The 55,787-nt window shown below is 63.8% G+C and carries 60 protein-coding genes and 1 tRNA gene; 10 read left to right on the top strand and 51 right to left on the bottom strand.

Translation table 11 applies throughout. The features are described 5' to 3' along the window. The first annotated feature begins 483 nt into the window (after positions 1-483). The 5 genes from DT603_RS12200 to dxs all read left to right on the top strand — a co-directional run bounded on the left by DT603_RS12200 (position 484) and on the right by dxs (position 6,291). Positions 484-1,020, top strand: a complete 537-nt coding sequence (locus DT603_RS12200) for a lipocalin family protein (protein WP_162350163.1) — start codon at positions 484-486, stop codon at positions 1,018-1,020. A gap of 56 nt (positions 1,021-1,076) precedes the next feature. Next, positions 1,077-1,553: an LEA/WHy family protein gene (locus DT603_RS12195; RefSeq protein WP_162350162.1), complete on the top strand. Its 477-nt coding sequence runs from the start codon at positions 1,077-1,079 to the stop codon at positions 1,551-1,553. A gap of 53 nt (positions 1,554-1,606) precedes the next feature. Further along, positions 1,607-3,397 (top strand): acyl-CoA dehydrogenase C-terminal domain-containing protein, encoded by a 1,791-nt coding sequence (locus DT603_RS12190; RefSeq protein ID WP_162350161.1) that lies wholly within the window; start codon positions 1,607-1,609, stop codon positions 3,395-3,397. Between the two features lie 84 nt (positions 3,398-3,481). Then, entirely contained in the window at positions 3,482-4,141 is a 660-nt protein-coding gene (locus tag DT603_RS12185) for an HNH endonuclease (protein WP_211368420.1), read from the top strand. 239 nt (positions 4,142-4,380) lie between these two features. Beyond that, positions 4,381-6,291, top strand: a complete 1,911-nt coding sequence (dxs, locus tag DT603_RS12180; RefSeq protein WP_162350160.1) for a 1-deoxy-D-xylulose-5-phosphate synthase — start codon at positions 4,381-4,383, stop codon at positions 6,289-6,291. A gap of 648 nt (positions 6,292-6,939) precedes the next feature. Here dxs and DT603_RS12175 read toward each other — a convergent pair. From DT603_RS12175 to prpB, 16 genes are all read right to left on the bottom strand, one after another. Then, positions 6,940-7,974 (bottom strand): TraB/GumN family protein, encoded by a 1,035-nt coding sequence (locus DT603_RS12175; RefSeq protein ID WP_162350159.1) that lies wholly within the window; start codon positions 7,972-7,974, stop codon positions 6,940-6,942. A 108-nt stretch (positions 7,975-8,082) separates the two neighbouring features. Next, entirely contained in the window at positions 8,083-8,553 is a 471-nt protein-coding gene (locus DT603_RS12170) for a cupin domain-containing protein (RefSeq protein ID WP_162350158.1), read from the bottom strand. Between the two features lie 100 nt (positions 8,554-8,653). Then, positions 8,654-8,730: transfer RNA gene (locus DT603_RS12165), tRNA-Pro, on the bottom strand. 78 nt (positions 8,731-8,808) lie between these two features. Further along, complete coding sequence (locus tag DT603_RS12160; RefSeq protein ID WP_093281672.1) at positions 8,809-9,165, bottom strand: MerR family transcriptional regulator; 357 nt, start codon at positions 9,163-9,165, stop codon at positions 8,809-8,811. Then, complete coding sequence (locus tag DT603_RS12155; protein ID WP_162350157.1) at positions 9,158-9,460, bottom strand: integration host factor subunit alpha; 303 nt, start codon at positions 9,458-9,460, stop codon at positions 9,158-9,160. The genes DT603_RS12160 and DT603_RS12155 overlap by 8 nt, the downstream gene beginning before the upstream one ends. A gap of 19 nt (positions 9,461-9,479) precedes the next feature. Then, a complete protein-coding gene (gene pheT / locus DT603_RS12150; protein WP_162350156.1) occupies positions 9,480-11,867 on the bottom strand; it encodes a phenylalanine--tRNA ligase subunit beta in 2,388 nt (795 codons plus the stop codon). 106 nt (positions 11,868-11,973) lie between these two features. Beyond that, entirely contained in the window at positions 11,974-12,984 is a 1,011-nt protein-coding gene (pheS, locus tag DT603_RS12145; protein WP_162350155.1) for a phenylalanine--tRNA ligase subunit alpha, read from the bottom strand. Between the two features lie 251 nt (positions 12,985-13,235). Beyond that, on the bottom strand, positions 13,236-13,595 hold the full coding sequence (gene rplT, locus DT603_RS12140) for a 50S ribosomal protein L20 (protein ID WP_162350154.1): 360 nt from the start codon (positions 13,593-13,595) through the stop codon (positions 13,236-13,238). Positions 13,596-13,605: 10 nt separating this feature from the next. Then, positions 13,606-13,803, bottom strand: a complete 198-nt coding sequence (gene rpmI / locus DT603_RS12135; RefSeq protein WP_162313420.1) for a 50S ribosomal protein L35 — start codon at positions 13,801-13,803, stop codon at positions 13,606-13,608. 379 nt (positions 13,804-14,182) lie between these two features. Then, complete coding sequence (gene infC / locus DT603_RS12130) at positions 14,183-14,707, bottom strand: translation initiation factor IF-3 (protein WP_211369573.1); 525 nt, start codon at positions 14,705-14,707, stop codon at positions 14,183-14,185. A gap of 58 nt (positions 14,708-14,765) precedes the next feature. Further along, positions 14,766-16,667 (bottom strand): threonine--tRNA ligase, encoded by a 1,902-nt coding sequence (thrS, locus tag DT603_RS12125; protein WP_162350153.1) that lies wholly within the window; start codon positions 16,665-16,667, stop codon positions 14,766-14,768. Positions 16,668-16,911: 244 nt separating this feature from the next. After that, on the bottom strand, positions 16,912-18,105 hold the full coding sequence (prpF, locus tag DT603_RS12120) for a 2-methylaconitate cis-trans isomerase PrpF (protein ID WP_162350152.1): 1,194 nt from the start codon (positions 18,103-18,105) through the stop codon (positions 16,912-16,914). A gap of 213 nt (positions 18,106-18,318) precedes the next feature. Then, a complete protein-coding gene (gene acnD, locus DT603_RS12115) occupies positions 18,319-20,913 on the bottom strand; it encodes a Fe/S-dependent 2-methylisocitrate dehydratase AcnD (RefSeq protein WP_162350151.1) in 2,595 nt (864 codons plus the stop codon). 82 nt (positions 20,914-20,995) lie between these two features. Further along, the gene (gene prpC, locus DT603_RS12110) at positions 20,996-22,144 is read right to left on the bottom strand and encodes a bifunctional 2-methylcitrate synthase/citrate synthase (RefSeq protein ID WP_162350150.1); all 1,149 of its coding nucleotides are present in this window, start codon (positions 22,142-22,144) and stop codon (positions 20,996-20,998) included. Positions 22,145-22,186: 42 nt separating this feature from the next. Then, positions 22,187-22,759: a DUF1003 domain-containing protein gene (locus tag DT603_RS12105; protein WP_162350149.1), complete on the bottom strand. Its 573-nt coding sequence runs from the start codon at positions 22,757-22,759 to the stop codon at positions 22,187-22,189. 29 nt (positions 22,760-22,788) lie between these two features. Further along, positions 22,789-23,694 carry a methylisocitrate lyase gene (gene prpB / locus DT603_RS12100; protein ID WP_162350148.1) on the bottom strand — a complete coding sequence of 302 codons (906 nt, stop codon included), beginning with the start codon at positions 23,692-23,694 and terminating at the stop codon, positions 22,789-22,791. 149 nt (positions 23,695-23,843) lie between these two features. Here prpB and DT603_RS12095 point away from each other — a divergent pair, with 149 nt between their 5' ends. Further along, positions 23,844-25,076 (top strand): citrate synthase family protein, encoded by a 1,233-nt coding sequence (locus DT603_RS12095; RefSeq protein ID WP_162350147.1) that lies wholly within the window; start codon positions 23,844-23,846, stop codon positions 25,074-25,076. Between the two features lie 9 nt (positions 25,077-25,085). Here the strand turns inward: DT603_RS12095 and prpE are convergent, their stop codons facing one another. The 5 genes from prpE to DT603_RS12070 form a co-directional block, all read right to left on the bottom strand. Then, positions 25,086-26,987, bottom strand: a complete 1,902-nt coding sequence (gene prpE / locus DT603_RS12090) for a propionate--CoA ligase (RefSeq protein ID WP_162350146.1) — start codon at positions 26,985-26,987, stop codon at positions 25,086-25,088. Positions 26,988-27,452: 465 nt separating this feature from the next. Then, complete coding sequence (locus DT603_RS12085) at positions 27,453-28,439, bottom strand: malate dehydrogenase (RefSeq protein ID WP_162350145.1); 987 nt, start codon at positions 28,437-28,439, stop codon at positions 27,453-27,455. Positions 28,440-28,523: 84 nt separating this feature from the next. Further along, the gene (locus DT603_RS12080) at positions 28,524-28,889 is read right to left on the bottom strand and encodes a glutaredoxin family protein (RefSeq protein WP_162350144.1); all 366 of its coding nucleotides are present in this window, start codon (positions 28,887-28,889) and stop codon (positions 28,524-28,526) included. Positions 28,890-28,902: 13 nt separating this feature from the next. Further along, positions 28,903-30,102 (bottom strand): pyridoxal phosphate-dependent aminotransferase, encoded by a 1,200-nt coding sequence (locus DT603_RS12075; protein ID WP_162350143.1) that lies wholly within the window; start codon positions 30,100-30,102, stop codon positions 28,903-28,905. A gap of 142 nt (positions 30,103-30,244) precedes the next feature. After that, positions 30,245-30,739, bottom strand: a complete 495-nt coding sequence (locus tag DT603_RS12070) for a peptidylprolyl isomerase (protein ID WP_162350142.1) — start codon at positions 30,737-30,739, stop codon at positions 30,245-30,247. A gap of 211 nt (positions 30,740-30,950) precedes the next feature. Here DT603_RS12070 and typA point away from each other — a divergent pair, with 211 nt between their 5' ends. From typA to DT603_RS12050, 4 genes are all read left to right on the top strand, one after another. Continuing rightward, positions 30,951-32,780, top strand: coding sequence for a translational GTPase TypA (gene typA / locus DT603_RS12065; protein ID WP_162350141.1), 1,830 nt, complete (start codon positions 30,951-30,953; stop codon positions 32,778-32,780). 11 nt (positions 32,781-32,791) lie between these two features. After that, on the top strand, positions 32,792-33,259 hold the full coding sequence (locus DT603_RS12060) for a DUF2127 domain-containing protein (protein ID WP_162350140.1): 468 nt from the start codon (positions 32,792-32,794) through the stop codon (positions 33,257-33,259). A 68-nt stretch (positions 33,260-33,327) separates the two neighbouring features. Then, a complete protein-coding gene (locus DT603_RS12055) occupies positions 33,328-34,950 on the top strand; it encodes an amidase (RefSeq protein WP_162350139.1) in 1,623 nt (540 codons plus the stop codon). A gap of 169 nt (positions 34,951-35,119) precedes the next feature. After that, entirely contained in the window at positions 35,120-38,593 is a 3,474-nt protein-coding gene (locus DT603_RS12050; RefSeq protein WP_162350138.1) for a bifunctional diguanylate cyclase/phosphodiesterase, read from the top strand. A 70-nt stretch (positions 38,594-38,663) separates the two neighbouring features. Here the strand turns inward: DT603_RS12050 and DT603_RS12045 are convergent, their stop codons facing one another. The 30 genes from DT603_RS12045 to DT603_RS11900 form a co-directional block, all read right to left on the bottom strand. After that, positions 38,664-40,058 carry a class II 3-deoxy-7-phosphoheptulonate synthase gene (locus tag DT603_RS12045; protein ID WP_162350328.1) on the bottom strand — a complete coding sequence of 465 codons (1,395 nt, stop codon included), beginning with the start codon at positions 40,056-40,058 and terminating at the stop codon, positions 38,664-38,666. 49 nt (positions 40,059-40,107) lie between these two features. Continuing rightward, positions 40,108-40,629, bottom strand: a complete 522-nt coding sequence (locus DT603_RS12040; protein ID WP_162350137.1) for a disulfide bond formation protein B — start codon at positions 40,627-40,629, stop codon at positions 40,108-40,110. 134 nt (positions 40,630-40,763) lie between these two features. Further along, on the bottom strand, positions 40,764-41,144 hold the full coding sequence (rplQ, locus tag DT603_RS12035; protein ID WP_162350136.1) for a 50S ribosomal protein L17: 381 nt from the start codon (positions 41,142-41,144) through the stop codon (positions 40,764-40,766). Between the two features lie 189 nt (positions 41,145-41,333). Continuing rightward, positions 41,334-42,332, bottom strand: coding sequence for a DNA-directed RNA polymerase subunit alpha (locus tag DT603_RS12030; RefSeq protein WP_162350135.1), 999 nt, complete (start codon positions 42,330-42,332; stop codon positions 41,334-41,336). 51 nt (positions 42,333-42,383) lie between these two features. Further along, positions 42,384-43,013, bottom strand: a complete 630-nt coding sequence (gene rpsD, locus DT603_RS12025) for a 30S ribosomal protein S4 (RefSeq protein ID WP_162350134.1) — start codon at positions 43,011-43,013, stop codon at positions 42,384-42,386. A 14-nt stretch (positions 43,014-43,027) separates the two neighbouring features. Beyond that, positions 43,028-43,420 carry a 30S ribosomal protein S11 gene (rpsK, locus tag DT603_RS12020; protein WP_093289967.1) on the bottom strand — a complete coding sequence of 131 codons (393 nt, stop codon included), beginning with the start codon at positions 43,418-43,420 and terminating at the stop codon, positions 43,028-43,030. Positions 43,421-43,432: 12 nt separating this feature from the next. Continuing rightward, positions 43,433-43,789, bottom strand: a complete 357-nt coding sequence (gene rpsM, locus DT603_RS12015) for a 30S ribosomal protein S13 (RefSeq protein WP_093289966.1) — start codon at positions 43,787-43,789, stop codon at positions 43,433-43,435. A 356-nt stretch (positions 43,790-44,145) separates the two neighbouring features. After that, the gene (gene secY, locus DT603_RS12010) at positions 44,146-45,498 is read right to left on the bottom strand and encodes a preprotein translocase subunit SecY (protein ID WP_162350133.1); all 1,353 of its coding nucleotides are present in this window, start codon (positions 45,496-45,498) and stop codon (positions 44,146-44,148) included. 7 nt (positions 45,499-45,505) lie between these two features. Continuing rightward, entirely contained in the window at positions 45,506-45,949 is a 444-nt protein-coding gene (gene rplO, locus DT603_RS12005) for a 50S ribosomal protein L15 (RefSeq protein WP_162350326.1), read from the bottom strand. After that, positions 45,949-46,146, bottom strand: coding sequence for a 50S ribosomal protein L30 (gene rpmD / locus DT603_RS12000; protein ID WP_162350132.1), 198 nt, complete (start codon positions 46,144-46,146; stop codon positions 45,949-45,951). Before rpmD ends, rplO begins: the two co-directional genes overlap by 1 nt. Next, on the bottom strand, positions 46,136-46,684 hold the full coding sequence (gene rpsE / locus DT603_RS11995; RefSeq protein WP_093289962.1) for a 30S ribosomal protein S5: 549 nt from the start codon (positions 46,682-46,684) through the stop codon (positions 46,136-46,138). Before rpsE ends, rpmD begins: the two co-directional genes overlap by 11 nt. 151 nt (positions 46,685-46,835) lie before the next feature. Further along, a complete protein-coding gene (gene rplR / locus DT603_RS11990; protein ID WP_162350131.1) occupies positions 46,836-47,192 on the bottom strand; it encodes a 50S ribosomal protein L18 in 357 nt (118 codons plus the stop codon). Positions 47,193-47,236: 44 nt separating this feature from the next. Beyond that, positions 47,237-47,764 carry a 50S ribosomal protein L6 gene (gene rplF / locus DT603_RS11985; RefSeq protein WP_162350130.1) on the bottom strand — a complete coding sequence of 176 codons (528 nt, stop codon included), beginning with the start codon at positions 47,762-47,764 and terminating at the stop codon, positions 47,237-47,239. Positions 47,765-47,776: 12 nt separating this feature from the next. Next, positions 47,777-48,172: a 30S ribosomal protein S8 gene (gene rpsH, locus DT603_RS11980; protein WP_162350129.1), complete on the bottom strand. Its 396-nt coding sequence runs from the start codon at positions 48,170-48,172 to the stop codon at positions 47,777-47,779. Between the two features lie 84 nt (positions 48,173-48,256). Continuing rightward, positions 48,257-48,562 (bottom strand): 30S ribosomal protein S14, encoded by a 306-nt coding sequence (rpsN, locus tag DT603_RS11975; RefSeq protein WP_162350128.1) that lies wholly within the window; start codon positions 48,560-48,562, stop codon positions 48,257-48,259. A gap of 19 nt (positions 48,563-48,581) precedes the next feature. Beyond that, positions 48,582-49,124 (bottom strand): 50S ribosomal protein L5, encoded by a 543-nt coding sequence (rplE, locus tag DT603_RS11970; RefSeq protein ID WP_162350127.1) that lies wholly within the window; start codon positions 49,122-49,124, stop codon positions 48,582-48,584. An 11-nt stretch (positions 49,125-49,135) separates the two neighbouring features. Continuing rightward, positions 49,136-49,450, bottom strand: coding sequence for a 50S ribosomal protein L24 (rplX, locus tag DT603_RS11965; protein ID WP_093289956.1), 315 nt, complete (start codon positions 49,448-49,450; stop codon positions 49,136-49,138). Positions 49,451-49,465: 15 nt separating this feature from the next. Then, positions 49,466-49,834 (bottom strand): 50S ribosomal protein L14, encoded by a 369-nt coding sequence (gene rplN, locus DT603_RS11960; protein WP_042614221.1) that lies wholly within the window; start codon positions 49,832-49,834, stop codon positions 49,466-49,468. A 16-nt stretch (positions 49,835-49,850) separates the two neighbouring features. After that, positions 49,851-50,132, bottom strand: coding sequence for a 30S ribosomal protein S17 (rpsQ, locus tag DT603_RS11955; RefSeq protein WP_162350126.1), 282 nt, complete (start codon positions 50,130-50,132; stop codon positions 49,851-49,853). Between the two features lie 11 nt (positions 50,133-50,143). Further along, positions 50,144-50,341 carry a 50S ribosomal protein L29 gene (rpmC, locus tag DT603_RS11950; protein WP_162350125.1) on the bottom strand — a complete coding sequence of 66 codons (198 nt, stop codon included), beginning with the start codon at positions 50,339-50,341 and terminating at the stop codon, positions 50,144-50,146. After that, positions 50,341-50,754 carry a 50S ribosomal protein L16 gene (rplP, locus tag DT603_RS11945; RefSeq protein ID WP_162350124.1) on the bottom strand — a complete coding sequence of 138 codons (414 nt, stop codon included), beginning with the start codon at positions 50,752-50,754 and terminating at the stop codon, positions 50,341-50,343. The genes rpmC and rplP overlap by 1 nt, the downstream gene beginning before the upstream one ends. A 6-nt stretch (positions 50,755-50,760) precedes the next feature. Beyond that, positions 50,761-51,480, bottom strand: coding sequence for a 30S ribosomal protein S3 (gene rpsC / locus DT603_RS11940; RefSeq protein ID WP_162350123.1), 720 nt, complete (start codon positions 51,478-51,480; stop codon positions 50,761-50,763). 18 nt (positions 51,481-51,498) lie between these two features. Further along, positions 51,499-51,834, bottom strand: a complete 336-nt coding sequence (gene rplV, locus DT603_RS11935) for a 50S ribosomal protein L22 (protein WP_162350122.1) — start codon at positions 51,832-51,834, stop codon at positions 51,499-51,501. 10 nt (positions 51,835-51,844) lie between these two features. Then, positions 51,845-52,123, bottom strand: coding sequence for a 30S ribosomal protein S19 (rpsS, locus tag DT603_RS11930; RefSeq protein ID WP_093289950.1), 279 nt, complete (start codon positions 52,121-52,123; stop codon positions 51,845-51,847). 6 nt (positions 52,124-52,129) lie between these two features. Further along, positions 52,130-52,957 carry a 50S ribosomal protein L2 gene (gene rplB / locus DT603_RS11925; protein WP_162350121.1) on the bottom strand — a complete coding sequence of 276 codons (828 nt, stop codon included), beginning with the start codon at positions 52,955-52,957 and terminating at the stop codon, positions 52,130-52,132. Positions 52,958-52,967: 10 nt separating this feature from the next. Next, positions 52,968-53,282, bottom strand: coding sequence for a 50S ribosomal protein L23 (gene rplW / locus DT603_RS11920; RefSeq protein ID WP_162350120.1), 315 nt, complete (start codon positions 53,280-53,282; stop codon positions 52,968-52,970). Continuing rightward, positions 53,279-53,884: a 50S ribosomal protein L4 gene (gene rplD, locus DT603_RS11915; RefSeq protein ID WP_162350119.1), complete on the bottom strand. Its 606-nt coding sequence runs from the start codon at positions 53,882-53,884 to the stop codon at positions 53,279-53,281. Before rplD ends, rplW begins: the two co-directional genes overlap by 4 nt. 12 nt (positions 53,885-53,896) lie before the next feature. Then, positions 53,897-54,550 carry a 50S ribosomal protein L3 gene (rplC, locus tag DT603_RS11910; protein ID WP_162350118.1) on the bottom strand — a complete coding sequence of 218 codons (654 nt, stop codon included), beginning with the start codon at positions 54,548-54,550 and terminating at the stop codon, positions 53,897-53,899. Positions 54,551-54,560: 10 nt separating this feature from the next. Continuing rightward, a complete protein-coding gene (gene rpsJ, locus DT603_RS11905) occupies positions 54,561-54,872 on the bottom strand; it encodes a 30S ribosomal protein S10 (protein WP_162350117.1) in 312 nt (103 codons plus the stop codon). 520 nt (positions 54,873-55,392) lie between these two features. Beyond that, the coding region (locus DT603_RS11900; protein ID WP_484573158.1) for an EF-Tu C-terminal domain-related protein at positions 55,393-55,787 on the bottom strand (395 nt) is incomplete at its 5' end.

The following is a 55,787-nucleotide window of genomic DNA, read 5'->3' as shown; positions in this document are numbered from 1 at the left end:
CGCCCCTTATGGAAGGGTGCGAAGGCCTTCGCGAACGGTGGCGGAGCCTTCCATAAGGGTCGGCGACTGTTCCGGAAGGGTCGCGGACCCTTCCCGAAGCCATTCTCAGCCGACGGTGAGCTGGGGTGAGCCGCCATCTGCCCCTCCATGGCACCCACGCCTTCGCGGGGCGCAGGCTCTTCCCCGTCGAAGGGGGACGCGCTATCTGGTTGGACGCGTGCTTCGTTTGGTCCGGGCTTGCGCGGATGCTGTGGGGTGGGGGGAGGCTCGTGTCTGGGTTGTCCCGCGTAGAGCGCCCCCCATCCGCCCCTTCGGGGCACCCCCGCCTTCGCGGGGGCAGGCTCTTCCCCCGTCAACGGGGAAGGGTTCTTCTCCTGGGGCTCGTTCCATTCCCTGCTTTATGGCCCAGCACCCCCAACAACCGCTTCACACATCCCGCCCCGGCGCCCCATAAGCTGCGGCTCCGGCTTTGGAGACGCAGTCATGCACCGCTTGTTGGTCCCGCTCTTGCTGCTGCTGTCGCTGGCCCCCTGCGCGCACGCCGCCAACCCCGTCACCTCCGTGCCGCAACTGGACATGTCGCGTTACGCCGGCCAGTGGCATGAGATCGCCCACCTGCCCTTCTCCTTCCAGGCCAAGTGCGCCGGCGACATCACCGCCGCCTACACCTTGCGCGACGACAACCAGATCGGCGTGCGCAATGCCTGCCGTACGACCGCGGGCGAGATGAAGGTCGCCGACGGCATCGCCCGGCCCGTGCCCGGACACCCGGGGCGCCTGGAAGTGCGTTTCACCCCGGACTGGCTGGCCTGGGTGCCGTTCCTGTGGGCCGACTACTGGGTGATCGACCTGGACCCCGGCTACACCTGGGCCGTGGTGGGCGAGCCCGACCGCAGGTACCTGTGGATCCTGTCGCGGGAGCCGGCGATGGACCGGGCCCTGTTCGAACAGATCAAGGCCCGCGCCACCGCCATGGGCTACGAACTGGAGCCCCTGATCATGGCCGCCCCGCTGCGCTAGAAGTTCATCCCATACGCCGTAGTATCCTTGGCCATCGCAGGCGAGAAGGAATCGGCATGAAACGTGGTTGGCATCTGGCGTCGCTGTTGCTTTTCTCCGCCTTGCTGGCGGCCTGTGCGGGCGGACCGGTGCGACGGGTGTCCCCGCCCGCGGCCAGCATCCAGCAGTTGACCGTGAATGCCGATGGCAGCTGGTCGGTCGAGCTGCGCCTGCAGAACTACAGCAGCATCCCCATGCGCTTCGACAGCGCCGACCTGGCCCTGACGGTGGCCGACCAGGCCGCCGGCAGCCTGAAGGGCGCGCCGCAGATTTCCGTAGGGCCCGAATCGGCCGACGTGGTCAGCCTGCCGTTCAAGCCCACGCCCGCGGCGCGCATGCAGATCGCCGATTCGCTGGCCGGGCGCCGGCCGCTGGCCTATGCGCTGAAGGGCAAGCTGCAGGCCACCCCGGAGGAAGGCAAATCGCGCTCCTTCGACATCGATGTCAAGAACACCCTCAACCCCGTGCCCGGCCTGGACGGCGTGCTGCGCTGAGCCAACGCCCCCTCCCCTCATTCCCGAAAGAATTCCCGAGAGTCCGACGATCCATGACGACCTACAAAGCACCGCTGACCGATATCCGCTTCGCCCTGTACGACGTGCTGGGCGCCGACGCGCTGTTCGCGAAACTGGGCTACACCGAGGCCAGCCGCGAACTGGTCGATGCGGTGCTGGATGAAGCCGCGCGTTTCACCGAGACCGTGCTGGCCCCGTTGAACAGTGTCGGCGACGAGATCGGGTGCAGCCTGGACAAGGCCACCGGCGAGGTCACCACCCCGCCCGGTTTCAAGCAGGCCTACCAGCAGTTCCAGGAAGGCGGCTGGACCGGGCTGACCGCCGCGCCGGAATTCGGCGGCCAGGGCCTGCCGCACACCATCGGCGTGCCGCTCAACGAAATGATCAACGCCGCCAACCTGGCCTGGGGCAACTTTCCGCTGCTCTCGCATGGCGCGGTGGAAGCGCTCAAGCAGCATGGCGAGGACTGGCAGCGCGAGGCGTTCCTCAAGCCCATCGTCGACGGCCGCTGGACCGGCACCATGTGCCTGACCGAACCGCATTGCGGCACCGACCTGGGCCTGCTGAAGACGCGCGCCGAACCCAATGCCGATGGCAGCTATTCCATCACCGGCACCAAGATCTTCATCACCGCCGGCGAGCACGACCTGACCGACAACATCGTGCACCTGGTACTGGCCAAGTTGCCGGATGCGCCCCCTGGAGCGAAGGGCATTTCCCTGTTCGTGACCCCCAAGTTCAAGGTCGCGCGCGATGGCAGCGTGGGTGAACGCAATGCGGTGCGTTGCGGTTCCATCGAACACAAGATGGGCATCAAGGGTTCGGTCACCTGCGTGATGAATTTCGACGGCGCCGAAGGCTACCTGGTCGGCCAGCCGCACAAGGGCCTGCAGGGCATGTTTACCATGATGAACACCGCGCGCCTGGGCGTTGGCCTGCAGGGCGTGGGCCTGTCCGAACGCGCCTACCAGAACGCGGTGCGCTACTCGCTGGACCGGCTGCAGACGCGCTCGCTGAGCGGGCCAAAATTCCCGGAAAAACCCGCTGATCCGATCATCGTCCACCCCGACGTGCGGCGCATGCTGCTGACGGTGAAGTCGCTGGTCGAAGGCAGCCGTCTGCTGGCCCTGCACGCCGGCACCCTGATCGACGTGGCACACCACGCCGAGGACCCGGCCGAGCGCGAAGCGGCCGACGTGCTGGTCAGCTTCCTGACGCCCATTTCCAAGGGCTGCCAGACCGAATGGGGCATCGAGAACACCTACAACGCGCTGCAATGCTTCGGCGGCCATGGCTACATCCACGAGCACGGCATGGAACAGCTGGCCCGCGATGCGCGCATCACCACCTTGTACGAAGGCACCACCGGCATCCAGTCGCTGGACCTGATGGGTCGCAAGACCGCGGCCAGCAAGGCGGCGGGCCTGCGGATCTTCCTGGGCCAGATCGAAGCCTTTGCAAAGGCCAACGAAGGCGATGCGGCACTGGCCGAATTCATCGTGCCGCTGCGCCAGAAGGCCAGCGAATGGGAAGCGCTGACCCGCGGCATCCTGCAGCGCGCGGCCGGCGATGCCGAGGAAATCGGCGCGGCCAGCACCGACTACCTGTTCTATTCCGGCTACGTCGCGCTGGCCTACTGGTGGGCGCGCAGCGTGGCCGCGGCCAATGCCTCGTCGCACCCCGAGTCGTTCAAGCTGTCCAAGCTGGAAACCGCGCGCTTCTATTTCGCACGCGTGCTGCCGCGCACCCTGGCCCATGCCGCGGCGATCGAATCGGGCGCCGCGCCGCTGATGGCCATGGACGCCGAACGCTTCAGCGCCTGACCCACCCAGGCGCGGGCCTGCCCGCGCCTGCCGTTGCCGGCCTGGTACACAAATCTTCAACATTTGGGTATAACCTGCTTCTCCATGGAAGCAGACCCAGCTCAGCTTCAGATGGAACAGCCCGGCAGCCACGTGGTGCCGGTCGACTTCGCACTGCATCCCTCCTCCCGTTCGGCCACCGTGCGCCTGCTTTCGCTGGACGCCTACGGCCGGGTGCTGGACTGGATCAACTGGCAGGACGCCACCTGCCTGTACGCGCGCGACGCGGTGGCGTGGACGCTCGGCGATCCCTGCCTGCGCGTGCATGGCGGCACCTGCCGCATGACCGGCGAACAGAGCATCATCGAACTGCATCCCATCGTCGCCTCGCGCGGCCATGCGCGTGCGCAGGCGCTGTCGCCGACGCCCACGCTGACCAACACCGCGTTGTTCGCACGCGATGCGCAACTGTGCCTGTATTGCGGGCATGAGTACTCGCGGCCCAGCCTGACCCGCGACCACGTGCTGCCGCTGTCCAAGGGCGGCCGCGACAGCTGGGAAAACGTGGTCACCGCCTGTTTCCACTGCAATTCGCGCAAGGCCAACCGCACCCCGCAACAGGCGAACATGCCGTTGCTGGCCGTGCCCTACCGGCCCAGCTGGATCGAACACCTGATCCTGTCCAACCGCAACATCCTGGCCGACCAGATGGCCTTCCTGAAGGCGCATCTGCCGAAGCGGTCAAGGGTGAAGGGTGAAGGGTGAAGGGTGAAGGGTGAAGGGTGAAGGGTGAATAGCGAAGGGTGAATGGCGACGGGTAAATAGTGAATAGAAAAGGGTGAATCGCCAGGCGCGAACAGGCCCCTGCTCCTCTTCCCTCTTCACTATTCACTCTTGACTATTCCCTTTGCCATTCACCCTTCGCCATTCACCCCCCGCCATTCACCTTCATCTTCACCCTCCATCGCTTGCCCGCCTCCTGAATGCGGAGGAAAATAGCGCGGATGATCGACCCCACCCGCTACCCGCGCCTTTCCCGCATCAACATCCCGTCCGACCTGCGCCAGTTCGAGGAATCCGAACTGACCGCGATCGCCGACGAGTTACGCGGCTACCTGATCGAATCCGTGGGCAAGAGCGGCGGCCACTTCGGCGCCGGCCTGGGCGTGATCGAACTGACCGTGGCCCTGCATTACCTCTACAACACGCCCGATGATCGCCTGGTCTGGGACGTGGGCCACCAGACCTACCCGCACAAGATCCTTACCGGCCGCCGTGACCAGATCCACACGGTCAAGCAGGCCGATGGCGTGGCGCCGTTCCCCAAGCGCGAGGAGAGCGAATACGACACCTTCGGGGTAGGCCATTCCTCCACTTCCATCTCCGCGGCGCTGGGCATGGCCATCGCCAATGCGCAGGCCGGCAACGAGCGCAGGGTGGTGGCGGTGATCGGCGATGGCGCCATGACCGCGGGCATGGCCTTCGAGGCGCTCAACCATGCCGGCGGCATGGAGGATCCCGAACCCAACCTGCTGGTGGTGTTGAACGACAACCAGATGTCGATTTCCGAGAACGTCGGCGGCCTGACCAAGATGCTCGGAAGGGTGAGCGGCAGCCGCACGCTGAATGCCTTGCGCGAGAGTGGCAAGAAGCTGCTCGGCGACAAGCGCAAGCCGCCAGCGCGTTTCATGCGCCGCTGGGAAGAACACTGGAAGGGCATGTTCGTGCCCTCCACCCTGTTCGAGGAAATGGGCTTCCACTACACCGGCCCCATCGATGGCCACAACGTGCCGGCGCTGGTCGGCGCGCTGAAGACCCTGAAGACCCTGAAGGGCCCTCAGCTGCTGCACATCATCACCACCAAGGGCAAGGGCTACGAGCTGGCCGAAGGCGACCAGATCGGCTACCACGCGGTGGTGCCGTTCGACCCCGAGAAGGGCTTGATCAGCAAGACCGGTGCGAAAAAACCGACCTACACCGACGTGTTCGGCGACTGGCTGTGCGACATGGCCGCGGCCGACCCGAAACTGCTGGCCATTACCCCGGCCATGCGCGAGGGCTCGGGACTGGTGCGCTTCAGCAAGGAATACCCGGCCCGCTATTTCGACGTGGCCATTGCCGAGCAGCACGCGGTGACCCTGGCCGCCGGCATGGCATGCGAAGGCGCCAAACCGGTGGTGGCGATCTATTCCACCTTCCTGCAACGCGGCTACGACCAGCTGGTGCATGACGTGGCCATCCAGAAGCTGGACGTGCTGTTCGCCATCGACCGTGGCGGCGTGGTCGGGCCCGATGGCGCCACCCATGCCGGCAACCTGGACCTGAGCTACCTGCGCTGCGTGCCGCACCTGGTGGTGATGGCGCCAGCCGACGAGGAGGAGTGCCGCAAGATGCTCAGCACCGGCTTCCAGCACGCCGGCCCGGCTGCGGTGCGCTACCCGCGCGGCGCCGGTCCGGGCGTCGCGCTGGAGACTTCATTGGCCACGCTGCCGATCGGCAAGGCCGAGTTGCGCCTGCGTGGTGCGCGCATTGCCTTGCTCGCCTTTGGAGCGACGGTGCCGGCGGCCGAAAAGATCGGCCAGGAGCTGGGCCTGACCGTGGTCAACATGCGCTTCGTCAAGCCGCTGGACCGCACCCTGATCCTGGAACTGGCGCGGACCCACGAGGGCTTCGTCACCATCGAGGACAACGTGGTGATGGGCGGCGCCGGTTCAGGCGTGGCCGAACTGCTGAACGCCGAGCAGGTGCTGCTGCCCTGCCTGCACCTGGGCCTGCCCGACGAGTTCCAGCACCACGCCAGCCGCGAACAATTGCTGGCCGAAGCCGGCATCGATGCAGCAGGCATTCGTGCCGCGGTGCTGGCGCGCTGGCCGCAAGTGGCGATCAGCGACGCACCGGTAAGTGTCGCCGGCTAGCAGCCGACGCGGATCCACGCAGCCACTGGATTCGCCGCGCCGCCAGCGGCCTTGTTGTAGGAGCGACGCAAGTCGCGAAGCCAGGAAACCCTGGGCCCACGTCCTATGAGCAATCAGGCGCTGTTTGCTTCGGGACTCGCGTCGCTCCTACAAACGCCAGGCCCCGCATTCGCATCGCAGCTATTGACGGTCATTCCTTGTTGCAGCTCCGGGCTTGCCCGATGCTCCCTGCGACCCAGCAAGCCTTTGTAGGAGCGACGCAAGTCGCGAAGCCAGGAAACCCTGGGCCCACGTCCTATGAGCAATCAGGCGCTGCGTGCTTCGCGACTTGCGTCGCTCCTACAAAAGCCAGGCCCGCGCCATCGCAGCGCGGAGTCGACGCGCATTCGCCTGGTGCAGGTCCGGGCGTGCCCGGATCCTCCCACCAACAGGCAGCCGCTCCCTGTAGGAGCGACGCAAGTCGCGAAGCCAGGAAACCCTGGGCCCACGTCCTATGAGCAATCAGGCGCTGCGTGCTTCGCGACTTGCGTCGCTTCCTACAAACGCCAAGCCGGTGTTTTCGCACCGCGGCACATCGGCGCCCACTCTGGCTGACCGTTGTCCCTGACCCGGTGGCAGCCGGCGGGCTCGGCCCTATGTCCGAGCGGATTACAGCGGCGCTTCGACCAGGTAGCCCCTGGCCTGCAGGTAGGACAGGTAACCGTCGGGTTTCTGCAGCTCGGCAATCGGCATGCTGGCGAAGCTCACCGTGTTTTCCTGCAGCGCCTTTTCGACGACCTGCAGCCAGTGGTTCCTGATGCGCGCTTCGATGTCGCCCATGCCGCGCTTCCTGGCGAACTCGCCGCCCGTCATCGCCGACATGCAGGCGCCCGCCTGCTTTTCCGAAGGCAGCGAGCGCAGGGCCTCCAGGTCGCCTACCGACCAGGCGTTGGCGCGGTCGACCATGACCGGAAGGTCGTTTTCGACCCGGTCCAGGGCAAGCCGGAAACATTCCAGGTCATCCACGCCTTCGCGGGCGAACTCCTTGATCGCGGCCTTGGGATCGTCGATGTTGATCTTCAGCGCGGTGGGCGTGAGTTCCATATTGCGGCGTTTCAATACCGCATCGATCACCGGCGTGATCACCGGCTTCTGGCCCAGCCCGGCCTTGCGGTTGGCCCGCGTGTAGAGCTCGCTGGCGACCAGCACCGGACGCTTCTTCTCGATGCCCTTGTCATGGCCGAAATACGTGGGTTTCAGCGCGAGCCAACGTGCATACAGATCGGCCGGCAATACGTCCTTCAGGGTCTTTCCATCCGGATTCTTCGCCGCCTTCATCGCCGAGGGCACCAGCATCAGCCCCCTGAATATGCCGATGTCCGACCCGACCACCACGCCCGGCGGGCCCAGTACCTGGCCGGCCTGCTCGAGTATCGCGTTGACCTCGTCGGCCTTCCAGTCGATGCCGCTGGGCAGGGGCGAGAGGGTGCCCAGCACCCACAGGCTGTGGCCATCGCGGGACACCTTCCACAGGCCGGGGCCCGGCTGGGTTCCGGTCACCACCACCGTCTCCATGTTGCGGACGCCTTCGCTGTCGACGGGCTCCTGCGCCGCGACAGGCACGGCAGGCATGGCGGGCGTGGCGCGCAACGGGGCGGCCAGCAGCAGGCAGCTGGCCAGCAATACGATGAGGGGGGAACGCATGCGGCTACCTTCCGATTGGGAAGTGCGGAAGCTTAACGGCTTGCCTCCCGATCCGCCCGCCGCTTTTGACACTGGCGCGCGGCATTGCACATATGACAGAAGGCGCGGTCAGCCCGTGAGGCCGCCGGCGGCGCGCAGCCCACTGGCGGTGGCGCTGGCGTGGTCGAGTATTTCCAGGCCACTCCACACGAAGCCCGGCGACACCGAGCAGTTCGCCAGCGAGTATTCCCCATGCGAGCGTGCGCTCTGCCAGATGCCGGCGGGCACCACCTGCACCAGCTGTCCACCGCGCGCCGAGGTATCCAGCTGCACGTGGCTGAGGGTGCCGCCACCGGGGTCGTACATCAGCAGTTCGATCGGGCTGCCTTCCTGCCAGTCCCAGACTTCGACGGCATCCACGCGGTGCCAACGACTGGATGCGCCTTCGGTGAGCAGGAACTGGATCGAGGTGATGGAGGGCCGCAGCACGCCGTTCACCTCCACCTGCTTGGTGGATTCGTAGACACGCCGGTAATGGCCGCCTTCCGGATGCGGGGCCAGCTCCAGGGTGCGGATCAGTTCCAGTGCGCGTGGATGCATGGACCCCATCCTAGTGCACCGCCGACGCTTCGCCCAACGAAAAAACACGCCCAATAAAAAACCCGCATGCGGGATGCGGGTCTTCCGTGTTGCTTCACATTGGTCGGGACGGCCGGATTTGAACCGACGACCCTCTGCCCCCCAGGCAGATGCGCTACCAGGCTGCGCTACGCCCCGAACTGATGCGAATCCCCGCCTTGGCGGCGGGGCGGCAATTATAGCCGCATTGGGTGGATGACTGTCGCTTGGAATGACTCAGCGGCGCAGCAACTGCAGGATTTCTTCCAGCTCCATGCGGACCTGCTTGACGATCTGGTTGCTGAGCGCCGATTCCTGCTTGGCACCCTCGCCTTCCAGGCGCAGGCGCGCCCCGCCGATGGTGTAGCCCTGTTCGTACAGCAGGCCGCGGATCTGGCGCACCATCAGCACGTCGTGGCGCTGGTAGTAGCGGCGGTTGCCGCGGCGCTTGACCGGCTCCAGGCTGGGGAACTCGGTTTCCCAGTAGCGCAGCACGTGCGGCTTGACGTCGCAGAGCTCGCTGACTTCACCAATGGTGAAATAACGCTTGGCCGGGATAGGCGGCAGTTCGCGGTTGCTTCCCGGGTCAAGCATGTGCCGCTCCCGAATAGGCTTCCACGCGTTCCTTCAGTTTCTGGCCCGGGCGGAAGGTCACCACGGTGCGTGCGGAGATCGGAATCTCTTCACCGGTCTTGGGATTGCGGCCGGGACGCTGACTCTTGCGGCGCAGGTCGAAATTGCCGAAACCGGAAAGCTTGACCTGGCGGCCCTGCTCCAGGGCCTCGCGCAGCACATCGAAATAGGCATCGACGAATTCCTTCGCCTCGCGCTTGTTCAGCCCGACTTCGTCGAACAGGCGTTCGGACATCTCCGCTTTCGTCAGTGCCATGCAATATTCCCCTTGCCCTTCAACCGCGGATCCTGGCGCCATGATCTCGGCCCATGGCAGCAACCACCCCGGTCACCACCTCTTCCACATCGCGGTCGGTCAGAGTGCGTGAGTTGTCCTGCAAAATCAAGCCCATAGCCAAGCTCTTTTGACCAGATTCGACCCCCGCGCCGACATAGCGGTCGAACAGCACCAGGTCCCTGAAAAGCGGGCCCGTGGCTTCACGGACGGTCTCTGAAACAGCCGCCCAACTGACTTCTTCGGCGACGACGAACGCAAGATCCCGACGGACGGACGGAAAGCGCGAAAGCTCGGCCGCCCTGGGTAGCGCACGCGCTGACAGCGGCGCCAGGTCGACCTCCAGGGCGATGACCTCGTCATCCAGGTCCAGCGCGCGTTGCAGGCGCGGATGCAACTGGCCGATCCAGCCAATGCACTGTCCGTCGCGGAAGACATCGGCAGAACGCCCGGGATGCCCGAACGGTTGTGACGAGGCACGGTAGTCGAGCCGTGCGCCCGCGGCCGCGGCCAGGCTTTCAAGGTCACCCTTGAGGTCATGGAAATCGGCCTTGCGTGATTTCCCATCCCATTGCTCGCGTGCCGCGTCGCCCTGGATTGCCACCGCTATGCGCTGGGTTTCGGCCGGCGCTGCATCGGCGGTACCGGCGAACACGTTGCCCAGCTCGAACAGGCGTACCCGCGTCGCCTGGCGGGCGACATTGCGCTGCAGCGCCGAGACCAGGCCAGGCAACAGGCGGGTGCGCATGACCCCCAGTTCGGCACTGAGCGGGTTGGCCAGCGGCACGGCCCGTTCGGTCGCGCCCCACTGCGCAAGCAAGGCCTGATCGACGAAGGCGTAGTTCACCGTCTCCAGGTAATCGCGCGCCGCCATGTGCCGGCGCACGCTGGCCGCCTCGACCTGGGTTTCGGTGGGCGCGGCGACACGCGTGGCGCCACCGGGCAGCGTGGTGGGAATGCGGTCGTAGCCGTGGATGCGCGCGAGTTCCTCGATCAGGTCTTCTTCGATGGCGATGTCGAAACGGCGGCTCGGCGAAACGACCTGCCAACCGTCGGCGTTCGCTTCCACCTGCATGCCCAGGGCGCGCAGGATGCGTTCGACATCGGCATCGGCGATCTCGATGCCGAGCAGGCGCGCGATGCGGGCGCGACGCAAGCTGATGCGGGTCGGGGCAGGCAAGTGTTCCGGCAACACGGCTTCCACCACCGGACCGGGCGAACCACCGGCCAGTTCCACGATGAGCCGCGTGGCCACTTCAACGGCCTGGCGTGGCAATTGCGGGTCGACGCCGCGCTCGAAGCGATGCCCTGCATCGGTATGCAGGCCGAGCTTGCGTCCGCGGCCGATGATGGCGGCGGGAATCCAGTGCGCGGCTTCCAGGAAGACGTTGCGCGTGGCCTCGGTGACGCGGGTGTCATGCCCGCCCATGATGCCGCCCAGCGCGACCGCGCGTGCCGCGTTGCCACCCTGGCTGTCGGCCACGACCAGGAAATCCTCGTCCAGCGACACCGTGCGGCCATCAAGCAGCCTGGTCTGTTCACCGCTGCGCGCATGACGCACCACGATGGGACCCACCAGCGTGTCGCGGTCGAAGGCGTGCATCGGTTGCCCCAGCTCAAGCATCACGTACTGGGTAACGTCGACCAGGAAACTGATCGGCCGGACGCCACTGCGACGCAGTCGTTCGGCCATCCACACCGGCGTGGCCACGGCCGCGTTCACACCTTCGATCACGCGTCCGACGAAACGCGGCACCTCAGCGCCGGCCTGCAGCTCGATCGCCAGCACGCTGTCGTTGAGCGCCGGCATCGGGGTGGCGTCGAATGCGACCACTTCGCTGCCGCAGGCGGCAGCCACGTCGAAGGCGATGCCACGCACGCTGAAGCAGTCGGCGCGGTTGGGCGTGAGCTTGATCTCGATGCTGGCGTCGGGCAGCGAGAGGTATTCGGCAATGGGGGCACCGACCGGCGCATCATCGGGCAGTTCCAGCAGGCCCGAAGCATCGGCATCGATTCCCAGCTCCCTGGCCGAACACAACATGCCATTGGAATCGACACCACGCAGCTTGGCCGCCTTGATGGTGAGTTCACCGACGACCGTCCCCAGCGTGGCCAGCGGAGCCACCAGTCCCGGTCGCGCGTTCGGCGCTCCGCAGACGATCTGCAGCAACTCGCCCTGCCCCGCATCCACCTGGCAGACCTGCAGCCGGTCGGCCTCGGGGTGCCTGGCGCATTCAACGATGCGCGCCACCACCACGCCCGCCAGCGATTCGCCCAGCGGGGTGACTTCCTCGACCTCCAGGCCAATGGCGGTCAGGGTCGCGGCAAGCTCGTCACGCGAAGCCTGGATGGGTACGTGGCTGCGCAGCCAGTTTTCGGAGAATTTCATGGTTTGGAGCCACAAATGGAAAGGGGAAAAGGGCGAAGGGTGCTGGCGACCGAAGAATTCCTGCTCACGCTTTCCTTGGCCACTCTCGATTTACCCTTCCCCGCCTTCAAGCAAATTGCCTGAGGAAGCGCACGTCATTTTCGAAGAAGGCGCGCAGGTCGTTGACGCCATAACGCAGCATGGCGAAACGCTCGACACCCAGGCCGAAGGCAAACCCTGTATAGCGTTCCGGATCGATGCCGCAGCTCTTCAGCACGTTGGGATGGACCATGCCGCAACCCAGCACCTCGAGCCAGCGCGTGCTGCCATCGGGCTGCTGCCAGGCGATGTCGACTTCGGCACCGGGCTCCACGAACGGGAAATAGCTGGGCCGGAAACGCATCTCGAAGTCGCGCTCGAAGAACGCGCGCACGAATTCCGCCAGCGTGCCCTTGAGGTCGGCGAAGGTGGAATGCTCGTCGACCAGCAGGCCTTCGACCTGGTGGAACATGGGCGAATGGGTCTGGTCGCTGTCGCTGCGGTAGACCTTGCCGGCGGCGATCATGCGCAACGGCGGCGCATGCTCGCCCATGTAGCGCACCTGCACGCCGGAGGTGTGCGTGCGCAACAGGCGGGCGATGCCGCTGCCATCGGGCGGGAAATAGAACGTGTCGTGCATGGCCCGCGCGGGATGGTGCGGCGGGAAGTTCAGGGCTTCGAAGTTGTGCCAGTCGTCCTCGATTTCCGGGCCGTCGGCAAGTTCGTAGCCCAGCCGCCCGAAGATATCGGTGATGCGTTCCAGCGTGCGGCTGATCGGATGCAGCCCGCCGCGTTGCGGGTTGCGGCCCGGAAGCGTGACATCGATGTTTTCACCGGCCAGGCGCGCATCCAGTGCGGCGTCTTCCAGCACTGCCTTGCGTGCGGACAGGGCGGTGGCGATGGCATCGCGGGCCAGGTTGATCGCCTCGCCCGCGGCCTTGCGCTGGTCGCCAGGCAGCGTGCCCAGCTGCTTCAACTGCGCGGTGACGGTGCCGTTCTTGCCCAGCAGCGCCACGCGCAATGATTCCAGCGCGTCGGGCGACTGCACCGATGCAATGTCGGCCAGCGCCTGGGCACTGATTTGTTCGATATCACTCATTGCCTGGATTCTCGCAGATCACTGGATCGCCATCCCGCCAAGACAGGAATCCAGTGACTTTGCTTTCGGGTCGTCGCGAAAGACGCTGGGTCCCCGCCTTCGCGGGAATGACGAGCAAAAAAGCAACCACTGGATGCCGGTAGCCGCAGGGACGGCAAGCCGCTAAAAAAACAATGGGGAAGGACTTGCGCCCTTCCCCACGTGTTCGGCGATGGATTGCCAGTGTTGCCTTTACGGTGGAGATCGCCAGCTTACGCCGCGAGTGCGCTCTTGGCTTTCTCAGCCAGGGCAGCAAAACCCACCGAGTCATGCACGGCGATGTCAGCCAGCACCTTGCGGTCCAGGGTGATACCGGCCTTCAGCATGCCGTTCATGAAACGGCTGTAGCTCAGGCCATTCATGCGGGCAGCCGCGTTGATGCGGGTGATCCACAGCGAACGGAAGTTGCGCTTCTTCTGCTTGCGGCCGATATACGCGTACTGGCCAGCCTTGATGACGGCCTGGTTGGCTACGCGGAAGACCTTGCGGCGGGCGTTGTAGTAGCCCTTGGCAAGCTTCAGGATTTTCTTGTGACGGCGGCGCGCCGTTACACCACGTTTTACTCGTGCCATTGTTCAGTCCTCAGAGATACGGAAGCATACGATCCAGACGCTTGGAGTCTTCGGCACGAATGATGTTCGTCGCACGAAGGCCGCGCTTACGCTTGGTCGACTTCTTGGTGAGGATGTGGCTCTTGTTGGCGTGGCCAGCCTTGTATTTGCCGGAAGCGGTCTTCCGGAAACGCTTGGCCGCCGCCCGGTGGGTCTTGATCTTGGGCATTGCGGTGATCCTTGTTGGTTTTTTGTAACTGACCCGGGCGGCAGCCTTCAATGCTTCGTCATGAAGCGGCCACGCTTTCCATCCATGCCCGATGTCGGCTTGTAAGTCGTTGAATCCACTTGGAATAAACGACAGGTCCTATGGTTGCCCCAAACCCTGCAGGCGACCGCCCGTATGACCGGGCCGCGTATTATGCCCGCGACGGCTTTTCCTTGCAAATCAATCTTTTGGCGGGTGTGGGTGAAGTCGCCCGCGTTGCGGGCTGCAAAGTCGGCGGCTCGCGCCGCCTGCAAATGGGGAAGGAAAGCAAGCCTCTCTTCACAGGCCGCATCGCGGCCGACTCCCCCTTGGCAGCGCCGAAGGCGCGACTTCCCGGCCCTTATTTCTTCTTGGGCGCGATCATCATCACCATCTGCCGGCCTTCAAGGCGCGGGCGCGATTCGATGACGATCTCGTCGCCAAGCTCCGTCTCGATGCGCGTGGCCATTTCACGGCCCAGCTCCTGGTGGCTCATTTCGCGGCCACGAAAGCGGATGTTGATCTTGACCTTGTCGCCTTCTTCCAGGAAGCGGCGGATGTTGCGCATCTTGATCTGGTAGTCGCCCTCGTCGGTGACCGGACGGAACTTGAGCTCCTTGATCTCGACCTGCTTCTGCTTCTTCTTGGCGGCGTTGGCCTTTTTCTGGGCTTCGAACTTGAACTTGCCGAAGTCCATGATGCGGCAGACGGGCGGATCAGCCTGCGGCTGGATCTCGACCAGGTCCATGCCGGACTCTTCGGCCAGTGCGATCGCGGCGTCGCGCGACAGCACGCCCACCATTTCGCCATCCGCACCGATCACGCGCACGTTGGGTACGCGGATCTCGCCGTTCTTGCGGTTTTGCTTGTTATCGGGGGTACTGATTGTTGCAATCTCCCAGGGAAACCATCCATGCCGGCCTCCGCGGAGGCCGGGACATTTCTTATGCGGCCTGCTCGGCGCGGAGGCGCTCGGCAAAGGCAGCGATGCTCATTGTGCCTAAATCTTCGCCCGAGCGCGTGCGCACGGCGATCGCCCCATTTTCCTTCTCGCGGTCCCCGACCACGAGCAGGTAGGGCACGCGCTGCAGCGTGTGCTCGCGGATCTTATAGCCGATCTTCTCGTTGCGCAAATCAGAAACGACCCGGAAGCCTTGATTTGCAAGGGTTTTCTGGACTTCGGCCACGTAATCGGCCTGGGCGTCGGTGATGTTCATGACCACCGCCTGGCGGGGGGCCAGCCAGGCCGGGAACGCACCAGCATGGTGCTCGATCAGGATGCCGATGAAGCGCTCCATCGAGCCGACGATGGCCCGGTGCAGCATAACGGGGTGCTTGCGCGCGGAATTCTCGTCCACGTACTCGGCCCCCAGGCGCTCGGGCATCATGAAATCGACCTGCATGGTGCCCAGCTGCCAGGTCCGGCCGATGGCGTCCTTGAGGTGGTATTCGATCTTGGGACCGTAGAAGGCGCCCTCGCCCGGCAGCTCCTGCCATTCCACGCCGCATACCGCCAGCGCCGAGCGCAGCGCGCCTTCGGCCTTGTCCCAGGTGGCGTCGTCGCCCAGGCGCGCTTCCGGGCGCAAGGCGATCTTGATCTGGATGTCCTGGAACCCGAACGCCTGGTACACCGCCAGCGCCTGCTGGTGGAAGGCCGTGACTTCGGATTCGATCTGGTCCTCGGTGCAGAAGATATGACCGTCGTCCTGGGTGAAGCCACGCACGCGCAGGATGCCGTGCAGCGCGCCGGAGGGTTCGTTGCGATGGCAGGCACCGAATTCGCCGTAACGGATCGGCAGGTCGCGGTAGCTGTGCAGCCCCTGATTGAACACCTGCACATGGCCGGGGCAGTTCATCGGCTTCAGCGCATAGGTGCGCTTCTCCGATTCGGTGAAGAACATGTTGTCCTGGTAGTTGTCCCAGTGGCCGGACTTCTGCCACAGCGACACGTCCAGGATCTGCGGGCAGCGCACTTCGCCATAGCCGGTGTCGCGGTAGACCTTGCGCATGTACTGCTCGACCACCTGCCAGATGGCCCAGCCCTTGGGGTGCCAGAACACCAGGCCCGGGGCTTCTTCCTGCAGGTGGAACAATTCCTGCTGCTTGGCGATCTTGCGGTGGTCGCGCTTGTCGGCTTCCTCGATGCGGGTGATGTAGGCCTCGAGCTGCTTCTTGTCGGCCCAGGCCGTGCCGTAGATGCGCTGCAGCTGCTCGTTCTTGGCATCGCCACGCCAGTAGGCACCGGAAATGCGGGTCAGCTTGAACGCCTTCAGGAAGCGCGTATTGGGCACGTGCGGGCCGCGGCACATGTCCACGTATTCCTGGTGGTAGTACAGGCCCATGGCCGTTTCGTCAGGCATGTCCTCGATCAGGCGCAGTTTGTATTCCTCGCCACGCGACTTGAATGTCTCGATCACTTCGGCGCGCGGCGTCACCTTCTTGATGACGTCGTAATCCTGGGCGATGAGTTCCTGCATGCGCTGCTCGATCGCGGCCAGGTCCTCTGGCGTGAACGGGCGCTCGTTCCAGATGTCGTAATAGAAGCCTTCGGCGATGACCGGGCCGATCACCATCTTGGCTTCCGGGAACAGCTGCTTCACCGCATGGCCGACCAGGTGCGCGCTGGAGTGGCGGATGATCTCCAGGCCCTCCTCGTCCTTGGGCGTGATGATGCGCAGGCTGGCGTCGTGCTCGATGCGGTCACTGGCGTCGACCAGCTTGCCGTCGACCGCGCCGGCCACGGTGGCCTTGGCCAGGCCGGCGCCGATGGACTGGGCCACTTCCATGACCGTGACGGGGTTTTCGAATTCGCGGCGGCTGCCGTCGGGGAGCGTGATCGTGATCATTTTGGGTAACCGTAGAAAGCAAAAAAGGCGCCACGCGCCTTCGACCAGGGTACGAAGTGGCGGCGGGAAATCAGCGGTGGGAGATGGTAGTGCTCATGTCGCACGCTCGGCCCGCGTTGGCAGGCCACCTGGGGCTGTCGGGCGCCGGATCGGCCCGGACGCATGTTAATGGAATCAGGCCGGGCTGTCCTGCGTCGACCGGCTCCCGCAAGGCGGCGAAATGCCAGTCCGCCGCGAGGATCTGTCAGAACGAGTCGCCCGGCACCCGCACCGCGCCTTCCATCAGGACGCGGGCGCTGCGGCTCATGATCGCCTTGCGCACCGCCCACTGGCCGTCGGCCTGCATCGCTTCGGCCCCCACCCGCAGGGTGCCCGAAGGATGGCCGAACACGACCACTTCGCGGGTGCCACCGCCCGCTGCGGCATTGACCAGGGTGCCCGGCACGGCCGCCGCGGCGGCGATCGCCACCGAGGCGGTCCCCATCATGGCGTGGTGCAGCTTGCCCATGGACATGGCACGGGCCAGCAGGTCGATGTCAGACGCCCGCACAGACTTGCCGCTGGAAGAAACGTAATCCTTTGCGGATGCGACGAACGCGACCTTGGGCGTCAGCGGACGCGCCGCTGCCTGGGAGGCCTCGGCGACCAGGCCCATGCGCACGGCGCCGTGGGCACGGATCGCCTCCAGCCTGGCCAGTGCGGCCTTGTCTTCGTTGATGGCGGCCTGCAATTCGGTGCCGTCATAACCCAGCGCCGCAGCGTCCACGAAAATGGTCGGCACGCCGGCATTGATCAGGGTGGCCTTGAAAGACCCGATCCCCGGCACTTCCAGCGTGTCGACCAGGTTGCCGGTCGGGAACATGGCGCCACCGCCCTCGCCGTCGCCTTCATCGGCAGGGTCCAGGAACTCCAGCTGTATTTCGGCCGCCGGAAAGGTCACGCCGTCCAGCTCGAAGTCGCCGGTTTCCTGCACTTCGCCATTGGCGACCTGCACATGGGCAATGATGGTCTTGGCAATGTTGACCTGCCAGATGCGCACTGTGCAGAGGCCGTCATGCGGAATGCGCGCCGGGTCGACCAGGCCATTGGCGATTGCGAACGGACCGACGGCTGAAGACAGGTTGCCGCAGTTGCCGCTCCAGTCGATGAAGCTGTCGTTGATGGGAACCTGCCCGTACAAATAATCGACGTCGTGTTCCGGCTGCGTGCTTTTCGAAATGATGACGACCTTGCTGGTGCTCGAGGTCGCGCCGCCCATGCCGTCGGTGTGCTTGCCGTAGGGATCGGGCGAACCGATGACCCGCAGCAGCAATGCGTCGCGTGCGGCGCCGGGCAGCTGGGCGGCGAACGGCAGGTCTTCCAGGCGAAAAAAGACGCCCTTGCTGGTGCCTCCGCGCATGTAGGTGGCGGGGATGCAGATCTGGGGAATATGGGTCATGAATATTTTCCTGATATTGAGTATCGGAAGCGCTAAGCGGGGAAGTCCAGGCTTTTGACGTGTCCTCTTTGGAAAAGGAGGCTACGGAGGATTTGCCCTTGATCCTGCTTCGGGCAAATAGCAACGGCAAGAGCAAATCCCCCTCAATCCCCCTTTTTCAAAGGGGGAGGCAACAGCATTAATCCCCGGCTGTTCCCTTTGCTATTCCCTACTTCACGCGACTTTCGATGACTCCAGGAAATCCTGCGCAAACCTCTGCAGCACCCCACCCGCCTCGTAGATCGAAACCTCTTCATCGCTGTCCAGCCTGCACGTCACCGGCACCTCGACCCGCTCGCCCGACCGGCGATGGATCACCAGGGTCAGCTCGGCGCCCGGGGTACGCTCGCCGATGACGTCGAACGTCTCCGTCCCATCGATACCCAGCGTGATGCGCGTGGTCCCCGGCTTGAACTCCAGCGGCAGCACGCCCATGCCGACCAGGTTGGTGCGGTGGATGCGCTCGAAGCCTTCGGCTGCGATGGCTTCCACGCCAGCCAGGCGCACGCCCTTGGCCGCCCAGTCGCGCGATGAACCCTGGCCGTAATCCGCACCGGCGATGATGATCAGCGGCTGCTTGCGATCCATGTAGGTTTCGATCGCTTCCCACATGCGCACGACCTTGCCTTCCGGCTCCAGGCGCGCCAGCGAGCCCTGCTTCACGCCGCCGTCCGGGTTGCGCACCATCTCGTTGAACAGCTTCGGGTTGGCGAAGGTGGCGCGCTGCGCGGTGAGGTGGTCGCCGCGATGGGTGGCGTAGGAATTGAAGTCCTCTTCAGGCAGGCCCATCTTCGCCAGGTATTCGCCTGCCGCGCTGTTGAGCATGATCGCGTTCGAGGGCGAAAGATGGTCGGTAGTGATGTTGTCCGGCAGCACTGCCAACGGACGCAGGCCCTGCAGTGTGCGCGCGCCCGCAAGCGCACCTTCCCAATACGGTGGACGGCGGATATAGGTGCTTTGCGGGCGCCAATCGTATAGCGGTTCGACTCTCGGTCCATGCTCCACGCGCACCGCGAACATCGGGTTGTAGACACTGCGGAACTGCTCGGGCTTCACCGAAGCCTTGACCACGGCGTCGATCTCCTCGTCGCTGGGCCAGACATCCTTCAGGCGGATTTCCCTGCCGTCGACCACGCCCAGCACGTCCTTCTCGATGTCGAAGCGGATGGTGCCGGCAATGGCATAGGCCACCACCAAGGCCGGCGAGGCCAGGAAGGCCTGCCTGGCGTAGGGATGGATGCGGCCGTCGAAATTGCGATTGCCCGACAGCACGGCGGTGGCGTACAGGTCGCGGTCGATGATCTCCTGCTGGATCACCGGGTCCAGCGCGCCGGACATGCCGTTGCAGGTGGTGCAGGCGAAGCCGACCACGCCAAAGCCAAGCGCCTCCAGCTCGGGCATCAGCCCGCTTTCTTCCAGGTACAGCGATACCGCCTTGGAACCCGGCGCCAGCGAGGTCTTCACCCACGGCTTGCGTGCAAGGCCCAGCTGGTTCGCATTGCGCGCCAGCAACGCTGCGGAGATCACGTTGCGCGGATTGCTGGTGTTGGTGCAGCTGGTGATCGCGGCGATGATCACCGCGCCGTCGGGCATCAGGCCCGGCACTTCCTCCCAGACACCGGCGATGCCACGCGCCGCCAGGTCGGCAGTGGCCACGCGCGCATGCGGGTTGGACGGCCCGGCCATGTTGCGCACCACGGCGGACAGGTCGAAGCGCAGGTCGCGGTCGTACTGCACGCCGCCCAGGCTGTCGGACCAGAGCCCGGTGTGGCGGGCATACGACTCCACCAGCCTGATCTGTTCCTCGTCGCGACCAGTCAGGCGCAGGTAATCGATGGTCTGCGAGTCGATGGAGAACATCGCGGCGGTGGCGCCGTATTCCGGCGCCATGTTGGAGATGGTGGCGCGGTCGCCCACGGTGAGGGCCGAAGCGCCTTCACCATGGAATTCCAGCCACGCGCCCACGACCTTGGACTTGCGCAGGAACTCGGTCAGCGCCAGCACCACGTCGGTGGCGGTGATGCCGGGCTGCGGCCGGCCCGTCAGCTGGACGCCGACGATCTGCGGCGTGCGCATCCACGAGGCGCGGCCCAGCATCACGTTCTCCGCCTCCAGCCCGCCCACGCCGATCGCAATCACGCCCAGCGCGTCTACGTGCGGGGTGTGGCTGTCGGTGCCCACGCAGGTATCGGGGAAGGCAACGCCTTCGCGCACCTGCACGACCGGCGACATCTTCTCCAGGTTGATCTGGTGCATGATCCCGTTGCCCGGCGGGATCACCTCCATGTTCTTGAACGCCTGCCGGGTCCATTCGATGAAGTGGAAACGGTCCTCGTTGCGGCGATCCTCGATGGCGCGGTTCTTCTCGAACGCCGCCGGGTCGTAGCCACCGCATTCCACCGCCAGCGAATGGTCGACGATCAGCTGTACCGGCACCACCGGGTTGACCTGGGCCGGATCACCGCCTTGTTCGGCGATCGCATCACGCAAGCCTGCAAGGTCCACCAGCGCGGTCTGGCCGAGTATGTCGTGGCAGACCACGCGCGCCGGAAACCACGGGAAATCCAAATCCGACTTGCGCTCGATCAATTGCCGCAGCGACGCATTCAAAGTGCCCGGGTCGCAACGTCGCACCAGATTTTCGGCCAGCACGCGCGAACTGTAGGGCAGCGTGTCGTAGGCGCCCGGGCTGATGGCATCCACCCCTTCGCGCGCGTCGAAATAATCCAGCGAGGTGCCGGGGAGGGTCTTGCGGTACTGGGTATTCATGGCGGGCGATCCGGTGGATTCCTACTGTCGCATGGGTGTTACGCAGGTGCAGGCGAAGCGGCGCTCCGCCTGCACACCGCCGCTAGCGCTGGTCGATCGGCACGAAGGCCAGGTCTTCCGGGCCGGTGTAGTTGGCACTGGGACGGATGATCTTGCCGTCGATGCGCTGTTCGATCACGTGGGCGCTCCAGCCACTGGTGCGGGCGATCACGAACAGCGGCGTGAACATCGCCGTCGGCACGCCCATCATGTGGTAGCTGACCGCACTGAACCAGTCCAGGTTCGGGAACATCTTCTTGATGTCCCACATCACCGTCTCCAGGCGCTCGGCGATGTCGTACATCTTGCGGTTGCCCTGCTCGTCCGACAGCTCGCGCGCCACATCCTTGATCACCTGGTTGCGCGGGTCTCCGGTGGTGTAGACCGGATGGCCGAAGCCGATGACGACTTCCTTGCGCTCGACGCGGGCCTTGATGTCGGCCTCGGCTTGGTCAGGCGTTTCATAGCGCTTCTGCACTTCGAAGGCGACCTCGTTGGCGCCGCCGTGCTTGGGGCCGCGCAGCGCGCCGATGCCACCGGTGATGCAGCTGTGCAGGTCGCTGCCGGTGCCGGCGATGACCCGGCACGCGAAGGTCGAGGCGTTGAACTCGTGCTCGGCGTACAGGATCAGCGAGGTATGCATCGCCTTGACCCACGACTCGCGCGGCTTCGCGCCATGCAGCAGATGCAGGAAATGGCCACCGATGCTGTCTTCGTCCGAGTCGGTGTCGATGCACTTGCCGTTGTGGCTCCAGTGGTACCAGTACAGCAGCATGGGGCCGAGCGATGCCATCAGCTTGTCGGCGATGTCACGCGCGCCGGGATGGTTGTGGTCGTCCTTTTCCGGCAATACGCAGCCAAGCACCGACACGCCGGTGCGCATCACGTCCATGGGGTGTGCCGAAGCCGGCAGTTGCTCCAGCGCCACCTTGACTGCCGCGGGAACGCCGCGCAGTGATTTCAGCTTGGTCTTGTAGGCGGCAAGTTCGGCGCGATTCGGCAGCTTGCCGTGGACCAGCAGGTGGGCGATTTCCTCGAACTCGGAAGTGCGGGCGATATCCAGGATGTCGTAGCCGCGGTAGTGCAGGTCGTTGCCGCTGCGGCCCACGGTGCACAGGGCGGTGTTGCCGGCGGCGGTGCCTGACAGGACGACGGATTTCTTGGGCTTGAAGGGAACGGCGGCTTCGGTCATTGGATGTACTCGCTTTTCTCAAATGGAAGGACGGGCATGCCGTCAGTCTGGATTCTGATTGCGCTGCAGCAGCTGCCGCAGCAGTTCTATCTGCTGGTTCTGCAACTCCACCAGCGTGGACCAGTCGCTCTCGCGCAGGTCGTTGAGCTTTTCGTGGACCTGCATGATTTCCAGCTCGGCCTTGACGTTCACCTCGTAGTCGTTGTGCGCACGCAGGCGGTCGATGACCCCCTGCCGGTTCTGGCTCATCATGATGATCGGCGCCTGGATCGCGGCCACGCAGGACAGGCACAGGTTCAGCAGGATGTAGGGATAGGGATCGAACGCACCCTTGGCCAGCACGAAGGTGTTGATGACCATCCACGCCACCAGGCACAGCAGGAAGGTGATGATGAAAGCCCAGCTGCCGCCGACCTGGGCGACCTTGTCGGCGACGCGTTCACCGAGACCAACGCCGCGCTCGTACTCCTGCACGATGTTGCGCGACACATGGCGCTGGGCGATGAAGCGCTCGACGATCTCGCGCTCATGGGCCGGCAGTTTCTCCACCTCGACCTGCAGCAGGCGGCGCGCGGTTTCGCGGCGGTCGGGATGTTTCCTGGACGTGGCTGTCATGAGGGAACTCCGTTGCGCACTGCCTGCAATCAGCCTTGCTTCCTGGCGAACAGGGCATCGAGCTTCTGCTCGAAGTCGTGGTAACTGATGCGCTCGTAGAGCTCCTCGCGCGTCTGCATGCTGCCGACCACGTTCTGCTGGTGGCCATCGCGACGGATCGCGGTGTACACCGCTTCGGCGGCCTTGTTCATGGCGCGGAACGCCGACAGCGGGTACAGCTGGATGGCCACGCCGACCGAGGCCAGCTCGTCGCGGGTGAACAGCGGCGTCTTGCCGAACTCGGTGATGTTGGCCAGCACCGGCACCTTCACCGCATCGACGAAACGCTGGTAGGTGGGAAGATCGTAGGCGGCTTCGGCGAAGATGCCGTCGGCGCCGGCTTCCACGCAGGCGATGGCGCGCTCGATGGCCGCATCCACGCCATCGACCTGGATGGCGTCGGTGCGGGCGATCAGGAAAAACTGCGCATCGGTCTTCGCATCGGCGGCCGCCTTGACCCGGTCCACCATCTCGGACGCAGTGACTATTTCCTTGCCGGGCCGATGGCCGCAACGCTTGGCTCCAACCTGGTCCTCGATATGGCAGGCCGCGGCACCGGCCTTGATCAGCGACTTCACCGTGCGCTCGATATTGAAGGCGCTGGGGCCGAAGCCGGTGTCGATGTCGACCAGCAACGGCAGGTCGCAGACGTCGGTGATGCGGCGCACGTCGATCAGCACGTCTTCAAGGGTATTGATGCCCAGGTCCGGCAGGCCCAGCGAGCCAGCGGCCACGCCGCCACCGGACAGATAGATGGCGCGATAGCCGGCGCGCTTGGCCAGCAGGGCGTGGTTGGCATTGATGGCGCCGATCACCTGCAGCGGGGATTCGGCGGCCAGCGCGGCGCGGAACTTCGCGCCGGGTGAAGCGGGGGCGCCAGCGGATGGGTGGCTCATGCGGCAGGACTCCTGTTTGGGGTCGCGTAGCCGTCACGGCGACGAGCCGGACGGCTGAGGTGGGCGAATGGTACGCCCCTCGACGGGTTGCAAATCTGGCACCAAATCGAGTATTGATCAATCTTGATCAAGTCAATCAATGTGTTGCCATGCTCGCTGATGCCGCCCGCCCCGACCTGCTGTCCGCCCGCGAAACCTGTTCGCTTCTGGGCATCAGCCAAGCCACCCTGTATGCGTACGTCAGCCGCGGCCTGCTGGAATCCCGACCGGGGCCGGACCACCGCAGCCGACTGTATCCGCGGCAGGACGTGGAGCGGCTGGCCCAGCGCAAGCAGGCGGGGCGCGGCGCGGCACGCGGCGCGGCCCAGAGCCTTGATCGTGGCCTGCCCGTGCTGGAAACGCAGATCTCGCTGATCCGACCCGATGGTCCCTACTACCGCGGCCGCTCGGCGATCGCCGCCGTGCACGAGGGTGCGACCCTGGAGGACGTGGCCCGGCTGCTGTGGGACTGTGGCGAACATGATCCCTTCGCGGTTTCCATCGACGCGCAGTGGCCAGCCACGGTGGCCGGGATCGCCTGTGTCGCCAGCTTGCCGCCGCTGGAAAGAACGATGTCGGCGATTCCGTTGCTGGCCCTCGAAGTGCGCCACTCCTTCAATTCGGCGCCGCGCGTGCGGCATGAGATTGCCGCCACCCTGCTGCGCCACAACGCCGCGCTGCTGGTGGCCCAACCGCCTTCGACCGGTCCGGTGCACCGCCAGCTTGCCCAGTGCTGGAAACCTGGCGACGAAGCCTTCGCCGAACTGGTGCGCGCCGCGCTGGTGGTGTGCGCCGACCACGAATTGAACGTGTCGGCATTCGCAGCACGTGTGGTGGCGTCCACCGGCGCCCACCTGCATGCCACGGTCTGCAGCGGGCTGGCCGCGCTTTCCGGCCCGCGACACGGCGGTGCCACCGCGCGTACCCACGCCCTGATCGCCGACGCGCGCGAAGTGGCCTCCATCCGTGAATTCATTTCCACCCGCTGGCAACGTGGCGACGACCTGCCGGGTTTCGGCCACGTGCTGTATCCGCACGGCGACCCGCGCGCCACCGAGATCCTGGCCAGGCTGCGTGCGGCCAATGCGGGCACGCCGGTGATGGACGCGCTGGAATCCATCATCGCCGCCGCCGAGGAGGTCAGCGGCCAGCGCCCCAACATCGACTTCATGCTGGCTGCCATCTGCCACGCCAATGCCCTGCCCGCCACGCCGGCGCTGGTGATGTTCGCGGCCGGACGCGTGGCCGGCTGGCTGGCCCACGCGCTGGAACAGCAGGCCCAGGGCCGGCTGATCAGGCCGCGCGCCAGCTACACCGGCATTGCCCCGGCGGCGCCGGAATGAAGGGCGCGCTCAGCTGCCGACTTCAGGGCCGCGCAGCAGCGCCTTCCGGATTTCCTCCAGCGCGTTGGGATCGTCCAGGGTGGACATGTCACCAGGATCCGAGCCCTGCGCCAGCGCCTGCAACGAGCGTCGCAGCAACTTGCCCGAACGCGTCTTCGGCAGGGCATTGACGATATAGACCCGGGCCGGTCGGGCCACGGCGCCCAGGCTGTCCTCCACCGCCCGGCGCATGCCGCGGGCAGCCGCTACCCGCTCCAGCGGCTCATCGCTGTGGTGGCGCAGCGTGGCGAACACGACCGGCACCTGGCCTTTGAGTTCGTCATGCACGCCAATTACGGCTGCCTCGGCCACGGCGCTGAAGGAAGAAACCGACTCCTCTATCTCACGCGTGCCCAGGCGATGGCCGGCTACGTTGATGACATCGTCGGTGCGCCCAAGGATGAAGGTATAACCGTCCTCGTCGCGTATCGCCCAGTCCAGCGAGCTGTAAAGAAGCTCCTTGAAATGGCTGAAATAACTGCCGATGAAACGGGCATCGTCGTTCCAGATGGTGGTCATGCAGCCGGGCGGCAGGGGCGGCTGGAACACCAGCACTCCCTTCTGGTTCGGCGCGGTTTCAGTGCCATCGCTCTCGTTGATCACCTTCATGCGATAGCCGAGGTTGGGAAAGCCGGGCGATCCGAACTTCACCGGTTTCATCTCCAGCCCTGGCAGCAGGGTGATCGCAGGCCAGCCGGTCTCGGTCTGCCAGTAGTTGTCGATGACCGGCTTACCCAGCGCATCGTGGATCCAGTGCGCGGTGGTTTCGTCCAGCGGCTCGCCAGCCAGGAACAGGTACTGCAACTTCGACAGGTCGTGGTCGCGGATGAAGGAGACATCATGCTTCTTCAAAACGCGGATCGCGGTCGGCGAGGAGAACATGGTGCGCACGCCGTATTTTTCGCACAGCGACCACCAGATGCCGGCATCCGGATTGAGCGGCAGCCCTTCGTACAACAGGGTGGTGCAGCCACCGATCAACGGACCGTACACGTTGTAGGAATGCCCCACCGCCCAGCCCACGTCGGAGGTGGAGAACATGACCTGTCCCGGCGCCACATCGAACACGGTCCGCATCGACAATGCCAGCGCGACGGCATAGCCGCCGACGTCGCGCTGCACGCCCTTGGGCTTGCCGGTGGTGCCGGAGGTGTAGAGCAGGTAGCTGGGCTCGTTGGACTCCAGCCACTCGACCGGCACCTCGGCATCGCCGACTTCGGCCCGGAGCGCAGCGTAGTCGACGTCGCGACCTTCGACCCTGGGCAAGGCCGGGTGCAGGCCGCGCGAGACGATCAATACTTTCTGCGGAGGCGTTGCCGATGCCTCGCAGGCCTGGTCCACCAATGCTTTATAGGGCAGCACCTTGCCGCCGCGCATTCCGGCGTCGGCGGCAATCAGCAGCTTGGGCGTGGCATCGTCGATGCGCAGCGCCAGGTTGTGCGCGGCAAACCCGCCAAACACCACCGAATGCACTGCGCCGATGCGCGCGCACGCCAGCATGGCAAATACGGCCTCGGCCATGTTGGGCATGTAGATGACCACGCGATCGCCGCGGCCGACATCCAGCTTTTTAAGGATGGCCGCGAACGCATTGACCTCGCGATACAGCTGCGCGTAGGTGATCTCTCGGGTGAGGTTGGTTTCGGTGGAAATGGCGACCAGCGCAAGCTGTTCGCCGCGCTCGGCCAGATGGCGGTCCACGGCGTTGTAGCAGAGGTTGGTCTGGCCGCCGACGAACCACTTGCGGAACGGCGGATTGGAATAATCGAGGATCTGCTGTGGCGGCACATGCCAGTGAATGACCTTGGCTTCCTCGGCCCAGAATGCCTCCGGCTCCTCGATTGAACGGCGATAGGTTTCTTCGTAGCCCATGCTGCACTCCCGGACGCGATACTTCGCGCAGCATAGTCCTCGCGGCGAGACGAGGCCTTCCGACATTGGTCGCATCTGCATCACAAGGCCACGCAGGGCCGGGCGGACGATTGGAATGGGCGTAGCGATACCTGCGGGGCGAATGTGCTGGCCCAGGACCTGTAGGAGCGACGCAAGTCGCGAAGCACGCGGCGCATGATCGCCTACAGGGTCGGGGGCCAATGATTTCCCGGCTTCGCGACTTGCGTCGCTCCTACAACAACCCCCATTTCCAAGGGTCTTCATCCCGATGCAGTCCGGCCCCCTCGCCTATCGTCATGTCGGCGCAGGACGAGTGAAAAGGAGGTCGCGATTCCGGTCGGGCAGCGTTAAAAAAACCGTTGCTACAGGGCATCTCGGGCCAGCGCCTGCAACGAAAAACGCCGGGCAAGCCCGGCGTTTTTGTCCTGCAGCTGATCGCGGCGATCAGCCCAGCAGATGCGCCACGCCGGCGCGCTCTTCTTCCAGCTCGGCCAGGGTCTTGTCCATGGCCGCGCGGCTGAATGCGTCGACTTCCAGGCCTTCCACGCGGGTGTATTCGCCATTGGCGGTGATCACCGGCACGCCGTACATCACCCCTTCCGGAATGCCGTAGCTGCCATCCGACGGCACGCCCATGGTCACCCACTTGCCGTTGCTGCCCAGCATCCAGTCGTGGATGTGGTCGATGGCGGCGTTGGCCGCAGAGGCGGCCGAGGACAGCCCGCGCGCTTCGATGATCGCAGCCCCGCGCTTGCCGACCTGCGGGATGAACGCATCGCTGTTCCAGGCCGCGTCGTTGATCTTGTCCTTCAACGAAGCACCGCTGACTGTGGCGAAGCGGTAATCCGGATACATGGTCGGGCTGTGGTTGCCCCACACGATCAGGTTTTCAATGTCACCTACCGCCACGCCGGCCTTGTTGGCCAGTTGCGACAGCGCGCGATTGTGGTCCAGCCGCAGCATGGCGGTGAAATTCTTCGCCGGCAGGTCGGGCGCGGACTTCATGGCGATATAGGCGTTGGTGTTGGCCGGGTTGCCGACCACCAGCACCTTCACGTTGCGCGAAGCGACCTTGTTCAATGCGGCGCCCTGCGCAGTGAAGATCTTGGCGTTCTCCAGCAGCAGGTCCTTGCGCTCCATGCCCGGGCCGCGCGGACGCGCGCCGACCAGCAGGGCAACGTCGACGTCCTTGAACGCGACTTCCGGGTCATCGGTGCCGACCATGCCGGCCAGCAGCGGGAACGCGCAGTCTTCAAGCTCCATCATCACGCCCTTCAGCGCGGCCTGGGCCTTGTCGATCGGCAGTTCCAGCAACTGCAGGATCACCGGCTGGTCCTTGCCCAGCATTTCGCCGGAGGCAATACGGAACAGCAGCGCGTAGCCGATCTGGCCAGCGGCACCGGTGACGGCGACTCGAACGGGATTCTTCATGACTAGTCCTCTACAAGGTGGAACGTGGGGTAAGAACGCGGGATGGGATCGTGTCGTGGAAACGTGGGGCGGCAATCGTGGTGATCAGTAAACGCGGTAACCCAGCGGCAGCAGGTTCCGATGCAGCAAAGCAGTGTCATAGCCCTCGATGACCTGCTGTCCAACCACCGTCACGGGCACGCCGCGGGTGCCGAGTGCGCTGGCGGCGCGGCTTCCTTCCTCGGTGTCCACGTCGAGGACGCGGTAAAGCACCCCGGCCAGTTCGAAGTCCTTCCGCTGCTGGCGGCAATAACCGCACCATTCTGCCGCCAGCATGACGATGCCCTTGTCGCCGGTGAGCAGGCGAGGATCATCCGCTTGCAGCGTGACTTCCCTGCCCTGCCACCATGACATCGCAGCCCAGACAGCGCCTCCCAACAAAAGCATCAGCAGCAGGTTGCGAACGTTCATGCGCAATGCGGGCTCAAACGAGCTCGGCGAAGAATTCCTGGATCCGCTGCATGCCAGGCGCCAGTTGTGGCGTCGGGCAGGTATAGCTGATGCGCAGCGCACGCGGCTCACCAAAAGCAGAACCCGGCACGCAGGCCACGCCCTTGGCTTCCAGCAACGCGCTGCAGAAATCGATGTCGTTGTTTATGACGGCGCCGTTGTGCGATTTGCCGAAGGCGCAACTGATGTCCGGGAACACATAGAACGCACCTTGCGGACGCGGACAGACCACGCCGGGAATGGCGGCCAGCGCGGCCATGACCTGGTCGCGCTTGCCCTGGAATTCCAGGTTCTTGGCTTCGGTGACATCCTGGGGACCCGACAAGGCGGCGATTGCGGCGGCAGTCGTGACTTCGGGGATGTTGGTGATGTGGTTGGAATTGAGCGTGGTCACTGCCTGGGCAACCGATTCCGGGCCGGCCATGAAACCCACGCGCCAACCCGGCATGCCGTAGGTCTTGGACAGCGAGTCGACGAACACGGTGCGCTCGCGCAATTCAGGCCGCGCCTGCACGAAGTTGTAGTACTCCAGCCCGTCGAACAGCATGCGGTTGTAGATGTCGTCGGTGATGATCCAGGTGTCCGGATACTTCACCAGCACCTCGGCCAGGGCGATGACTTCATCCTTCGTGTAGACCATGCCGGTCGGGTTGGAAGGATTGTTGAACAGGAACACCTTGGGCCTGGTGGCCAGTGCGGCATCGAGCTGCTCTACCGTGAGCTTGTAGTCCTGGCTGGCCGGGCACGGCAGTTCCAGGATCCGGGCGTTGACGATCTCGGCGATGTCGACATACGAAGTCCAGTACGGGGCCGGGAAGGCGATGGTGTCGCCCTCATCCAGCAGCACTTCGGCCAGGTTGTAGAGCACGTGCTTGGCGCCGATGCCGGTGGACAGGTTGGCACGGGTGTAGCCGGTCAGGCCCAGCTGTTCCATGTGCTTGAGGAAGGCATCCAGCAGGGCGTCGGCACCACGGTTGGAACCGTACTGACCCGAATCCTTGGCCAGCGCGTCACGGGCGGCCTGGTAGACGTGCTCACCCGGCAGGAAGTTCGGAACGCCGATGGAAAAACTGATGACGTCGCGACCCGTGGCCTTGAGCTTCTTGGCCTTCTCGGCGACTGCCATGATCGCGCTGGGTTTGGCGCGACCCATGCGCCCGGCTAACTTGAGCATTACTTGACCTCGTGGGGTGAGGAAACGCGGGAGTGGGAACGCGGGATGGAACGGGCGCCGCGGCGCGACGCCGATTTTATCATGGCGCCCAGAGGCGCTGAGCCGGCTCCCCCTGGTCGACGATCAGGGGGAGCGACCTGGATCAGGCACTCAGGTGACGGTTCCACTCCGCGACCTGGTCGGCCTTGGCCGCCAGCACTGCCGCGGCATCGCCTTCGATCTTCACCGAGTTGATGAGGTCGCCACCTTTGACGCTGTCGACCACGTCCAGGCCTTCGAGGACCTTGCCGAACACGGTATGCCTGCCGTCCAGGTGAGGGGTGGCCACGTGGGTGATGAAGAACTGGCTGCCGTTGGTGTTGGGGCCCGCATTGGCCATGGACAGCACGCCGCGCTCGTGGCGCACGCCGTTGTTGGTCTCGTCGGCGAAACGGTAGCCCGGGCCGCCGCGACCGGAGCCTTCGGGGCAGCCACCCTGGATCATGAAGTCGGGGATGACACGGTGGAAATTGAGGCCGTCATAGAAGCCGCGCTGGGCCAGATTGACGAAATTGGCCACCGTAAGCGGGGCCTTGTCGGGGTACAGCTCGACCTTGATGGGGCCGCGGGCGGTGTCAAAAGTGGCGGTCAGGGACATGGGAGACTCCGTGGAAGGGTTGGGGAACGAGGGTGTTGTTCAGCGAATGCATTGGATTGGGGCGGTTTTCGCCGATTAAACCGCCCCTGGGTGCCATCGGCCCGCCCGGACGGGCATTTCGGCCACGCCACTGAGTCAATGCACAGGTTTAACCCGTTATAATACTCGGCTTCCTTCCCGGCCGAGCGCGGTTCAAATCGCGCCTTTCTACATGTCTATCCAGAATCTGCGCAATATCGCCATCGTCGCCCACGTCGACCACGGCAAGACCACCCTCGTGGACTGCCTGCTCAAGCAGTCGGGCACGTTCAACGAACGCACGGTCACCACCGAGCGGATGATGGATAGCAACGACCAGGAAAAGGAACGTGGCATCACGATCCTGTCCAAGAACACCGCCATCAACTGGAATGGCAACCGCATCAACATCGTCGACACCCCGGGCCACGCCGACTTCGGCGGCGAAGTCGAGCGCGTGCTGTCGATGGTCGACTCGGTACTGATCCTGGTCGATGCGATGGATGGCCCGATGCCGCAGACCCGATTCGTGACCCAGAAGGCCTTTGCGATGGGCTTCAAGCCGATCGTGGTGGTCAACAAGATCGACCGCCCCGGCGCGCGCCCGGACTGGGTGATCGACCAGGTGTTCGACCTGTTCGACAAGCTCGGCGCCACCAATGAGCAGCTCGATTTCCCGATCGTCTATGCCTCGGCCCTGCACGGCTACGCCAGCCTGGAAGACTCGGCGCGCGAAGGCGACATGACCCCGCTTTACGAAGCGATCATGAAGCACGTGTCGCCACCCGACGTGGACCGCGAAGGTCCCTTCCAGATGCGCATCAGCCAGCTGGACTACAACAATTTCGTCGGGCTGATCGGCGTGGGCCGCATCCAGCGCGGCAAGGTGCGCACCAACATGCCAGTCAGCGTGATCGACCGTCACGGCAAGAAGCGCCAGGGCAAGGTCCTGCAGGTCCTGGGTTTCCTGGGGCTGGAGCGCGTTGAAGTGGAAGAAGCCGAAGCCGGCGACATCGTCGCCATTTCCGGCGTGGCCGACCTCAGCATCTCCGACACCCTCTGTGCGCTGGACACTCCCGAGGCGCTGCCGGCGCTGACCGTCGACGAGCCGACCATCAGCATGACCTTCCAGGTCAACAACTCGCCGTTCGCGGGCAGCAAGGAACACAGCGGCGGCAAGTTCATCACCAGCCGGCAGATCCGCGAGCGCCTGGAGCGCGAGACCCTGCACAACGTGGCCCTGAAGGTCGAGGAAGGTTCCGACCCCGACAAGTTCCTGGTCTCCGGCCGCGGTGAGCTGCACCTGTCGGTACTGATCGAGAACATGCGCCGCGAAGGCTTCGAACTGGCCGTGTCGCGCCCGGAAGTCATCATCAAGGAAATCGACGGGCAGCAGATGGAACCGGTCGAACAACTGGTCGTCGATATCGAGGAAGTGCACCAGGGCGGGGTCATGGAGAAGCTGGGCGTGCGCAAGGGCGCGCTCAAGAACATGGAATCGGACGGCAAGGGGCGCGTGCGCCTGGACTACATGATCCCGGCCCGCGGCCTGATCGGCTTCCAGAATGAATTCCGCACCCTGACCCAGGGCTCGGGCCTGCTGTTCCACGTGTTCGACCATTACGGTCCCAAGGAACAGGGCGCCATCGCCAAGCGCCAGAACGGCGTGATGATCGCCAATGCGCCGGGCGCCACCCCGGCCTACTCGCTTGGGCCGCTGGAAGAACGCGGCAAGCTGTTTGCCGCCGAGGGCGACAACGTCTACGAAGGCCAGTTGATCGGCATCCATTCCAAGGACAACGACCTGACCGTCAACGCCATCAAGACCAAGCCGCTGACCAACATGCGCGCTTCGGGCAAGGACGACGCCATCAAGCTGACCCCCGCGATCAAGTACACGCTGGAACAGGCGCTGGATTTCATCGAGGACGACGAGCTGGTGGAAGTCACCCCGAAGGAAATCCGCCTGCGCAAGAAGTTCCTCAACGAAAGCGACCGCAAGCGCGCCTCCCGCGCGGCCTGATCTCCGTTGCAGTGACGGGCGCGTCCTACAACCCGGCGCCGCGCGCGCACCCGGGTTTGCATGTCCTGGCCCTCTTCGAGGGCCTCAAGGGCTTGCTGGCGCTGATTGCGGCGGCCAGCCTGGAAGTGCTGGGGCCGCAACCATTGCGCAACCTGATCACCAGCCTCATCAGCCGGTTCAACCTGGATCCGGCCCACGGCACCCTGCCCTCGCTGCTTGATGCGATCAATCCGGGTGCCGTGCACCTGGCGGTTGCCGTGGTGTCGCTGTATGCGGTCTGGCGCCTGGTCGAAGGCTGGGGCTTGTGGCGCGCTCGCGCATGGGCGTCCTGGCTGGGTTGCGTGGGCACCGCTGCTTACCTGCCACTGGATGCTTACGCCATCTACCACCATGACGGTTGGCACACCTGGGCCGTGCTGGTGCTCAATCTGATCGTGGTGGCAGTGCTGGCGCGCGACCTGGTCAAGCGCCGCGCCTGATCTTCGCAATTGCACGCATCCCCGATGCTGGGTAGCCTGCCTGCGCACACCCTGCAGGATCCGAACCGATGTGGCGCACCCCGGTATTGCTTGCCCTTCTGCTGGCATTTTGCGGCTGTGATTCCACCGGCCCGGACGCGACCGGCGCGCAGCCCGTTGAACCCACCGATTTCACCTACGCCGAACTGGACATCACCGACCTGCAGCAGCGCATGCAAGCCGGCGAGCTGGACAGCCGTACGCTGACACAGGCCTACCTGGACCGCATCGCGGCCCTGGACAAAGCGGGGCCTAAACTCAATGCGGTGATCGAGATCAATCCCGATGCGCTGAAGGAAGCCGCCCTGCGGGATGTGGAACGCAAGACCAATTCGGTACGCGGCCCGCTGCACGGCATTCCGATTTTGCTCAAGGACAACATCGGCGCCACGCCGATGGTCAATTCCGGCGGCTCGCTGGCACTCAAGGATTTCAGGCCATCCACCGATGCCTTCCTGGTACGTCGGCTGCGCCAGGCGGGGGCGGTGATCCTGGGCAAGACCAATCTCAGCGAATGGGCCAATTTCCGGTCGACGCGTTCGCTCTCGGGCTGGAGCGGGCGTGGCGGGCTGACCCGGAATCCGTATGTGCTTGACCGCAATCCCTGTGGCTCCAGTTCCGGCAGCGCGGTCGCCGCATCGGCCAACCTGGCCGCGGCCGCGATCGGCACGGAAACCGACGGCAGCATCATCTGCCCGGCCGCGGTCAATGGACTGGTAGGGCTCAAGCCCACGGTCGGACTGGTCAGCCGGGAAGGCATCATCCCCATCTCCTTCAGCCAGGACACCGCGGGACCCATGACCCGCAGCGTGGCCGATGCGGCCTACCTGCTGAGCGTACTGGCCGGGCGCGACGATGCCGATCCGGCAACCGCCAGGACGGCCTGGAACACCAGCCTCGATTACCACCTGCACCTGGATGCAAACGCACTCAAGGGCGCGCGCATCGGCGTGATTCGCAGCAAGCTCGTCATCCACCCCGACGCCGCCGCCGCAATCGAAGACGCCATCCGCACGATGCGCGAAGCGGGCGCCACCGTCGTCGACGCGGAAATCCCCACTGAAGGACAGTGGTCGGACGACGAGACCACGCTGTTGCTCTACGAGTTCAAGTCAGGGCTGGAGCGCTACCTGCAAAAGCACAATGCACCGCTGAAGACGCTTTCCCAGCTGATTGGCTACAACGCGCAATACCGTACGTCCGAGATGCCCTTCTTCGGGCAGGAGCTGTTCGAGCAGGCCAATGCGAAGGGCGGCCTGAATGAACCCGAGTACATCAGCGCACGCTCCCGGGCCAGCCGCCTTGCAGGGCCCGAGGGAATCGATGCCGCGTTGAAAGGACAGCGCCTGGATGCACTGATCGCCCCGGCAACCGGTCCTGCGTGGATCAGCGATCCGCTGACCGGCGACCACTTCCCGGGCGCCGGTTATGGCGCCGCCGCGGTGGCCGGTTACCCCAGCCTGACCATTCCGATGGGAAATTCCAACGGACTACCGCTTGGCATCGTCTTCATGGGCACGGCATGGAGCGAACCCAAGCTGATAGGACTGGGCTACGCCTACGAGCAATTGACCCGTGCACGCAAGCCGCCGGAATACCGCCCTACCCTGCACGTCCCTGCCAAGGCTTCGCCGCCTGGTGCGGCCAGGTAATGGTCGGCGGCATGTTCGCGCATCCTTCGCGGCAATTGAAAAAGCGTGTCGTCTTTCGTCCGTTCGGGCGTACGATGGCAGCGGCACGATGGCAGGGTCGGATTGAATGGATGTAGATGCAGATCGTGCATCGGAACTGAGAGCACTCAGCGGGTCGCGTTCGACGGCCATGCTGCGTTTGCGTCGGCTGGATTCGCTGGCGTGGCTGGTCCTCGCGCTGGCTATCCTGCTCTCTGTCTGGTTCGGCTATGTGTCCTGGCTTCAGGCCAGGCGCACGGCGGAAGCACAATTCAATGCACGCTCGGAGGCGGTGGCCGCCGCGATACTCACGCGCATCCATGCCTACGAAGACATAGTCCGCGCCTCTGCGGGCATGCTGGAGGCCAGGCCGCAGCTGGACCAGGCGGGCTTCACTGCCTACGTGACAAAACTGCAGCTGCCCCAACGCCATCCGGGCGTGCAGACATTGGGGTTCGCCCGCCGGGTCGGCGACGCAGACCTGCCAGGCTACGTGCTGGCACAGCGCGCCCAGCATGGTCCCGCTTTCGATGTCCATCCACGTACCCGGTCAGGCGAACATTTCATCGTCGACCTGCTCTATCCCGACATACCGCAAATGCGCCAGTTGCTCGGCACCGATATCTCGGCCGAACCGGTGCGGCGCGCCGCACTGAAGGCGGCGCGCGACAGCGGTGAACTGTCCGCCGCACGTCGCGTTACCTTTGGCAATCCGGCGGTGGGTGGCGCTTTCAGTGGTTTCCTGCTGTATGCACCGGTCTACGCGGTGGATCTGCCGCACCAGCGCAACGCCGGCGCAAACGCACAATCGCCGACCAGGCCGTCGCTGCAGGGATTTACCTCGGCCGGCTTCGGCTGGGACCGCATGATCCAGGAGGCGATAGCCGGCGTGGAAAACCACCAGCTGGATCTCCAGCTGCAATCAACGGACCCAGCCACCGGCATCGTCTACCAGCGCACCGGGCTGCGGGACCGCTATGGCGCGGACATGGAACCGGCGTTCAACCAGCAGCGCACGTTGCAGTTCTTCGGTGGCGACTGGAAATTGCGGATCAGTTCCGCGCCGCGCAACGTGGCTATCCCTGCGATCACCTCCATCCTGGTCCTCGCCTCCGCAGGCATCGCGCTGGGCCTGGTCGTGTTCGTCCTGCTGGTCACCCTCGCACGCGCCGACCGGCGCAGCCGCGCGCTGCTCAATGCAGTGGCCGACCACCTGCCCACTCTCATTGCCTACATCGACCACGACCAGTGCTACGGATTCGTCAACCGCGCCAGCCGGGACTGGTTCGAACAACCTTCCCTTGGCTGGAGTGAGCGCCGCGTTGCCGACGTGCATGCCGACAACCCCGAATTCCTGGAATCGCTGCAGGGCGCAATGGCCAAGTCCGCCAATGGCGAACGAGTGAGTTGGGAAGCGCGGATCGGGCAGCCACGGCGCCCGGTGCAGGTCTACCTGTTGCCCGACCTTGACGCAGACCGGCGGGTGGCTGGCTGGTACCTGATGGCCTACGACAACAGCGAACAGCACCGCACCTTGCGCGAACTCGCAACCGCGCGCGACCAGCTGCAACGGGTCACCGACAAGCTGCCCGCCATGATTGCGCAGTACGACCGCAACGAGGCCACGGTGTTCTTCAATCGTGCCTGCGCCGAAGCCAACCTTTGGCAGCAACCCTATCGTCAAGGTATCCGCATCGAGGAAATGCTGGGGGAGAAGACCTATTCCCTGCGCAAGCCATACATCGATGCGGTCATGTCGGGCCGCGACATCGATTTCGAGAGCGTCGCCACAGGCGCAGATGGCAGGCCGCGCCGCCTGCATTCCTATTACACACCTGACATCGACGAGGACGGCAAGGTATGCGGGTTTTTCGTCATGTCCACCGACCTGACCGAGAAGGCGCACCTCGAGAATGCCCTGTATGACGCGCATGAACGCGCCGAGGTCACCCTGACCTCGATCAGCGATGCCGTCATCACCACGGATGCGGCCGACCGCATCACCTACATGAATCCGGCAGCCGAAGCGCTCAGCGGCTGGATGCTGCACAGCGCATTGGGGCAACCCATCGCCGAGATACTTCCCGTGCACGTAGTGGGAAGCGCCGCGCAGGAAGAAGGCGCGCACACGGCCGCCATGCCGGGAGACCTGCAGTTGCTGCGCCATGACGGCAAGCCGATACTGGTGGAAAGATCGCTGTCGCCAGTCCGCGACCGCGGCACCAGCTCGGCCGGTTCGGTGATCGTCCTGCGTGATATCACCGAAGCGCGTGCGCTGAATTCGCGCATGGCCTACCTGGCCCACCATGACGCCCTGACCGGTCTGCCCAACCGCCTGCAGCTCAACAACTCGCTGGGCAAGCTGATCGATGCCGACAGCTCAAGTGGCGACGGACTGGCGGTGCTGTTCATCGACCTCGACCTCTTCAAGCACGTCAACGACGCGCTCGGCCACCACATCGGCGACCAGTTGCTGCAGCAGGTAACGCGGCGCATCCAGCGAAGCGTGGGCGACAAGGGCAGCGTGTATCGCACCGGCGGCGACGAGTTCGTAGTGCTGCTGGACAAGGTGTCATCGCGCGAGCGGGTGCTGGAAGTCGCGCAGCATTTGCTGAATATCGGCGAGGAACCGTATACGGTCTCCTCGCATGAATTGCACCAGGCCTTCAGCATAGGCATCAGCCTGTTCCCGGATGATGGCTATGACGCGTCCACACTGATGATGCGGGCCGACGCGGCCATGTACCTGGCCAAGCGCAGCGGCCGCAATACCAGCCGCTTCCACAACAGCGAACTGGCCAGTAACGCGGACGCGCGCATAGAGCTCGAGAACAGCCTGCGCCGAGGACTGCGCAAGGGTGAGCTGGTGCTGCACTACCAGCCGCAGATCGATCGCATCAGCGGCCGCATCGTGGGCGTTGAAGCCTTGATGCGCTGGCAGAAGGGCGATCGTTTGATGCAGCCTGGTGAATTCCTGCCGATCGCCGAGGAAACCCACCTCATCGTCGACATCGATCGCTGGGCGATCCAGGCCGCCTGCCGCCAGAACCGCATCTGGCAGCAATCCGGGCTGCCGCCGATCCCGGTGTCAGTGAACATTGCAGCGGCCAACTTCGACACCGGCACGCTGGTGGAGGCGGTAACCGCCGCGCTGGAAGACAGCGGCATGGCGCCGGAATACCTGGAGCTGGAGGTCACCGAGACCACGATCATGCAGGACGTCCAGCGCACCGACCATGCCCTGCGAGCGCTCAAGGCGATGGGCGTGCGCATCGCCATCGACGACTTCGGCACCGGCTTCTCCAGCCTGAGCTACCTGGGCAACTACGGTTTCAACGTGCTCAAGATCGACCAGTCATTCGTGCGTGAGGTCACCGAGCCCAGCCAGGCCGCCATCACGCGAGCCATCATCGGGCTGGCAAGCCAGCTGGACTGCCACACCGTCGCCGAAGGCGTCGAAACCCAGGCGCAACTGGAGTGGCTGGTTGCGAACGGCTGCGATACGTTCCAGGGACACCTGTTCAGTCCGGCGATACCAGCGGTGGAATTTGCGCGACTGCTTGCCCGCGGCAAGACGTGGGAAATCCCCGACAGAACCAGCACCGCGCAGCTGCATTGGTCCTGAGATCCAGCAGGCGGGGCCCGACTACGACGAGCCGGCACCACCGGGCCGCCCGCCTGTTGGAAGACCCGTCCTAGCGTCCTGCAGGCGCGGCGAGCTGGTTCTGCTTGCGGACGATCGACATCGCGATTTCCAGCGACTGCTCGTAGTTGAGGCGAGGATCCACGGTTGAGCGATACGCACGCTCAAGATCGATGTCCGTCAGCTCGCGCGCACCACCGGTGCATTCGGTGACGTCTTCCCCGGTCAATTCCAGGTGCACGCCACCCAGGCGGGTACCGGCCGCCGCATGCAGGTCGAACGACTGCTCCACTTCGCCGCGGATATTGTCGAAACGGCGCGTCTTGAAACCATTCGACGTGCTTTCGGTATTGCCGTGCATGGGATCGCACACCCACAGGACGCGACGGCCGTCGCGGCGCACTGCGTCAAGCAGCGGCGGCAATTTCTCCGCGATCTGGGTCGCGCCCATGCGATGAATGAAGGTCAGGCGGCCAGGCTCGTCCTCGGGATTGAGGATGTCGATCAGGCGCAGCAACTGGTCGGGATTGACCGAAGGACCCACCTTCAAGGCGATCGGATTGCGCACGCCACGCAGGTATTCGACGTGCGCACCATCCACTGCCGCGGTGCGCATGCCGATCCACGGATAGTGGGTGCTGAGATTGAACCAGCCCCACTGGCGCGGCACCTCACGGGTCAGCGCTTCCTCGTAGGGCAGCAGCAAGGCTTCGTGCGAGGTATAGAAGTCGATGCGGTTGAGGTTGTGGACCTCCGACCCGGAGAGCGTTTCCATGAAGCGCACGGCGTCTCCGATGGAGGTCACCATCTGCTGGTACTCATTGGCATTGGGCGAATAGCCCACCCAGTTGAGGTTCCAGTACTCGGGATGGTGCAGGTCGGCGAAACCGCCATCAATCAACGCGCGCACGAAATTCATGGTCATCGCCGAGCGCGCGTGTGCCTTGATCATGCGGCGCGGGTCCGGGATGCGCGCCTGGGCAGTGAATTCCTGCTGGTTCACAAGGTCACCCCTGTAACTAGGCAAGGTCACCCCATCGCGCGTTTCGGTGTCGGTTGACCGCGGCTTGGCGTACTGCCCCGCGAAGCGACCCACGCGTACCACCGGCAGGCGCAGGCCATGCACCAGCACCAGGCTCATCTGCAGCAGCACCTTGAGGCGGTTGGAAATCAGGCCGGACTCGCAATCACTGAAGCTTTCCGCGCAGTCGCCACCCTGCAAGAGGAATCGCTTCCCTTCCTGGGCCTCGGCCAGTTGCTTCTTGAGCGCGAAGATTTCCCACGACGTCACCAGCGGGGGCAGCTGACGCAACTCTCCCAGTGCCGACTCCAACGCGCCAGCGTCCGGATAGGTGGGCATCTGCACGGCGGTGCGGCCGCGCCAGCTGGTAGGCGTCCAGTCGGCGGGAAGATTCACTGCATGCAGATTTCGGTCGGTGCTGCTCATCGGTTTTTTCTCTTGGCGTTCTTTCATGGTGCCAGATTGATGCGCCGCGTCAAATCTTGCTTATGAAACCTTTCCTGGCCGAAAAGCCGGCATAAAGTGCCCACAGCGCCAAGGCGATGAAACAGACCAGGCTCCAGGCGGGCATGGCCAGGCCCAGGAACGTCCAGTCAACGGTACCGCAGCTGCCTGAAGCGGTGAGTACTTTCTTGATCATGCCCAGTACGCCCACGGAGTCCTGCAGGAATCCGAGTGGCGGTCCGCAGCTGGGAACCAGGTTAGCGGGCAGGCTCTGGACCCAGACATGGCGCGCGGCAATAACGATGCCGATGACCGCGGCGATGAAAGCCCCTATCGCGTAGCCCCGGCGCCCGCCTTGGCCGCGCGGGGCATGAACTGCTCCCAGAAGGAATACGAGCCCCAGCACGGCGAACGAAACCCGCTGGAATATGCACAGGTTGCAAGGTTCCAATCCGTCATGGAACTGGGTCCAGATGGCATAGGCCACCACACCAATGCACGCCAGGAAACCCACAAGGAACTGTATGCGGAACGACCAAAGAAACGGATTCATGTCATCGCCTGTGCAGGAAGAGCCTGCGCATTATCGCCGCGCCGGTGGCATCAGACCATGCATCCGCCTTGCCGGTTCCCAAAAGCAAAACCCCGGCGATGCCGGGGTTTCGTGATGACGCTTTGCGCTTGGGATTACTCGGCGAGCGCAGCGGCTTCCGGTCGATCCAGCAGCTCCACGTAGGCCATGGGCGCATTGTCACCAGCGCGGAAGCCGCACTTGAGGATGCGCAGGTAGCCACCCGGACGCGACTGGTAGCGCGGGCCCAGCGTGGTGAACAAGGTGCCGACGGCTTCCTTGTCGCGCAGGCGTGAAAAAGCGAGGCGGCGGTTTGCAACGCCATCAACCTTGCCAAGGGTGATCAAGGGCTCTGCGACGCGGCGCAGTTCCTTGGCCTTGGGCAGGGTGGTACGGATCAGGCCGTGCTTGATCAACGAAGCGGCCATGTTGCTGAACATCGCCTGGCGATGCGAGCTGGTGCGGCTCAACTTGCGGCCGGCTTTCTGGTGGCGCATGGGTGTGATTCCTGGTTAATGTTGATGCTGTTGAGGTTCGCTGTCGCCTTCATGGCGTTCTTGCATGGACTGCGGATGGCCCGAGCCCGTTCGTCCTGATCGGGCATCGCCGCGCACCTTCGGGCGCGTCGGCGTTGTGTTGCGATTCCAACCGGATCCCCGCAATTGCGGGGATCCGTTATTGCTTGATCAGCCCAGCATGCCGTGCTGCGAGACGCCGGCCGGCGGCCAGTTCTCGAGCTTCATGCCCAGCGAGAGGCCGCGCTGCGCGAGGACTTCCTTGATCTCGGTCAACGACTTCTTGCCGAGGTTCGGGGTCTTCAGCAGCTCGACTTCAGTCTTCTGGATCAGGTCGCCGATGTAGTAGATGCTCTCGGCCTTGAGGCAATTGGCCGAACGCACGGTCAGCTCGAGGTCGTCGATCGGACGCAGCAGCACCGGGTCAACGCCACTGGCAGCCTGCTTCGGCGCACCACGGTCACGGTGGGTGAAATCACCGAACACCGACAACTGGTCGCTGAGGATGTCGGCGGCGGTGCGCACCGCTTCCTCGGCATCGATGGTGCCGTTGGTTTCGATTTCAAGGACCAGCTTGTCCAGGTCGGTACGCTGTTCGACGCGTGCGGCTTCCACCGCATAGGCGACGCGGCGGACCGGCGAGAACGATGCATCCAGCATCAGGCGGCCGATGGCGCGGGTCTCTTCATCCGGACGACGACGGGCGGCGGCCGGCTGGTAGCCGAAACCGCGCTCGATCTTCAGGCGCATGTTGATCGCCGTGTCCTTGGTCAGGTTGCAGATGACCAGCTCCGGGTTGAGGATCTCGACGTTGTGGTCGGTCTTGATATCGGCAGCAGTGACGACGCCCGGACCCTGCTTGGCGAGGGTCAGCGTGGAGCTGTCGCCGGTATGGATGCGGATGGCGACGTCTTTCAGGTTCAACAGGACTTCAAGCACGTCTTCCTGCAGGCCTTCGATGGTGCTGTATTCGTGCAGAACGCCGTCAATCTCGACTTCCGTGATGGCGAAGCCCGGGATGGACGAGAGCAGCACGCGACGCAGCGCATTGCCCAGAGTGTGGCCGTAGCCGCGTTCCAGCGGCTCGATCACGACCTTGGCGCGATTGTCGCCAAGGCGTTCGATTTGCGGGCCGCGGGGGCGCAGCACCTGCTGTGTGGTAACCGTCATGTTGCTTGGTCTCCTGCAAATCCCCGGCTGATCCGGGGATTCGTGATGGGATTACTTCGAGTACAACTCGACGATCAGCGCTTCGTTGATGTCGGCAGGCAGATCTGCGCGATCCGGCACGGCCTTGAACACGCCGCTGAACTTCTTCGAGTCCACTTCAACCCACGAGGGGCTGAGGTCCATCTGTGCGGACACGGTCAGCGATTCCTGGACGCGCAACTGCTTCTGCGCCTTTTCGGAAAGCTCGATCGCATCGCCGGCCTTGATCTGGTAAGACGGCAGATTCACCGACTTGCCGTTGACCAGCACGCCACGATGTGAAACCAGCTGGCGGGCCGAAGGACGGGTGATGGCGAAGCCCATGCGGTAGACGACGTTGTCCAAGCGGGTTTCCAGCAACTGCAGCAGGTTCTCGCCGGTGTTGCCCTTCTTGGTCGAGGCCTTCTTGTAGTAGTTGCGGAACTGACGCTCCAGCAGGCCGTAGATACGCTTGACCTTCTGCTTTTCACGCAGCTGGGTGGCGTAGTCGGACAGCTTGCCCTTGCGGGCAGTGGCGCCGTGCTGGCCGGGCTTCTGCTCCAGCTTGCACTTGGAATCCAGCGCGCGCGCCGGGCTCTTGAGGGAAAGATCGGCGCCTTCGCGGCGGGCGAGCTTACAGGTAGGACCAATATAACGAGCCATTTCTCTTCAGCTCCTTAGACGCGACGCTTTTTGGGCGGGCGGCAACCGTTATGCGGGATAGGCGTAACGTCGATGATGTTGGTGATTTTGTAACCAACGTTGTTGAGTGAACGCACTGCCGACTCGCGGCCCGGGCCTGGGCCCTTGATGCGTACTTCCAACGACTTCAGACCGTAGTCCAGTGCGGCACGGCCGGCCTTCTCGGCGGCGACCTGTGCGGCGAACGGAGTGGACTTGCGGGAACCGCGGAAACCCGCGCCGCCCGAAGTGGCCCACGACAGCGCATTGCCCTGGCGATCGGTGATGGTGACGATGGTGTTGTTGAAGGAAGCGTGGACGTGGGCGACGCCGTCAGTGACGACGCGCTTGATCTTCTTCTTCACTTTTGCTGCTGCTGGTTTGGCCATGATTCGCGCCCCTTACTTCTTGATGGCTTTGCGCGGACCCTTGCGGGTGCGTGCATTGGTGCGGGTGCGCTGGCCACGCAGCGGCAGGCCACGGCGATGACGCAAGCCGCGGTAGCAACCCAGGTCCATCAGGCGCTTGATTGCCATACCCACTTCGCGACGCAAGTCGCCTTCGACGATGAACTTGCCGATTTCGGCGCGCAGGCGCTCGACTTCAGGCTCGGACAGGTCACGGATCTTGGTGGTCGAAGTTACGCCCGCGGTTTCGCAGACCTTCTTCGACCGGGTACGGCCGATGCCGTAAATGCTCTGCAACCCGACCCAGACGTGCTTCTGGGCAGGCAGGTTGACACCTGCAATACGCGCCATGACGCGATTCTCCAAACTGTGTTTGATGGCCCGATTGCAGGCAAACCCGTCAGGGTTCGGTGCAAGCCGGCGGAGTGAACTACGAATTTTAACAAGATCTCGGGTTTCTGGGAAGTCCCCGCAAGCCAAGGCTTGCAAGGACCACGGCATGGGGAGTGTGCCCATGCTCCGGCGCCGGAACCTGCCTGGTACGGGTCGCTTCCGGCTTTCGCCCTCTTCGTCCCGCCCCGCCCCGCGCTACTCTTGCGCAGGGACTGGTCGATTCTCACCTGCGCACGAGATCGCTGCACAGGCCGCCCATCTAAGTTGTAGCTGGCTGCAGGCCTACGCCATGCAGAACCGCTGTGTGTGTTGCTTCAGCCCCGCGCCAAACCGCCGCGCGAGCCGCCTTTGAGATTAGCCTTTTTCAACAGACTTTCGTACTGGTGCGACATCAAGTGCGCCTGGACCTGCGCGATGAAGTCCATTACCACGACGACCACGATCAGCAGCGATGTGCCGCCGAAGTAGAACGACGTACCCAACTGGGTCCGCATGATCTCCGGCAGCAGACACACCGCTACCAGATACAGCGATCCAACCGCGGTCAGACGGGTCAGGACAGCGTCCACGTAATCCGCCGTAGCCTTGCCAGGGCGTATACCCGGGATAAGCGCGCCAGACTTCTTGAGGTTGTCGGCTGTTTCCTGCGAATTGAACACCAGCGCCGTGTAGAAGAAGGCAAACCCGATGATCATTGCGGCGAACACGATCATGTGCAGCGGCTCGCCCGGCGCCAGCGCCTGGGAGATGCGCTGCAGCCACACGGTGGAAGTGGACTGCCCGGACCAGAGCGCCAGCGTGGCGGGGAAAGCCAGGATGCTGGAAGCAAAGATCGGCGGGATCACGCCTGCCATATTGAGCTTGAGCGGAAGGAACGAAGTCTGGTTCATGTACGCGTTGCGGCCACCCTGGCGACGCGCGTAGTTGACCGTGATCCGCCGTTGCCCGCGTTCAACGAACACAACGAAGTAGGTGAAGGCGGCCACGGTTACGGCGATGAGGATCAGCGCAATGGCACTGATGGTGCCGTTGCGGAAGCCTTCGATCGTATTGATCACTGCAACCGGCAAGCCGGCCACGATGCCCGCGAAAATGATCAGCGAAACGCCGTTGCCGACACCGCGCTCAGTGACCTGCTCACCCACCCACATCAGGAATATGGTTCCCGCGGTCAAGGCCACGACCGCTGTCAATACAAAACCCATGCCCGGGTTGTAGACAACCGGCATGCCGCCCGGAGCGACCTGGTTCTGCAGGGCTACGGCGATACTGCCGCCCTGCACCACCGCCAGCAACACCGCGCCCATGCGCGAGTACTGGGTGATCTTGCGCCGTCCGGATTCGCCTTCCTTCTGCATCGCCTTGAGCGACGGGAAGATATGCACGGCCAGCTGGAACACGATGGATGCGGAGATGTACGGCATCACGTTGAGCGCGAACAGACTGAAGCGATGCAGGGCGCCGCCCGAGAACATGTTGAACATGTCCACGATGCCGCCACCCTGCGCTTCCATCATCGCCAGCATCGCATCGGGATTCACGCCGGGAACCGGAATGAAACAGCCAATGCGGTAGACGATCAGCGCACCGACCACGAACAGCAGCCGCTGGCGCAGTTCGGTGAACTTGCCCAACCCGCCTACGCCGCCTGCGTTGCCCTGCGCCATGCTTCAATTACTCCTGGACGCTGCCGCCGGCAGCTTCAATCGCTGCCTTGGCGCCGGCCGTCGCAGCGATGCCCTTCAGCACGAACTTCTTGGACAGCTCGCCCTTATTGACGATCTTGGCGCGCTTGGCGCTGGTCGGAACCAGCTTGGCGGCCTGCAATGCGGCAAAATCGATCTCGCCCGCTTCCAGTTTGTCCAGCTGGTAGGACATGACCTCGGCGCAATCAAGCTTCAGCTTGGAGCGGAAACCAACCTTCGGCAGACGCTTGATCAGCGGCATCTGGCCGCCTTCGAACTTTGCCTTGATCTTGCCCTTGCCCGAACGCGCAAAAGAACCCTTGTGGCCGCGGCCGCAGGTCTTGCCCAGGCCGGAACCAATGCCACGGCCAACGCGCTTGCGGTTGGTACGGGCGCCTTCGCCGGGCTTGAGTGTGTTGAGACGCATATCGATTACTCCTCGACGCGGACGAGATAATGAACCTTGTTGATCAGGCCGCGCACTTGCGGGCTGTCCTTCAGTTCACGCACGTCGTTGATCTTGTTCAGGCCCAGAGCCTTCACCGACAAGCGGTGGATACCCTGGGAACCACGCAGGCCACGCACCAGGCGGACCTTGACCGTACCGGTCGTATTGGACTCACTTGCCATAATTGAGTTCCTCGATTTTCTTGCCGCGCTTGGCCGCGATGCGGGTCGGCGACTGCATGTCGCCCAGGCCCTTCAGCGTTGCGCGCACCAGGTTGATCGGGTTGCGCGAACCAACGGCCTTGGCCAGCACGTTCTTGACGCCGACCGCTTCCAGCACGGCGCGCATGGCGCCGCCGGCGATCACGCCAGTACCTTCCGAGGCGGGCTGCATGTACACGCGCGCCGCGCCGTGGCCGGCCTTGACCGGGTGCCACAAGGTGCCGTTGTTCAGGTCGACGTTGAGCATGCCCTTGCGCGCATATTCCATCGACTTCTGGATCGCGACCGGCACTTCGCGCGCCTTGCCGTAACCGAAACCGATCTTGCCGTTGCCATCACCCACCACCGTCAACGCGGTGAAGGTGAACTGGCGACCACCCTTGACCGTCTTGCTGACGCGGTTGACCGCGACCAGCTTCTCGATCATGCCGTCGTCTACTTTCTCTTCGCGGTTGCGGTCGCGATCACGACCCCGCGGTGCACGTTGTTCTTCAGCCATTTCAGATTCCTTGAGGATTAAGTGATTACGGCTTTGCCGCTTATAGTTGTGGGATGTTGCGGTGGAACGCAGGCGCGAACAGAAGTCGCGGTACGTCCGGCAGCCAACCGTGCCGGCGGTGCAAACGTGGGGGCGAACCCCCGCGTTTCAATCAGAACTTCAGGCCGGCTTCGCGTGCCGCTTCGGCCAGGGCCTTGATGCGACCGTGGTAGCGGTAGCCAGAACGATCGAAGGCGATCTTTTCGATGCCAGCAGCCACGGCGCGTTCGGCGATGACCTTGCCCACGCGGGCGGCGGCGTCGCTGTTCTTGCCGTTCTTCAAGCCTTCCTTGACGTCGGCCTGCAGCGTATTGGCCGCAGCGATGACCTTGGAGCCGTCGGCGCTGAACAGCTGCGCGTACAGGTGCTGGCCGGTGCGCAGCACCGACAGACGCGGCACGCCGAGCACACGGATGTGGGCGCGGGTGCTCTTGGCGCGGCGAAGACGGGCGGTGTTCTTGATGCTCATTATCTTGATCCTTGGGAAGCCTGACGTATACGGAAAAGCCCGCGTTACGCCTTCTTGGCTTCCTTGCGAATGATGATTTCGTCGGAGTACTTCACGCCCTTGCCCTTGTAGGGCTCCGGCGGACGGAAACCGCGAATCTTGGCGGCCACTTCACCGACGCGCTGCTTGTCCGAACCCTGCACCAGGATTTCGGTCTGGGTCGGGGTGGAGATGGTGATGCCTTCAGGGGTCTTGAACAGCACCGGGTGCGAAAAGCCCAGCGACAGGTTCAGGTCCTTGCCGGCCATCGCGGCGCGGTAACCCACGCCCACCAGCTCGAGCTTGCGCTCGAAGCCGTCGGACACGCCCTTGACCATGTTGGCCAGGATCGCGCGGATGGTTCCGGTGATGGCGTCGTGCGCAGGAGTCGCGGGCGACAGGTTCAGCGCACCGTCTTCGACCTTGATGTCGACGCCGGCGGGCTTCACCAGGGTCAACGTGCCCTTCGGGCCCTTGACGCTGAGATTGTCGGTCTGGTTGTTGAACTCGACGCCCTTGGGAAGGGTGATCGGCAGTTTGGCTACACGGGACATACGGTTACTCCCTTAAGCCACGAAGCACAGGACTTCACCGCCGACGCCCTGCTGGCGCGCCTGCGAGTCGGTCATGATGCCCTTGGAGGTGGAAATGATGGCGACGCCCAGGCCGTCCAGCACCTTGGGAAGATCCGCCTTGCCGCTGTACTTGCGCAGGCCCGAACGGGACACGCGCGTAAGACGCTCGATCACCGGCTTGCCTTCGAAGTACTTCAGCTCGATCTCGAGCTGCGGCTTGTTGTCGACGGTATTGATGCGCGACCCGGCGATGTAGCCTTCTGCCTGCAGGACGCCGGCGATGGCGACCTTGATGTTGGAGGACGGCATCTTTACCGTCGGCTTGCCTACAGCGGCCGCATTCTTGATGCGGACCAGCATGTCGGCGATGGGATCAGTCATGCTCATTGCGTATTACCCTTTGAGTAGCACCGATATCCGCTTTCGCGAAAATCTTTGGTTGGAGGAACTTGTTGCCGCCAGCAGGTGTGATTACCAGCTGGCCTTGCGCAGGCCGGGAACGTCGCCGTTCATGGTCGCCTTGCGCAGCATGTTGCGGCCCAGGCCGAACTTGCTGTAGACGCCACGCGAGCGGCCCGACAGGGCGCAGCGGTTGCGTTCGCGGCTGGGCGAGGAATCGCGCGGCAGCTTCTGCAGCTTGATCACTGCTTCCATGCGCTCTTCGTACGAGGCGCTGGCGCTGGAGATGGTCTTCTTCAGTGCATCACGCTTGACGGCGTACTTCTTTGCCAGTTTGGCCCGCTTGATGTCGCGGTTAACCATTGAGGTCTTTGCCATGCTCAGGTTTCCTTGCGAATCAGTTGCGGAACGGGAATTTGAAAGCCTCGAGCAGCGCCTTTGCTTCAGCGTCGGTCTTGGCCGTGGTGGTGATGGCGATATCCATGCCGCGAAGCGCGTCTACCTGGTCGTAGTCGATTTCCGGGAAGATGATCTGCTCCTTCACGCCCATATTGTAGTTGCCACGGCCGTCGAAAGAACGGGCCGAGACGCCACGGAAGTCGCGCACGCGCGGCAGCGACACGTTGACCAGGCGATCAAAGAACTCGTACATCTTCCGGCGGCGCAGGGTGACCTTGCAGCCGATCGGCCAGCCGTCGCGGATCTTGAACGAAGCCACCGAAACGCGCGACTTGGTCGTGATCGGGCGCTGGCCGGTGATCTTGGCCAGGTCGGCAACGGCGTTTTCCAGGATCTTCTTGTTGGTCGCGGCTTCGCCGACGCCCATGTTGATGGTGATCTTGGTGATCTTCGGCACTTCCATGGGATTGGAATAGCCGAATTTCTCGGTCAGGCTGGGAACAACCTGTTCCTTGTAGAACTTTTCGAGACGGGTAGTCATGACTTCATTCCTTAGGCGTCCAACGCCTCACCGCTGGAGCGGAACACACGCAATTTGCGTCCATCCTCCAGCACCTTGAAACCGATACGCTCGCCCTTGCCGGAAGCCGGGTTGAACAGCGCGATATTGGAGATGTGCATCGAGGCTTCACGCTCGACCACGCCGCCGGCAACACCCGCCTGCGGATTCGGCTTGGTGTGGCGTTTGATGATGTTGACGTTGGAAACGATCACGCGATCGCCATCCACACGTACCACGTCACCACGCTTGCCCTTGTCCTTGCCGGCGATGACGACCACCTGGTCGCCCTTCTTGATACGGTTCATAGTTATGTCCTCGGCTCAGAGCACTTCAGGCGCGAGCGATACGATCTTCATGAACTTCTCGGAACGCAGCTCGCGGGTTACTGGCCCGAAGATGCGCGTACCGATAGGCTCCTGCTTGTTGTTGAGCAGCACGGCGGCATTGCCGTCGAAGCGGATCAGCGAACCATCCGGACGGCGCACACCCTTGCGGGTACGGACCACGACGGCGTCGTAGACTTCGCCCTTCTTGACCTTGCCACGCGGGATCGCGTCCTTGACGGTGACTTTGATGATGTCGCCAATGTGCGCGTAACGGCGCTTGGAGCCGCCCAGCACTTTGATACACATCAGTTCCTTGGCGCCGGAGTTGTCGGCCGCGTCAAGGTAGCTCTGCATCTGGATCATGATTCAGGTTTCCTTGTTAGACGGCCGCACGGGTGATGATTTCCACCACGCGCCAGTTCTTGGTCTTGGACAGCGGCGCGATTTCCACCACGCGCACCACGTCGCCTTCGTTGCAGCTGTTGTCCGCATCATGGGCATGCAGCTTGCTGGAACGACGGATGTACTTGCCGTACAGCGCATGCTTGACCTGACGCTCCACCAGTACGGTGACGGTCTTGTCCATCTTGTTGCTCACGACACGGCCTTCGACCGTACGTTGCCCGCTCTTGTCGGACGTGTTCTCGTTGTTCTCGCTCATCACGGCAGTCCTTACTTCTTGCTCGGTTGCGGCTGGCCAAGCAGGGTCTTGACGCGAGCGATCTCGCGACGGACCCGACGCGTTTCATGCGTCTTGGGCAGCTGGCCGGTGACCTGCTGCATGCGCAGCGAAAACTGCTCCTTGCGCAGGTCGGTCAGGTGTTCGGCCAGCTGGTCGGCCGACTTCTCACGGAGTTGTTTGAGTTCCATTAGCGCACCGTCCGGGTAACGAATGTGGTGGTCACGGACAGCTTGGCCGCGGCCAGGCGGAAGGCCTCGCGCGCGATTTCCTCGGTGACGCCTTCGATTTCATAAATCATGCGGCCAGGCTGGATCTGCGCGACCCAGTATTCCACGTTTCCCTTGCCGGAGCCCATGCGGACCTCGATGGGCTTCTTGGTGATCGGCTTGTCCGGGAACACGCGGATCCACATCTTGCCGCCACGCTTGACGTAACGGCTGATGGAACGACGTGCAGCCTCGATCTGGCGCGCGGTGAGCTGGCCGTGCTTGGTAGCCTTCAGGCCGTATTCGCCGAAGCTGACAAGGTTGGCGCTCCAGCTCAGGCCGTCATTGCGACCCTTGTGCTGCTTGCGGTACTTGGTACGTTTTGGTTGCAACATGGCCGATTACCTCGCGTCACGGTCACGGGCCGGACGCGACGGACGTTCGCTGCGCTCGGGGCGCGCTTCGTCCTGCTTTTCCTGGCCGATCTGGGAGAAGTCGAACACTTCACCCTTGTAAACCCACACCTTGATTCCGATGATGCCGTAGGTGGTCTTCGCCTCGGCAAAACCGTAGTCGATGTCGGCGCGCAGCGTATGCAGCGGCACGCGACCCTCGCGGTACCACTCCGAACGCGCGATTTCCGCACCGTTCAAACGGCCACCTACGTTGACCTTGATGCCCAGGGCGCCAAGGCGCATCGCGTTTCCAACCGCACGCTTCATCGCGCGACGGAACATGATGCGGCGCTCAAGCTGCTGGGCAACCGACTCGGCTACCAGCTGCGCGTCCAGTTCCGGCTTGCGAACTTCGGTGACGTTGATGTGCGCCGGGACGCCCATCAGGTCGCTTACTTCCTTGCGCAGCTTCTCGATGTCCTCACCGCGCTTGCCAATCACCACGCCCGGGCGGGCGGTGTGGATGGTCACGCGTGCGGTGTTGTTGGGACGCTCGATCAGGATCTTGGAGATGCCTGCCGCTGCCAGCTTCTTGCGCAGCATTTCGCGAACCTTGAGGTCGGCAGCCAGGTAGCTGGCGAACAGCCCCTTCTTGGCGAACCACTTGGAGTTCCAGTCCTTGGCGATGCCCAGGCGGAACCCGATCGGATGTACTTTATGACCCATCGTTTTTTCCTTCCGCCTTTACTTGCCTGCGCCCACAACCACAGTGATGTGGCTGGTGCGCTTGAGGATACGGGTGCCGCGGCCCTTGGCCCTGGCCATGAAACGCTTCAGCGACGGACCCTCGTCGACCATGATGGTCACGATTTTCAATTCGTCGACGTCTGCGCCCTGGTTGTTCTCGGCATTTGCAATCGCCGACTCAACCACTTTCTTGATCATCTGCGCTGCTTTCTTGTCCGAGAACTTCAGCAGGTTGACGGCGCGTTCGGCGGACAGGCCACGCACCTGGTCTGCGACCAGGCGGGCTTTCTGTGCGGAGATGCGCGCGGTGCGCAGGATGGCTTTGGCTTCCATTGTCATCTCCTTAACGCTTGCCCGGCGCGGCTTTCTTGTCGCCACCGTGGCCCTTGAAGGTCCGGGTGACGGCGAATTCGCCAAGTTTGTGGCCGACCATATTCTCGTTGACCAGCACCGGAATATGGTTCTTGCCGTTATGCACGGCGATAGTGAAACCCACCATTTCCGGCAGGATCATCGAACGACGCGACCAGGTCTTGATCGGACGCTTGCTGCCACCCGCGGCCTCCACCTTCTTGATGAGGTGGTGGTCGACGAACGGGCCCTTCTTGAGTGAACGTGCCATGGTCGATTAGCCCCTACGATCGCGGACGATGAATTGCTGGGTGCGCTTGTTATGGCGCGTCTTGTAACCCTTGGTCGGCACGCCCCACGGCGTGACCGGATGCGGGTTGCCCTGGCCTGCCTTGGCCTCACCACCACCGTGCGGATGATCGACCGGGTTCATGGCCGCGCCGCGAACGGTCGGCTTAATGCCGCGCCAACGCTTGGCACCGGCCTTGCCCAGCTTCTCGAGGCTGTGCTCGCTGTTGCCGACTTCGCCGATGGTCGCGCAGCACTCGATCTGCACCTTGCGCATTTCGCCGGAGCGAAGGCGCAGCGTGGCAAAACCCTGCTCGCGAGCGACCAGCTGGACGCCTGCTCCTGCGGCACGCGCAATCTGCGCGCCCTTGCCCGGCTTCATCTCGATGGCGTGAATCGTGGTGCCGACCGGAATGTTGCGAAGCGGAAGCGTGTTGCCGGCGCGGATCGGGGCATCACTGCCCGCGATGACCTGGTCGCCAGCCTTCAGGCCCTTCGGCGCGATGATGTAACGGCGTTCGCCGTCGACATAGCAAAGCAGCGCGATGTGGGCGGTACGGTTGGGGTCGTATTCGATGCGCTCGACGCGCGCCGGAATACCCACCTTGTCCCGCTTGAAGTCGATGATGCGGTAATGCTGCTTGTGGCCACCACCGATATGACGGGTGGTGATGCGGCCGTGGTGGTTACGACCACCGCTCTTGCTCTGCGGCTCGAGCAACGGAGCATGCGGCGCGCCCTTGTGCAGGTCCGGCGTCACTACGCGGACTGCCGAACGGCGGCCGGGCGAAGTGGGCTTGAATTTCATTAATGGCATGGGATATTCCTCAGGCCTTGGCGGTTACGTCGATGGCCTGGCCGTCGGCGAGGCGAACGTACGCCTTGCGCCAGCTGCCACGGCTGCCAGTGCGATTGCGGAAGGACTTGTTCTTGCCCTTCACGTTCAACACGCTGACGCCTTCCACCTTGACATCGAACAACTGCTCGACCGCGGCCTTCACGTCAGCCTTGGTTGCGGTGCTCGAAATCTCAAAGACGTACTGGTTGGAGAGCTCCTGCAGGCGTGCGGTCTTCTCGGAAACCCGGGGAGCACGCAGCACGCTGAAGATCTTTTCGTTGGTGATTTTAGCGGTCGTGCTCATGCCAGCCACTCCTCGATCTTCTTGACCGCATCAGCGGTGATTACGACGGTGTCGGCACCGACCAGCGAGGCCGGGTCCAGACCCTGGACATCGCGGACTTCCACGTAGGGAAGGTTGCGCGCCGAAAGGTAAAGATGCTCGGAGGCCTCTTCGGTGACGATCAGAGGACGACGACCCACTTCCAGGCCCTTGAGCTTGGCGATCAGACCGGTGGTCTTGGCCGAATCCACGTCAAACGAATCGACCACCATCAAACGACCCTGGCGATTGAGCTCGGACAGGATGGCCTTCATGGCCGCGCGATACATCTTGCGGTTGACCTTCTGCTCGAAGCTGCGGGGCTTGGCCGCGAAGGTCACGCCACCGCCGACGAAGATAGGAGCGGTCAGGGCGCCGTGACGTGCACCGCCACCCTTCTGCTTCTTGGACTTCTTGGTGGTGCCGTTGACTTCCGAGCGCGTCTTCTGCGCCTTGGTACCGGCGCGACCCGCATTGCGGTACGCGACCACAACCTGGTGGACCAGGTCTTCACTGAATTCGCGGCCGAACACTTCGTCGGAAACCGACAATTTGCTGGCGCTGCCTGTGATGGCAAGTTCCATCATGCTTCTCCCTTATCCCTTGCTCGACGGACGTACGATCACGTCGCCACCCGGCGCGCCCGGAACCGCGCCACTAACGGCGATCAGCCCACGTTCGACATCAACTTTCACGATTTCCAGATTCTGCGTGCTCTGGTTCACGGCACCCATGTGGCCGGCCATCTTCTTGCCCGGAAAAACGCGACCCGGCGTCTGGCGCTGGCCGAGCGAACCCGGCTGACGATGCGACAGCGAGTTGCCGTGCGTGGCGTCGCCCATGGTGAAGTTATAGCGCTTGATGGTGCCCTGGAAGCCCTTGCCCTTGGTCACACCCTGCACGTCGACCTTCTGGCCAACCTCAAAAATGTCGGCCTTGATTTCGCCACCTACGGCGAAATCACCCAGCTTGTCGTCTTCGACGCGCAATTCCCACAAACCACGGCCGCCTTCCACCTTGGCCTTGGCCAGGTGACCAGCTGCCGGCTTGTTGATGAGCGCGGCACGACGGGTACCCACCACAACCTGCACGGCGCTGTAGCCGTCGGTTTCAGGGGTCTTGAGTTGAGTGATGCGGTTCGGGGTTGCCTCGATCAGGGTGACCGGGATGGACTTGCCATCTTCCGTGAACACCCGGGTCATGCCAGCCTTGCGGCCGACCAGGCCCAACGAATATTTCTTCGCGGTCATGTCAGTGGCCTCAGGTCAGCTTGATCTGGACGTCGACGCCGGCCGCAAGCTCGAGCTTCATCAGCGCGTCCACGGTCTTGTCGTTCGGATCGACGATATCGAGCACGCGCTTGTGCGTGCGGGTCTCGTACTGGTCACGCGCGTCCTTGTCGACGTGCGGGGAGGTAAGAATGGTGAAGCGCTCGATCTTGGTCGGCAGCGGGATCGGACCGCGCACTTGCGCGCCGGTACGCTTGGCCGTTTCCACGATCTCGCTAGCCGAGCGATCGATCAAACGATGATCGTACGCTTTCAGCCGGATCCGGATTTTTTGTTCCGCCATGACGGAGGTTCCTTCGTTAAAAGAGCGACGGGCGCGGCCTCTGGGATGCCTGCCCCTGGTTGATCTTGCTGATTATTCCCCGCCATGCGCTGCTGAAACTTGCGACCGGCTTGTGGGGATTCGTCCTGAAAAGCTGGGCGGACCGGTAAACCGGACCGCCCAGACAGAAAAGTATAAGACGCGTGAACTGCCCCGTCAATAGAGGGGCTGCCAAATTTGGCTTTTCACGCGACATTTCCTTGTCTGGCGAACACGAGGCGCTTCCTGCACCTCTTTTCGCGGTAGCCGGCGACCTCCCAGGAGGCGCTGGCGGATACTGCAAACTGCGTCCGGCTTCAAGCCGGCCGCGAATAATACACTTACTTGATCATCTTTGCTACCACTCGAGCGGGCTTTCTGGAGTTCCGCTTGAGGGCATGACACTTCCAGCTTGGCCCAGCCCAGGGTCAACGCTGGATCCCCGCCTTCGCGGGGATGACGACCTGACAAAGCCCTGCGCTTGCGCGCAGGGGTCAGGGCGTTACTTGATGATCTTGGCCACCACGCCGGCGCCAACGGTGCGGCCGCCTTCGCGGATTGCAAAACGCAGGCCTTCGTCCATCGCCACCGGGTTGATCAGCGACACCACCATCTTCACGTTGTCGCCCGGCATCACCATCTCCACACCCTCGGGCAGCTCAACGGCGCCGGTGATGTCGGTGGTGCGGAAGTAGAACTGCGGACGGTAACCCTTGAAGAACGGCGTGTGACGGCCACCCTCGTCCTTGGACAGCACGTAGACTTCAGCTTCGAACTCGGTGTGCGGCTTGATCGAACCCGGCTTGCACAGCACCTGGCCGCGCTCGACGTCGTCACGCTTGGTGCCGCGCAGCAGCAGACCGGCGTTGTCGCCTGCCTGGCCCTGGTCCAGCAGCT

Source organism: Pseudoxanthomonas gei (assembly GCF_010119615.1).
In the GTDB taxonomy this organism is placed as follows: domain Bacteria; phylum Pseudomonadota; class Gammaproteobacteria; order Xanthomonadales; family Xanthomonadaceae; genus Pseudoxanthomonas_A; species Pseudoxanthomonas_A gei.
The sequence above is the reverse complement of the archived record's forward strand: the minus strand, read 5'-3'. Positions and strand labels throughout refer to the sequence as shown.

Excerpts from the sequence above, each read along its gene's own strand:
- DT603_RS12070 (WP_162350142.1), bottom strand. The coding sequence starts at position 30,739 with ATGTCCCTGACCGCCACTTTTGACACCGCCCGCGGCCCCATCAAGGTC.
- rpsM (WP_093289966.1), bottom strand. The coding sequence starts at position 43,789 with ATGGCGCGTATTGCAGGTGTCAACCTGCCTGCCCAGAAGCACGTCTGG.
- DT603_RS12200 (WP_162350163.1), top strand. The coding sequence starts at position 484 with ATGCACCGCTTGTTGGTCCCGCTCTTGCTGCTGCTGTCGCTGGCCCCC.
- DT603_RS12155 (WP_162350157.1), bottom strand. The coding sequence starts at position 9,460 with ATGGCACTGACGAAAGCGGAGATGTCCGAACGCCTGTTCGACGAAGTC.
- rpsE (WP_093289962.1), bottom strand. The coding sequence starts at position 46,684 with ATGGCTGAAGAACAACGTGCACCGCGGGGTCGTGATCGCGACCGCAAC.
- rplN (WP_042614221.1), bottom strand. The coding sequence starts at position 49,834 with ATGATCCAGATGCAGAGCTACCTTGACGCGGCCGACAACTCCGGCGCC.
- secY (WP_162350133.1), bottom strand. The coding sequence starts at position 45,498 with ATGGCGCAGGGCAACGCAGGCGGCGTAGGCGGGTTGGGCAAGTTCACC.
- DT603_RS12050 (WP_162350138.1), top strand. The coding sequence starts at position 35,120 with ATGCTGCGTTTGCGTCGGCTGGATTCGCTGGCGTGGCTGGTCCTCGCG.
- DT603_RS12185 (WP_211368420.1), top strand. The coding sequence starts at position 3,482 with ATGGAAGCAGACCCAGCTCAGCTTCAGATGGAACAGCCCGGCAGCCAC.
- rpsC (WP_162350123.1), bottom strand. The coding sequence starts at position 51,480 with ATGGGTCATAAAGTACATCCGATCGGGTTCCGCCTGGGCATCGCCAAG.
- rplT (WP_162350154.1), bottom strand. The coding sequence starts at position 13,595 with ATGGCACGAGTAAAACGTGGTGTAACGGCGCGCCGCCGTCACAAGAAA.
- rpsN (WP_162350128.1), bottom strand. The coding sequence starts at position 48,562 with ATGGCAAAGACCTCAATGGTTAACCGCGACATCAAGCGGGCCAAACTG.
- acnD (WP_162350151.1), bottom strand. The coding sequence starts at position 20,913 with ATGAATACCCAGTACCGCAAGACCCTCCCCGGCACCTCGCTGGATTAT.
- rpsH (WP_162350129.1), bottom strand. The coding sequence starts at position 48,172 with ATGAGCATGACTGATCCCATCGCCGACATGCTGGTCCGCATCAAGAAT.
- DT603_RS12190 (WP_162350161.1), top strand. The coding sequence starts at position 1,607 with ATGACGACCTACAAAGCACCGCTGACCGATATCCGCTTCGCCCTGTAC.
- typA (WP_162350141.1), top strand. The coding sequence starts at position 30,951 with ATGTCTATCCAGAATCTGCGCAATATCGCCATCGTCGCCCACGTCGAC.
- DT603_RS12095 (WP_162350147.1), top strand. The coding sequence starts at position 23,844 with ATGCTCGCTGATGCCGCCCGCCCCGACCTGCTGTCCGCCCGCGAAACC.
- rpsK (WP_093289967.1), bottom strand. The coding sequence starts at position 43,420 with ATGGCCAAACCAGCAGCAGCAAAAGTGAAGAAGAAGATCAAGCGCGTC.
- DT603_RS12055 (WP_162350139.1), top strand. The coding sequence starts at position 33,328 with ATGTGGCGCACCCCGGTATTGCTTGCCCTTCTGCTGGCATTTTGCGGC.
- rpsQ (WP_162350126.1), bottom strand. The coding sequence starts at position 50,132 with ATGAGCGAGAACAACGAGAACACGTCCGACAAGAGCGGGCAACGTACG.
- rplW (WP_162350120.1), bottom strand. The coding sequence starts at position 53,282 with ATGAGCACGACCGCTAAAATCACCAACGAAAAGATCTTCAGCGTGCTG.
- rpsJ (WP_162350117.1), bottom strand. The coding sequence starts at position 54,872 with ATGGCGGAACAAAAAATCCGGATCCGGCTGAAAGCGTACGATCATCGT.
- rplB (WP_162350121.1), bottom strand. The coding sequence starts at position 52,957 with ATGCCATTAATGAAATTCAAGCCCACTTCGCCCGGCCGCCGTTCGGCA.
- rplQ (WP_162350136.1), bottom strand. The coding sequence starts at position 41,144 with ATGCGCCACCAGAAAGCCGGCCGCAAGTTGAGCCGCACCAGCTCGCAT.
- DT603_RS12080 (WP_162350144.1), bottom strand. The coding sequence starts at position 28,889 with ATGAACGTTCGCAACCTGCTGCTGATGCTTTTGTTGGGAGGCGCTGTC.
- pheT (WP_162350156.1), bottom strand. The coding sequence starts at position 11,867 with ATGAAATTCTCCGAAAACTGGCTGCGCAGCCACGTACCCATCCAGGCT.
- rplE (WP_162350127.1), bottom strand. The coding sequence starts at position 49,124 with ATGACTACCCGTCTCGAAAAGTTCTACAAGGAACAGGTTGTTCCCAGC.
- rplC (WP_162350118.1), bottom strand. The coding sequence starts at position 54,550 with ATGACCGCGAAGAAATATTCGTTGGGCCTGGTCGGCCGCAAGGCTGGC.
- DT603_RS12075 (WP_162350143.1), bottom strand. The coding sequence starts at position 30,102 with ATGCTCAAGTTAGCCGGGCGCATGGGTCGCGCCAAACCCAGCGCGATC.
- prpC (WP_162350150.1), bottom strand. The coding sequence starts at position 22,144 with ATGACCGAAGCCGCCGTTCCCTTCAAGCCCAAGAAATCCGTCGTCCTG.
- pheS (WP_162350155.1), bottom strand. The coding sequence starts at position 12,984 with ATGAGTGATATCGAACAAATCAGTGCCCAGGCGCTGGCCGACATTGCA.
- rplV (WP_162350122.1), bottom strand. The coding sequence starts at position 51,834 with ATGGAAGCCAAAGCCATCCTGCGCACCGCGCGCATCTCCGCACAGAAA.
- rpmI (WP_162313420.1), bottom strand. The coding sequence starts at position 13,803 with ATGCCCAAGATCAAGACCCACCGGGCGGCGGCCAAGCGTTTCCGGAAG.
- rplR (WP_162350131.1), bottom strand. The coding sequence starts at position 47,192 with ATGAGCATCAAGAACACCGCCCGTCTTCGCCGCGCCAAGAGCACCCGC.
- rplP (WP_162350124.1), bottom strand. The coding sequence starts at position 50,754 with ATGTTGCAACCAAAACGTACCAAGTACCGCAAGCAGCACAAGGGTCGC.
- dxs (WP_162350160.1), top strand. The coding sequence starts at position 4,381 with ATGATCGACCCCACCCGCTACCCGCGCCTTTCCCGCATCAACATCCCG.
- DT603_RS12045 (WP_162350328.1), bottom strand. The coding sequence starts at position 40,058 with ATGAGCAGCACCGACCGAAATCTGCATGCAGTGAATCTTCCCGCCGAC.
- rplF (WP_162350130.1), bottom strand. The coding sequence starts at position 47,764 with ATGTCCCGTGTAGCCAAACTGCCGATCACCCTTCCCAAGGGCGTCGAG.
- rpmC (WP_162350125.1), bottom strand. The coding sequence starts at position 50,341 with ATGGAACTCAAACAACTCCGTGAGAAGTCGGCCGACCAGCTGGCCGAA.
- rpmD (WP_162350132.1), bottom strand. The coding sequence starts at position 46,146 with ATGGCAAGTGAGTCCAATACGACCGGTACGGTCAAGGTCCGCCTGGTG.
- DT603_RS12170 (WP_162350158.1), bottom strand. The coding sequence starts at position 8,553 with ATGCATCCACGCGCACTGGAACTGATCCGCACCCTGGAGCTGGCCCCG.
- DT603_RS12040 (WP_162350137.1), bottom strand. The coding sequence starts at position 40,629 with ATGAATCCGTTTCTTTGGTCGTTCCGCATACAGTTCCTTGTGGGTTTC.
- rplD (WP_162350119.1), bottom strand. The coding sequence starts at position 53,884 with ATGGAACTTGCCATCACAGGCAGCGCCAGCAAATTGTCGGTTTCCGAC.
- thrS (WP_162350153.1), bottom strand. The coding sequence starts at position 16,667 with ATGATCACGATCACGCTCCCCGACGGCAGCCGCCGCGAATTCGAAAAC.
- DT603_RS12085 (WP_162350145.1), bottom strand. The coding sequence starts at position 28,439 with ATGAAGAATCCCGTTCGAGTCGCCGTCACCGGTGCCGCTGGCCAGATC.
- DT603_RS12160 (WP_093281672.1), bottom strand. The coding sequence starts at position 9,165 with ATGCTTGACCCGGGAAGCAACCGCGAACTGCCGCCTATCCCGGCCAAG.
- DT603_RS12030 (WP_162350135.1), bottom strand. The coding sequence starts at position 42,332 with ATGACGGTTACCACACAGCAGGTGCTGCGCCCCCGCGGCCCGCAAATC.
- prpE (WP_162350146.1), bottom strand. The coding sequence starts at position 26,987 with ATGGGCTACGAAGAAACCTATCGCCGTTCAATCGAGGAGCCGGAGGCA.
- DT603_RS12195 (WP_162350162.1), top strand. The coding sequence starts at position 1,077 with ATGAAACGTGGTTGGCATCTGGCGTCGCTGTTGCTTTTCTCCGCCTTG.
- DT603_RS12175 (WP_162350159.1), bottom strand. The coding sequence starts at position 7,974 with ATGCGTTCCCCCCTCATCGTATTGCTGGCCAGCTGCCTGCTGCTGGCC.
- prpF (WP_162350152.1), bottom strand. The coding sequence starts at position 18,105 with ATGACCCATATTCCCCAGATCTGCATCCCCGCCACCTACATGCGCGGA.
- prpB (WP_162350148.1), bottom strand. The coding sequence starts at position 23,694 with ATGAGCCACCCATCCGCTGGCGCCCCCGCTTCACCCGGCGCGAAGTTC.
- DT603_RS12105 (WP_162350149.1), bottom strand. The coding sequence starts at position 22,759 with ATGACAGCCACGTCCAGGAAACATCCCGACCGCCGCGAAACCGCGCGC.
- rpsD (WP_162350134.1), bottom strand. The coding sequence starts at position 43,013 with ATGGCTCGTTATATTGGTCCTACCTGTAAGCTCGCCCGCCGCGAAGGC.
- rpsS (WP_093289950.1), bottom strand. The coding sequence starts at position 52,123 with ATGGCACGTTCACTCAAGAAGGGCCCGTTCGTCGACCACCACCTCATC.
- rplX (WP_093289956.1), bottom strand. The coding sequence starts at position 49,450 with ATGAACCGTATCAAGAAGGGCGACCAGGTGGTCGTCATCGCCGGCAAG.